Genomic DNA, 57,671 nt, shown 5'->3' on the forward strand with positions numbered 1-57,671 from the left:
GAATACTTGTGCTTGCAGAAGAAGAGTATCATAATCATCTGGTAGTTCTCGAACCATTTGTTTCGTTAATTCCAAAGCATCTCTTAACATATCTTCTTCCTCGCACTCAACGAAAAGATTTACAAGTTGCTTCGCTACGTCATAATCCCATTTATTTTCTAGTGACGTGTGCAGAATCTCTATTGCTTCTTTATTCATCTCTACATTCTCATAAAATAGCGCAAATCGCTGTGCTGCCATACTATTTTTCGGATTTAACTTTAAAGAGATTTCATATAAATCAATTATCATAGTAACCATTGAAATTTCTTTCGCACGATTTTTCATACGATAAAAAGCTCTCGTAATGATAGATCGTTTTGGCTGTTCATGCAGCTGGCGTTCAATCCATATTTCCGTAACCGCAGCTGCAGCATACATGAATGCTGTACTCCTTTCTGCTTTTTTCACCTTTAACGTATGAAGAAAATCTCGTATGTTAGACAATTTTTTATGTTGCTCTACTGCTTTTACATAAACATCAAATATACGTTCATTATCAAAATCTTTTTGTATTACTTTCATTGCAACTTCAATTGCTTTTACATTTCTTTTTTTCACTAATACTTTTGCATAATGATATAGAACTTCTATATGCTCACCATCTAATTGTAGTGCGTATTCAACCTGTGCTTGTTCTTTATCTATTTCATTCATCGCTCCGTACACATATGCAATCGCATCTAAACGCCATATTTCAGGTACTTCGTCCACTAATTGTTCTAGTTCAGTCAGCAATTCTTCCTGAAGATTCATATCTACTGAAAGCTGTGCTAAATATTGCATATTAATATGCAACGGCTCTTCTTTCATCGCCTGAACCATATGACTTTGTTCTTTAGAACGGTTTTCTTCTTTTTCGTATATTTCCGCAAGCTGTAAATGTACACCTACGAAATTCCCATCAAGCTCTAAACATGTTTCATACGCTTGTTTTGCTTCCGTCAATTGCCCTAATGCCATAAGTGTTTCACCAATTCGGTAATACGGTAATGCCGTTTCCATTTGTTCTATCGCCTTATTATATCTTTTCATCGCTTGGCCGTACTGTCCAATAGATTCATATAAAATACCTGCATAACAACCGTACTCACTTACTTCATTTCTTTCTTTGTGTAACGTTCTTAAAAATGCTATACCTCGTTGTACAAATTCCGTTCCTTTAATTCGATTCACATATTCATCTAACGCACTTGCTACATTATAATCACTTTTCTTTATACCATTTTCTAACTTAGATAGTGCTACTTTAAACCCTTCTTCATTTCCACCAAGTTCAATTTCAGCATCCCATAAAACCATTCCTGCATTCATGAGGAAATCTTGGCTCTTTTCAATTTGCTTCTCAAGACCAAGTATATATTCTTTTGCTTCCTTATATTGTTCTCTTGCCATATAAACTTGTGTAAGTCCGAAGTGAGAATAAACATCCTCATCATTTTCTTCTAAAGCACGCTTATACAATACTTCTGCTTCTTCCAAGCTATCATTTTGAAAATGATAATCACCTAATTTTACGTAAAGAGGTGCTTTATCATCACAATTCTCAATACCGTTTAATAAAATTTCTTTCGCACTTTCCTCATCCTTCAAATCAGATTCGTATATTTCCGAAAGTTTCGTATAAATGTAAGGTGCATTACTATCCAAACGAATCGCTACTTTAAGCCCTTTTATTGCTAAATATAATTTCCCTAGTTGATGTGCACATCTCGCTCGTTCATACCATACATGCGCTTCATATTTATACTCTTTTAACAAGTCATTAAAGATTTCATATGCTTCTTCATATCTTTCTAAATCTATTAATATTAAACCGTGATTTGTTAAAGTGAACCTTTCAGGACTACGCTCTAACGCAACTTGAGAGTATTGCAATGCTTTTTCAGATTGATCAATATACATATAGGATAAAGCGAGAAAACTCCAAGCAATAGGCTGATCTGCGTCTAATTGTAACGATGAACGAAAGCTTGAAATCGCTTCTATATAACTTTCCTGCTCAAAAGCATATCTTCCGTTTATTAAATGATATAAAGCACGATTATTTTTCTTCTCAACGCTTGTCAGCATTTGCTCCGCTTTCTCTACTTCTTGAAGACGAATAAAACACTGTGCACCATGCAATTTAACAAAGTCCGAGTTCGGAAACTTTTCCATTAACTTATCGATACAATATAAAATAAATTCTTTATCTACTTCAACATCTAAGTGCTTTATCGTATATAACCACGTATTTGGATTATCACTCGTTTCTTTTAAAAATTGTACTAAGTTACTAATCCCCTCTTTGTCATGTTCATCTAAATGATCCGTAAGAGAAAAAATAGATTTAAAGTAACGATTTTCTTCCTCACTTAGAAACGCTAGTTGCTCCTTCTTTTCTTTCGGAACAAACGTGATTGCTAAACAGCCTGTATAACGATATTTTTCTTGTAATTTACTATATTCCACAAGAACTGGTTCTATAAAGTTTGGATCTTGAACATAGAAAGCTTGCAATGTATCATCATATCCAGATAGAACTTGTACGTGTGAAGCATGCTCAATATCTATACTTAATAAAACAGGAATTCCTTCGTCAATCAGTCTCTTATAATTCTCTTCATTCCCTTTAAAATAACGATATTCATAACCTAATTCTTCTAAATAAGAAACAGTATCTGAAAACTTCGAACCTGTCATATCAAAAATAAACTCTGCTATTTCATCTTGTGTACGTTTCTCTCCCCATATACGCAACATCATCTCTAAACTTGTCGGAACACAATAATTATCCTTTTGTACAATAGGAACTATCGGCAAGTGAACCTTTTTTCCATCCGGATTTTTTTCTAAATTATGATATAAAGATTCTTTTAAACTCTTTTCTTCTTTTAATAGTTTTTGTAAATCTGCAAATTTATTCATTTTGTACAGTGCTTCTGCACGTAAATGTACAAAGTAAGTATTATAGGCATGATACGGCAGCTGAGTATTTATGTTATCTATTACCGCTAACATCTCTTCATATCGCTCTAAATCTAATAAATACTTTATCTTCTCAAAATGAAAATATGGTACTTGTGGGAATTTTACAATTGCATCATCGATTAACTGTATCGCGCGTTTTTGTTCTCCTTTATTCGCATACAATTGTGATAATAAATAGGTAGATAACTCTTCACAATCTTCATGCTGCATGCCAGCAATAAATTGTTCTTCCGCTTTCTCCCATTCACCTGTATGCATATAAACGTAGCCCCATTTATCAAACACTGCGCGTGCACTGTACTCCTCTGCTTTTTGCATATACATTAACGCTTCTTCGTTTCGTTTCATTTCTAAAAGACATCGTACTAACGTAAAATATGTTTTCGCTAAAAAATCCGCATCTATTTCTTCTTTATTACTCTCTTCTAAAGTTTCTTTTAACAGCTGCTCTGCTTCAAGAATTTTCCGCTCATCAATTAACTCATCACAATATAAAGAGAGCGTTCTCATATTTGGGAATTTTTTATAAGCGTAACGAATGAGGAATGAACTGTATTGGTGCATAAGCCCTTCATCAGTAAGACGAATTAATATATCGAACTCCTTATGCGAAGGAATATTGGCAAGCCAATTCTTCACATAGGATAAAGTATTCGTTTCTTTTATATATGCAATTTCATTATTTATTTCCTGTAATCCATCTACAAATCTCTTGTCTTTTAAACAAGTTTCTAACTGCTTAAAATCTAGCATGCATTCACCTCGAATTTATATTTATACTGCTACTTGCTTAGATTTTACACACCATATAGTATGTATTCAACTAAAATCTCTTATAATGGATGGTATTAATTAATATTATTCAAATTTATAACAAAATATAGTAAAAATGATTGTCTTTCTCTGTATTTTGTTTGATTATATAGAATAACGTAACATGTGTATCCTATCTTTTGTTAGTTAAAAACAGTACATGAAATTATGTCGGCGATTATACGGTGAATATCGACTTACCAACAAAAAATGACATTTTTCTCATTCATTAAATTTCAACTCTACAAAAACACTGTAATGATCACTAGGAAACACACCAGTTGAAGTTAGTACCGAATCCCCAAATATAGATACGTTTTCAATCGTAGGAAATTCAAATGCGGCATTTTCTTGTATCATGACCCAATCATATCTTTTTTCTTGCTTTACATCACCTTTTAAATTCGGATTCTTTCTATAATCTAAAGTTGGTTGAGCTATCATGTTCTCTTCAATTTCTTTAAACTGAGCTACATCTATCCAATGCTTCCGAATTAAGTATTGATGCACCATTGAATATGGATCATCATTAAAATCACCACATAATAATTCGTAATCACTTACTTTATTTGTAATCCAATTATTCACGGCATTCATTTGTTCTTGTCTTTTTCTATTAGATTTCCAATTTAAATGAACATTCGTAACTCCTAAATTGCAACCTTTATATGTAAACATGATTCGAATAGCACAATAATTTGATTCATCTATATCAGTTTCCCAAATTGCTTCTTCATCTATAATAGGTATTTTACTTAAAAAGGCTAATCCTTCATCTGGAGAATCAGGGTACTCCTTAAATATACAAAACTAAAGTTCTCTATAGAATAGCCGTATTCCTACACTTTTCTTAAAATTTCAAAGCAAAAAAGCTAGTGTATTTTTAATAATACACTAGCTTTTTATTTGGAAGAAAAATTTAACAAGTACAATCACAATCAAAACAATCCGTACAGTCTAAATCGTCACAATCTGCTTTTCTCTTTCTTTTGTTTCTTTTAAGATAATAATACAGTAGCCCAAACAATAGTATACAAATAACAAAAGCTATTATTGCTTCTGTATACTTATTTTGAATCATAAAACCAATTCCACTTCCGCCTGAAATAAAAATTAGAATTAAGTAAATCCAGAACATCTATGTAAATACCTCCATTACTATATATCTTAAGATAATATCCATATAACACTAGAGGAAATGAATAATCCCATACCATTACCGCTTAATACACCAGTAGTTATTCTTAGCAAATTTGAGCTACTTCTCCATTTCCACTTTTGGGTGAACCCATCGATAAGTAACGGAATTTGAGCGAAAAATGATAGTATGATTGCCAAAAGAAATGAAGGTGTCATATAAAAATAAATTGGAAACATTAAAATACCAATAAGCATGCCTGTACAACGCGCACATAAAGGTATGTACTTTTGTAGTTTAAAAAAACTCCTATCTAATCTTCTATGACAAGGAATTTGTAAAATAAAAGTTCGAATCAATATGAATCACCCTCTCTAAAAAGATTTTAATTGATTTTGCAAAAAAAATATATATCCAATAAAAAAACAAACCAGGTTTATACTAGACCCAGTTTGTCAGTTTACTACTATGTTACATCTCCTCAGGTGCCCCCACCCCAAGTAAACGTAATCCTTCTTTTAATACAACCGTCACAGCATAAACCAATGCGAGTCTGCTGTCTTTTTCTTTGCTCTCTTCTAATATACGAACATTACCGTAATATTTATTGAATGATTGTGCTACATCTAATATATATTTCGAAATAATCGATGGCTCATTTTTATTGAAAGCCGCTTCAATTACTTGAGGAAATTTATTAAGTAATTTTACGACACTCCAGCTATGATCGTCTTTTAAAGCAAATGTACATGTTTCAAATTCTACACTTTCTTTTCTTAAAATAGAACAAGCACGTGCATGTGTGTACTGTACGTAAGGTCCTGTTTCTCCTTCAAATTTCAGCATATTTTCTAATGAGAATTCGATATTATGCATACGCTCATTTTTTAAATCGTGGAAGATGACTGCACCAACACCGACTTGCTTTGCTACTTCTTCTTTCTGTTTTAAGTTTGGATTTTTCTCTTCAATATTTTGTTTTGCAAGTTCGATTGCTTCTTCGAGTACTTCTTCAAGTAAAATAACTCTTCCTTTACGTGTCGACATTTTCTTACCATCTTTTAAAATGAAGCCAAACGGTACGTGTTCCATACCATCAACCCAAGTATAGCCAAGTTTTTTTAATACGGTGAAAAATTGATTGAAATGTAAGCTTTGTTCTGGACCAACAACATATAGCGCTTTATCAAACCCATAAGTGTTTTGACGATATAAAGCTGCCGTTAAGTCACGCGTTGCATAAATCGTCGCACCATCTGATTTTCTAATTAAGCAAGGCGGCATTCCTTCTTCTTCTAAATTAACGACTAATGCACCTTCTGATTCTTCAAGCAACTCATGTTCTTCTAAAATCCCAATAAAATCTTCCATTAAATTATTATAAAATGCTTCTCCCTGAAAATTAGTAAATTCTACGCCGAGAAGTTCATAAATGCGAGAAAATTCTTTAAGGGACTCATGACGAAACCAATTCCAAAGTTCTACCGCTTCTTCATCACCTTCTTCTAGTTTCTTAAACCAAGCACGTCCTTCTTCTTCTAGTTCTTCGTCGTCTTTTACCTCTTCATGGAATTGGACATATAACTTAAATAGCTCACGTATTGGATCTTCTTTAACTACTGCTTCATTTCCCCATTTTTTATAAGCCGTAATTAACTTTCCAAACTGTGTTCCCCAATCTCCTATATAATTAATCCCTACAACTTCATAGCCACATTTTTCAGCGATATGTTTCAGCGAATTTCCTATCATTGTAGAACGTAAATGCCCCATCGAAAAAGGTTTCGCGATATTAGGAGAGGAATAATCAATTACTACTGTTTTTTCACAGCCAAAGTGGTTTTGACCGAACTCTTCTTTCTCCGCTAAAACTGTTTTTAATACTGCATCACTTACAGTTTCACGATTGAAAAATACATTTACATAAGGACCAACGGCTTCTACTTTCGTAAAAAACGGATCATTGAATTTCTCAGCAACTTCCTTTGCGATAAGAGCTGGTGCTTTTTTATATTGCTTCGCTAATGAAAAGCATGGGAACGCTGCATCTCCAAATTCATCTTGTTTCGGTGTTTCAATTAAATCTAAAATTTGTTTTTGCGTTAATTCATTCGTGAAAATATTAGATAAACTTTCCGCAAACTGCATTTTATAATCCATGATACAACCTCCTTATTTTTTAAAACACAAAAAACTCGTCTCTAAAAAAGAGACGAGTTTTAACCCGTGGTACCACCCTTGTTGTTCGTTACGAACCACTTTCCCGTTTATAACGAGGACAGGGGGCCTCGGCTTTCTCTACTATTCGTTCAAGAAGCATCTCCGAAGTGCGCTTCATCTTTTTCTTCCGTACTAGGCTCACACCATCCCTAGCTCGCTTTCCTTCTAAAAAAGACTACTCTCTTCATCACAGACAGTATATTTAATTAATTATTGCTTATTATACATCTTTTCAAACAATTAGCAAGGGTCAATTACACCAAAGTGAAACTTAGCACTTTTTCTTTTGTATACATAAAAATTGTGTTTTTCAAATCTAGAACTACGAAAATGATCTTTTAAAACGACACGTTTTCTCGCCACTCGTTTTGCCTCCGCAATTGTTTCGTCAGTAATATCATGATACAAAGCGAAGTGTTTTAACCCTTTAATTCCATCGGATTCTATGACAGTTTCTTCAAACATCGGATCAAGGTAAACGACATCGTAACTATTGTCTTCACATTGCGCTAAAAATGAAAAATGCTCCGTTTGCTTTACTTGGATTCTTTGCATTGCTTCATCAATTTCAGAAACAGATGAAGACCATGTTTTCAAACCATTTTCCATAATATAAGCCATATACTCATTGCCTTCAAGTCCTGTTACTTTTCCGCTTTCCCCAACAACATAACTAGCTACAATACTATCTGATGCCATCCCGAGCGTACAATCTAACACTGTCATTCCGCTCTCTAATTTAGCAGCTTGTACAAACGGATCGTGTTCTCCACGCATTAACCTTTTCACACGAAACATCGCTGAGTTCGGATGAAAGAAAAACGATTCTTCCGTACCTTTTGGATAAATAGCTAATCGGTTCTTCCCAACGACAAGCACATCTTGTTCATACTGCTCATGTAGCTTATGTACCGGTATGTCATTACGTTTAACGAAAGAAGCATTTAATTCTGCTGCTACCTCGTTTGCATAATCTGTCATTTCTTTGTTCGTTCTTCCTGCTGTTGTTACGATCATTGTTTCACCTCTATATAAAGAAAAGAGGGAGTTTTACTCTCCCCCTTCTTTAGCAATTCTTTTCGAAAGCTTGTTCTAAGTTCGTAATAATTTCGTCCATAGTTGCACCTTCAATTTCATGACGGTGAATGAAGTGAACAACTTCTTTTCCTTTTAATAATGCCATAGATGGTGAAGATGGAGGAATTTCTCCGAAGTACTCACGCATTTTTGCAGTAGCATCTTTATCTTGACCTGCGAATACAGTTACAAGATGATCAGGTTGTTTTTCAGCACGAACAACCGCTTGACCTGCTGATGGACGTGCTAAACCAGCTGCACAACCACAAACAGAGTTTACAACTACTAAAGTTGTACCTGATGTATTTTCCATAAATTCTGTTACAGCTTCTTCTGTAGTTAACTCTTCAAACCCAGAACGCACTAACTCTTGGCGCATTGGGATTACCATTTGGCGCATGTATTCTTCATAAGCATTTGACATCTTGTAATCTCTCCTTCAACTTTCATTCCAAATTCATCATATCACGCTCTATTAATAGGTGCAAAAGAAAGATAACGATGATTTCATTTTTTTGTAGGGATTTCACAAACCCCACCACGGCAATGTCCCACTGGAACGAGTTTTCTATTATTAGCGATATAATCGTATACTTTACTTCCAAAACCAAGTACGATAGATAGCTTTATAAAAGGAACTGCAAACCAATAAGATGGAACGGCCTTTGCTAATACATCTATGCTCTGAATACCGTCATACCACTTATTATTTTTAAAAATATACAGTCTTTGTTCCATCTTACTTTGTAGTTCTTGAGAAAGCTCATACTTCTCAACTACATCTTCATTTCGAAATGAAACAAATTTCATCTTACCCTTTTTATCTAATTTTTTCGTACGTTCTGCAACGGCCGTACACATCGTACACCAACTATCATAGAAAACAATCATACATTATTCCCCTTTACGAGACTCCGTCATTTGTTTCCATACAGAACCTTTTGCTTCTTCTCCGCCTTCAATACGCTCTAATGCTAGACGTGCTTGCATCGCTACTTCAAACTCTGGATCATCTTGCGCTGCTTTTAATGCTGGAATCGCACTTTCATCTCCAAGTTCAAATAAGAACATCGCTGCACGCCAGCGTACTAATTTACTTGGATCTTTCAGAGATTTAATCATAACGAACATCGCTGCCGGATCACCTACATCTGATAAACAATCTCCTGCAGTACGGCGAACACTTACAGAGCGATCTAACAACGCTTTATATAATAACGGTAATACTTCATCACCTTTTACCATACCTAAATACGCTGTTGCTAAACGGCGTATTGAAACTTTTTCATCATCTAACGCCATCTTCAACACTGGAATATCTTCTTCAGTAGGATCCATTTGTTCTAATGCTGCAAAACGGTTTTTCCAGTCAGAATCTTTCATCATCTCTTCTGTTACTTTATATGGCTCACGCTTTTGAATCGTTACTTCAACAGCACCTGCTTGATTTAATAATTCTTTAACCGTTTCATTTACACGTTCTTCTGAATAAGCAGCAACAATCTCTTCCACTACTTCTTTCCCAATTTCTTCAAAATTACCGTAACGTGTACTTTGTTCTACCCATTTACGCTCTTTTACAACGTTTGGTGCAGACATTTGCACTTTCATAATTGATTCTTTAAAACGATCTGGTAAGCCAACACGTTCTTCCGATGTTCCATCTGTTAACTTTACTTGCATTGGAATTGTAAAGAACATTTGAACAAACACTTTCACTTCTCCAAAATGAGACAGTTGTTGTTCTTCACTTCCTTCCACTACTTCTTCGCCAAAAACAGCACGAACTTGTTGTAATAATACTTTCCAGTCATACTTTGCATTTCGCTCGACTGCTAAAAAGTCGGCTACATGATATACACCTTTAATGCCTTCAATTTTCAAAATTTCTTGCACTTGCATTGGTGCTTGTTCTTTATTTTCATTTGTATAATTATTACGTGCTCCTGATGGTAATACTTCATTCAAAATAACTTTCATTGTATTTGGACTTGGCGTCGGTTCAATTGCTTTAATCTTCACGTAAAAAACTCTCCTTTATTGCATGATCTTAGCTGTATTGTAACATGTTATCACTCTATACTCCTACTCGGATGCTTAATTTTACTACTTTCTTCCCGCTACCATACTATTTCATTCTTTTTACATTTTAAATTAGGAACGGGATTTTAAAAGCTTTCGTTTCCGATGATTTTTATTTTTTATCCATTAAGTTTATTAAAATACTTTCCACAATTTTTTCCGAAGCTATTACTTAAAATCACCTTTTATTACAATGCCCCCTCCCGCCTTCTCTCCAAAAAGGTAATACTCTCAATCACAACTTCAGTTCTATATATTCTCTTGCCTTGTTCATCATCGTAATTACTAGTCTGAATACGCCCTGTAATCCCAACGAGCGACCCCTTCTTACAATATTCAGTTACATTCTCAGCCGATTTGCGCCAAACGACACAATTAATAAAATCGACTTGTTGTTCACCTAAACTATTTCGAAATCCTCTATTCACCGCAACACATATTCGTGCATAAGCAACGCCTTGTTTTGTGTAGTATAATTCTGGCTCCTTTGTCAATCTACCGATTAATACAACTCGATTCATCATAAGTTATACCACCTCACATGTTTTTCTTCATTGTAAGGAGAAATGTTTGAATGGTAAAAAGCACAAAATGATATATCCGTAAGTAAAAAGTATTATTTTAGACCTTACAAAACAAAAAAAGAAACCATACATAGTTCAAACATGTATGGTTTCAAAATTTATTACACTTCAGTACAAGATATGTAATATCCTCCGCGAGCCATCTTTATTTCAGCACGGTACATTGCATTTTCTAAGTAGAAAGTAATCGGTTTAACTTTACTCTCAAATTTTAGTCTTTCATTGCATTCAGTTGCATATCCTTCAATCGCTGAAGTAATAACTTTTGATGATGGATACGTTAAAGCTTCATCTAGTTCTATGAAAAAACTTTTAGAAAATAGTTTTTTCATAATCCCCTTCTTCTCTTTCATCATATTCCATCTCCTTCACTTCAAGTTGCTATCATCCATATTATACCATACATTCAATATATCTTTGAAAATAAAAAAATCCTGCATTTTTCATGCAGGATTTTTTTATTAGTCATTTTTCGTAAAGTACGAAACGAAACGAAGAATTTCTAAGTATAACCATACTAATGTAAGCATTAATCCCATCGCAGTATACCACTCCATATATTTCGGAGCTTGACTACGTACACCATTTTCGATTAAATCGAAATCTAGTAATAAGTTTAATGCAGCAACTACAATAACAACTGCACTAATAATAATACCGATTGTACCACCTTGGTGAATGTATGGAACAGTTACACCAAACATATTTAGTAGAAATACGACTAAATACATAACCATAATTCCAAGTGTTGCTGCCATCACGCCTGTACGGAATTTATCCGTTACTTTTACTACGCGTGTTGCATATAACACTAACATTGCAAATAGAATTGAGATTGTTAGTAATACAGCATTTAAAACGATAGAATCGCCAAATTTCATTGTATAAACTGCTGAAATACTTCCTAACACAACCCCTTCTACCGCTGCATAGATTGGTGCACCAAAAGGTGAAATACGCGGGAAGAACATAGACGCAAATGCGATGATTGCCGCAACGATTAAAGCACCAATTAATACTGGCATCTTCATCGTCCCCTGCATCATCTGTATGTATGAATAGACAGACGTTGCAAGTAGCAAGATAAGCATAATGAACGTTTTGCCTACTGTTCCGCCAATCGTCATCGCAGAAGCACTTGCTCCCTCTTTACGGAATGCCTCTTTTTTCAACATTGGATTAGATGTTCTCATTTTTTCCCTCCTAAAATAGGTTCTACCAATAGTGTAAAGTTTTTCTCTTTACTTTTCAATATATGCAGCTTGTTTTTATTTTAATCCTTCAACGATGTCTGATAGTTCACTCCATCTTTCCATCTTTTTTTCTAGCTCTTCTTCTGTTTTCTGCTGTGCTTCAGATAATTCTTGTGCCTTTGTGAAGTCAGATCCAACTTTCGCAAGTTCTTCTCCAATTGACTCAATTTTCTCTTCAAGTTCGGCAATTGTATCTTCAATCGTTTCCCATTCACGCTGTTCATTGTATGAAAGTTTACGTTTACGTTGTTGTTTTGGAGCTTCTTCTACAACTTTTTTCTCTTTTTGAACTTCCGCTTTCTCCATAAGTTCTCTCGTTTTTTCCATTTCTAAATAATCTGTATAACTACCTAGAAACTCACGCACTTCGCCTCCGCCAGTAAAGATGAACAGTTCATCTACTACTTTATCTAAGAAGTAACGGTCATGCGATACAGTTAAAACGACACCTGGGAAATCTTCTAAATAATCTTCTAGTACTGTTAATGTTTGTGTATCTAGATCGTTCGTAGGTTCATCAAGTAAAAGTACGTTTGGTTCTCCCATTAAAATACGTAATAAATATAAACGTCTTCTTTCACCACCAGATAGTTTACCAAGTGGTGTACCATGTGAATGCGTCGGGAATAAGAAACGTTCTAACATTTGAGATGCACCAATTACTTTTCCATCTGTCGTATGAATAACTTCTGCAATCTCTTTAATGTATTCAATCATACGCTGATTTAAATTCATCTCTTCATTTTCTTGCGTATAATAAGCAACTTTTACAGTTTGTCCTACTTCCACTTCACCACTATCAGGAGATAACTTACCTGCAAGCATATTTAATAGGGAAGATTTCCCACTTCCATTCGCCCCAATAATTCCGATACGATCACCCGGTTTCACAATATGATTAAAATTATGTAATACCGTCTTATCGCCAAATTTTTTCGTTACATCTTTTAACTCAAGTACTTTCTTTCCTAGACGACTTCCGCTTAGTGCAATATCAACTGACTGTTTTGCAGCTGGTCCTTCTTGTGCCTTTAGCTCATCAAAACGCTGAATACGCGCCTTTTGTTTCGTAGAACGGGCTTTTGCACCACGACGAATCCAAGCAAGTTCACGACGATATAAATTTTGGCGTTTCGATTCTTGTGCCAATTCTTGCTCTTCACGAAGTGCTTTCGCTTCTAAAAATGTACTATAGTTTCCTTCGTAGCTATATAGTTTACCATTATCTAATTCAAAAATACGATTCGTCACACGATCTAAGAAATAACGATCATGGGTTACAAGTAATACCGAACCTGTATATCTCGCTAAATATTCTTCTAACCATTCAACTGTCTCATGGTCAAGATGGTTCGTAGGCTCGTCTAAAATTAATAAATCCGGTGTTTCAATAAAACATTGTGCCATTGCAATACGTTTTTTCTGTCCACCAGATAAATTCCCAACAATTGCAGTGAAGTCCGTAATTCCTAATTTCGTTAAAAGAGACTTCGCATTTGCATTTGCTTCCCATGCACTCATTGCATCCATACGTTGCTGCACTGCAAATAATTGTTCCTGTACTTTTTCATTACTTGGATCTTTTTCAATATTTAATAGTGCTTTTTCATAATCACGAAGAAGACGAATTAAAGGTGTATCACCATGGAACACTTGCTCTAATACTGTCAGTTTTTCATCAAACTCTGGTTGCTGTGATAAATAACTAATTGTATACCCACGTGAATGCGTCATATCACCTGTATCAGGAGCTTCTAATCCTGCAATAATTTTTAATAATGTCGATTTACCAGTTCCGTTTACACCAATAATTCCGACACGTTGTCCTTCTGTAATACTACATGATAATCCATCAAATAACGGCTTTTCTCCATATGATTTTGATAAGTTCTCCACAGTTAACATTTTCATATTTGTGCATTCCACTCTTTCATAAATTGTTCAATAAACTGTTCCATATAACGATGACGAATTTCAGCCTCTTGTTTTGCTGCATTCGTATTCATTAAATCTTTTAATTTCAAAAGTTTTTCATAAAAATGATTTAAAGATGGATCATTATTTTTTCTATACTCTTCTTTCGTCATTTCTTCACGCGGCGGAATAGTTGGGTCATACATTAATCTCCCTTTCGCCCCACCATATGCAAATGTACGAGCAATTCCTATTGCACCAAGAGCATCTAAACGATCCGCATCTTGAACAATTTTCCCTTCAAGTGACTCTACTGTGCCGCCATGGCCACCTTTATAAGACATATTGGCGATGATATGAAGAATATGTTTACTTTCCTCTTCTTCAACACGTAGCTCTTCTAACCAATCAGAAACTTTTTTCATTCCTGCTTCTTCACTTTCATTTAGCTTTTCATCTGCCACATCGTGAAGTAATGCTGCCATTTCAATTATAAAACGATTTCCACCTTCTTGCTCAGATAAAGAAATCGCCATTTTATGTACACGTTCAATATGATACCAATCATGCCCACTCGCATCTTTTTCTAAAATATGTTTTACAAAAGTAATTGTTTTTTGAATTTTTTCTTGTTTTGTCATTTTATCTTCACCCAGTTACTTATTGTAACACGCCCGCATTTTTTCATCACATATTTTCTTGTCCGCCCATACACTAGGTGGTAGGCATCATCATGAAGGAGGAATAAACATGTTCTATAATAATCAACCGCCTTATCCAAGGCAACCATTGTATCCTCAACAACAAGAACAGAGATACACAGAACAATACGAAGAACAAGAGTTACAACAGCAAGAGCAACAATATGACGAAAACCCATATGCAACAACGCAAAACCAAGAAACTGAATTTCAACAAAATCCATATGACACACGTCCAAATTATGAATATCCTCAAAATCCATATGCAGCACCACAAAATCAAGAACAGCGATATCCTCAAAATCCATATGTAATACCACAAAACCAAGAACAACAATATCAACAAAATCCATATGCAGCACCACAAAACCAAGAACAACAATATCAACAAAATCCATATGTAGCACCACAAAACCAAGAACAACAATATCAACAAAATCCATATGCAGCACCACAAAACCCATACACAACTCAACCACAACAACCGCAATATCAACAACAAATGTATCAACCAAACTACGACGCACGTGTCTCACCACCTAAACCACCAACAATAGATCCAACTCAGCCACAAATTTTACCGCCCGGACCAACACTAGACATTACACAACCACAAATCTTACCACCTGGACCAATTACTGAACCAACACAACAACAAATTCAACAAGTTGTCGGTACACAATTTTTACCTTTCAAGAAACCTGTACTAGATTTCGTAAAACCATGGGTAGATTACGGTTTAAATGAAGCAAAACATACATCACACGAACACGCATTAACAGAAGTTGCTGCGATTATGTTTTTAGTTGGTAAAGGCTTCAATCCGACGATTGCACATTATATCGTTGAATCTTGGGAGAAGAATGAGCAGTTTTAGGGTTGTTTATTTGATAAAATATAAAAAACACAAAAGTGCCAAACCCCTTATACCACAAGGGTTTCGGCACTTTTTAATATCTAAAACAAATTTTATTGAAATAATTATTTTTATAGATTTTCATACTTTTTTATATAGTACGTGAACATATACAGTACAAAAATAAACCTTTGTATACACATTTTTAGAAACATCTTACGTTTATCAAACAATAACCAAAAGACGTACCTGCAACCTCATCATATAAATAATAGATATTAAAAAGAGGACACTATAAGCGCCCTCTTCCTTAGGTTTTAAATATGTTCTCCATGATCCATAAACACTTCAATTGCTTCGTTTTGTGGTATGTCTTTTGCATTAGTAAGACCAAAAGTAAAAACAGCGGATAACATCATCATTAATAAGATTGCTTTTTTCATTTTAGCGCCCTTCTTTCTATGCTCTTTTTGTCTGCATCTAAAGCGATGTGCAAATACTTGCTTGCTTTTCTGTGATTTTCTGAACCATAGAATATTTCACCTAAAAGAGAAGCATATTCTTTTACCCAATCATATAATTCTTCTTTTTCAAAATACGAAATACCTTCTATAACCACATTTTCTAATTCTTCTTGCGGTACATAGTTATGTACTGCTTTTAAAATTCGGAAATGATGACGATAACATAAGTCGCTAATCTTATAGCCATTCTCAATATATTCATTAGCGATATGACTATAACCTAACTTAAAATGTTCTCTTGCTAAAAGAAACATAGTTTTAGCGTTATTTTCTAATGAATCCTCTAAGTGTTTAATTGCTAACTCTGGCATGTTTTGACTTGCGTATAAAAGTCCTAAATTATGCTTAACTCGTTTAATAAGAAGTTCATCATTAGATTTTTGGAAGGTACCTAGTGCTGAAAGTAAATATTCCTCTGCACTTTCGAATTCATTTAGTCGAATGTGTGCCATTCCTAAAGTATTTAAGCATGCTGCAGTTTTTAATTCATACCCTGGACTAATTGAAAATACTTCATTCGCCTTTGTAGCAAATTGAACTGCTAGGATCGGTTTTAATACGTGATAGTAATGGACTGCAAGCCAATAATTAAATTCAGCTTTTTCAATTTCATCATGCATGTACTCTAAAAACGTTTCAGCTTTTTCAAATTGCATTCTTGCTTCACTATGGTTTGCTTTATTAATAGCGTAAATTGCTTTAAATAAATGATGATAGTACTCTAAAAATGGTTCTGTAGACTCTGGTAAAGGCTCGATTTTGTCCAGAATATCTTTTGTACTATCCATATCCCGAATTAGCAGTTTATACCGTGCATTCAATAAAGCGTAGTAGACTAATATTGTTTGGTCTTCCTTAATATTATTGATTTTATTTGCAATATCTTCTTTTATTTTCTGAGACTGTAATACACGTTGTGAAATCATAGCTTGATACCAGTCGTTTAATAATTTTGTGATTTCTTCTTTAGAAATAATGTCAACACTCATCTACTTCTACCCCCTTTTGTTAAATGTTATCATGACATGCTTGTTTGCATAAATAAGTTTTTGAATATTCTAACTTGAAAAAATTATTTTTGAATATTCATGTTAACAAAATGGTCCCTTTTCAAACCCCAAAAAAGAACACACGTTTGTTTGTAGTGGAGTTAAAAAAACAAAAGTGAGGTATTACATCATGGAATATAACGGCTTTCCTGTAGTACGTGGAAGATGTATGGTGAAATGGAATCCGTTTGCTTCAATACCGGAGCAATACGAGGAAATACATAGAATGTTTGAGGAACAATATAAAGTACCTAAACCTTTTTTAACACAAGATACTATGGAACGAATAGAAAGAGCGTTAATGCAATCTTTTCACGAGGAAGAAGAAATACATATCTCATACTATCGTGATGGAATGGTGCAAGACATGTACATAAATGTATTACATATTGAACCGATGACGAAAACTATATATTGTACAGATGCTTTTGGTTTGAATACTAAGTTTAAGTTTGATGAATTGGTGAATATAAATTAAAAGAAGCCGCCCGACAGGACTGAAGTGCACCCCAATTGTTAGACACAACCTAACAATTGGGGTGCACTTCACATATATAGGTGGCTTTTGTACGACAAAAAAAGAGCTCTGCTATACAGCAGAGCAAAAGAAAAATATATAACCCTATAAAAATAATACAAATTATTGATACTTTCAAAAGACGAAATTTAAATTTCCATCACAATAATACCTATGTTTAAGTATGAAACATTCTACCTTCCCTATAGCTATGAATATTCTTATTTTAGAATTCCATAGTATCCAAATAGCTCTTTGAGAAATACCTCAATACCGAACTTCTTCAAAGAATCTTTTCTTTATTCAAAGAGAAGTTCTAAAACTTTTTTCTTATCTTTGTCTCTTCCATAATGAATCAACCTATGACAGTTCGGACATATACTAACTATATTTCCAACAACATCTAAACTATTTTCAAAATCATGTTGCATTCTTAACGGTATTAGATGATGGGCCTCCATATAATTTTTTCGCTGGCTTCCGATACAAATGTTTCATGTGTGTCATCTATTTCACATTTAAATTCTGCCTGTTTAATAGCTTGTTTAGCTTTTTTCGGATCACGAGGCCATACTTCCCTACCAGATTCCATTTTAGTTTTTTTTCGATTTTCCGATTTCTCTTCTTCTGCAATCTTTACTTTACTAAAATCCGAATCAATATTAGTAAATCCTTGTGGTGTATGGTTCAATTTGTAGCCAAAGAAAGCTGCGAATTCGATTGCTTTAATGTTTACAGGTTTTAGGTCCTTAATAAAATAGATGTATTCCCAAGTTTCATCCTTATCGTTTGTTTTCTAAATTTTTCTAGCCACATCTGGGTTATGAGTCTTAGCAAAAATTGTCCCGAAAAACTTAAATTCCCCTTTAGAATATGCTAAAATCCCGTCACCCTCTTTTAACTTTTCCCATCTATCAACATTTGAAGAACCAGGAGTTGCTCCCCACATACATACATTCTCATGTAATTCATTATCTTTAAGTTTAGTTACTGTATCGGCATCTAAATCTGCTAAACATGTAGAAATAGGATATATTTTTTCAATAGTAGCTTCCAAATTTTTTATAGCACTATCATTACTTGCAGTAAAAAGATATAACATATTTAATTCCACCTTTTTTAAATTTCATTATATTTCTTTTTAGAGTCTCGAGATTTCTCTACTGGATATTTTTTATTATTTTTTCTATTTTGTTTATAATAATCTCTTCTAAGTCAATATCCAATTGATCTGCCAACTCATCTTTCATGTCTTCTTTTTTTGTTTCTACAGCTTCCTCACTGCTTTTCCACTGAAAATTCTTCAACAACTCACTCGCCTCTAAAGAAAGAGAAATAGCTAAATCTTTAGGATTGTGGGACTGCTTCCAGTTCCTATCATCCCGAAATTTTAGGACTTTCTCTAAAATAGTTTGATTCATTTTTTGAATCCCCCAGTTACTTTTCATTGGTAAACTCTTCTATTTATCAGGTAAACTATCATAAAAACGTTCAATGGCCGCTACTAAAACTAAATCTTCTAAATGAGCAGTTTTAGGGTTGTTTATTTTTAAAAACATCAAAAATGCCAAATCCCTTATGTCACAAAGGATTTGGCATTTTTAAGTATCTAGAACACTCGCTAAGTTTAAGGAAAACTTAACAGACATGCGTCCGGCATAATGCCATGTCCACACCCAAGGATCGGTTACATAAAATAACGTATCTAACATGGGAAGTCTATTGGTCTTTTCCCCTTATAGTAACACTCTCTTCTACTAAGACCTTTTCTTTCTAGGACCTACAATTAATTTAATCGCTGTTCTATCTTCATTATTGATAGAAATCTCTTGAAATGCTGGTACGAAGGCTAAGTCAATACCACTTGGAGCGACGAACCCTCTTGCAATCGCAATTGCTTTAATCGCTTGATTTATAGCTCCAGCCCCAATCGCTTGAATTTCCACATTACCACTTGTTCTTAGTACACCCGCTATTGCACCCGCGACTGAATTTGGGCTTGATTTTGAAGATACCTTTAATATATTTTCCATGTAAGTTGCTCCCTCTATTATTTAATCTCTCTTTCGTTACAATTTTAAATATTTTAGCGTATCTTTAATTACTATTCACACCAAAAACAAACGATGCTTCATATGTACATTATTCTATATTTTCTGACTTCTTCCTGCTCAGCTACGCAAATAAAAAAATAAACTGAATAACCTAATATACATACAGTTAAATGCCATAACTTCACCAAATGATAACATCCATACAGCGAAAGATAATATTGCTGTTTGTCAGACGAAATTAATATAGTAAAGTGAAACTTTAATGAGTGGGGGTTTTGTTCATCCCCACCTAACTTCTTTGCTTTCGCTGAATTTTGAGATGGGAGTCTTACTGCTCGGAAAATAGCGGGATAAACGTTTCCTCGTTACTTCAATCTATTTAGAAATTCCATTTATTTTTCTATCAAATTATGAACCTTATCATCTTCAAAAGGTGTTACAGGTAATACCCAAATACTACATTTCATCATTTGACCACTTTATATTCCACATCTATCTCCTTTTATAGTACAAGCATACACGCCAATTGTGATTCACCTTCATAAACTACTATGTGGTTTAAATTTATTAAGAATAGGAGGTAATATATTGGGTTCATACTATCATTCTTCAAACTCGTATAAAAAATGTTCATGTGACCATTCACATAAACGCAGCTGTCCTGCATACGGAACTTTTTGGCAAACTGAATTTATAACTGTTCCTTTTGGCGATCCTTTTCCATTTAATCACGTTGGACCTTTAGCAGGAGGCGTTTCCTTACTAAATCCTACTACTATACACTTTAGACAATTTGGTGATTATAGAGTTTCGTTCATTTCCAGTATTAATACTACTTTAAATCCTGTATTTCCACATATCCCAGTCATAACTATATTTTTAAATAACAATCCACTTGCTAATAGTCAAGGTGACTTCGCTATTCAAATGAATACTTCATCAAATAACGAATGTCTTCAACTCGTTGGCGAAACGATTGTTACAGTGCCTGCTAATTCAACTCTTCAACTTAGAAATAATAGTGGTTTTAATCGTCAAAGTATTGTAACTTGTGACAATGGTATAAATTCAGTTGAATTAACAGTTACAAAACTAAGTTAATATTATTTCTTTACATTCAGATGCTATTTCAGCATCTTTTTTTATTGAATAACAGTTTTCTTCGACTTTTATTATCTTTCATCACGCAAAAAAAGTGCAGAATTCTTTCTAACACAAGATTTCTGCACTTTTTTATTATACTTATTTATTCTTCCTTATTTCTCTACATAAACCGACTTAACAATCGTACGATTATATGATTTTCCTTCTTTATTCATCCCTTTTATATCCATCGTAACGTTATATACTCCCGGTTGTTTTATATCTTTCAAAGCACCTGTAAATGTATTCGTATTAACATTTTGTAATTCATTAAATTCAGAGACTAACTTACCTTCTTTATTAACGACTCTTACTGTTATGGAAAGATCCCCTTTCATTTCAGGTGCTACAGGTGATTTTTTCAGTTTATACTCAGGTTTATTTACTTTAACTTTTGTAGGCATTTGAAGAACAAATGGCGCGCCATCCTTGTAATCGCTTACAACTAAATATGCATCTTTCGACTGCTTCGCCATCATTTTGATTTTCCATTCGCCTACTTCCAATTTATCAAACTTAAATGTTCTAATTGTCGCCCCATTAAAAAAAGATTCGCCTTCACTAGTAGTTATAGCGCTATCTTTATTTGCATAGATTTTTCCTTTTGGAGATACCATTTGTACTTCAACATCAGAAGAAGCAGTTAGTACAGAAACTATTCCTTCAGCCTTTTTATCAACAGAAATACTTTGCTCTATCCACTGATTTTGTGGTAATTCGCCTCCTAAAATATTTTGATTTGAAGTTGTATTTAATTGTTCTAGATTTTCATTTGAACTAGTGCTAGATGCTACTAAAGCTGGTAATCCCACATTTGTCGTACGTAAATATGGTTCAATTCGTGCAAAAACAGCTGATCCTTTTCTTATATTGTCATGATCAAATCTGGAATCTGTAAATAAATGTGTACCGTACGATAGCTTGGCACTCCATTCATTTACTAGTCCATCATTTGAACCGTACGATGATAAATATAACCCACCCATAGATAATGCAGAAAATGTTGGCCCCCAGCTAGTTCCAGTAGCCGTATAGTAACGGTTTAATTTAGCTGCTGGGTTGTTATCTATTATTGAACGAAACTTTGCCATTTCACCTATTTGTAACGAGTACGTACCATCATCTTTTTGACCTAATATAGAAGCAAGCCACCCTGCCCACCAACTATATGACAAATCTGCTAAATTTGAGCCGTGATGCGGTGTAGCAAGTGTAATAACATTTCCAACAAATCGATTCGCACCATATTCAACTAATGCGGCTTGTGTATCAATACCACCTTTACTATGCGCTACAATATTAACTTTTTTACCGAAATGATTATATATTTCTTCCAGTTTTTGTGCTAACAATTTTCCGTTATCCCACTGACTAGCCGAACCTTTCCCCGCAGCATCATACAATTGTATAAACACTGTTTGATAGCCTGCTTTTAAAGCATAATCATACATATCATTTATATCATGATATACTGTCTTTCCATACCAACTATCAGCATTACCATTTCTTCCTTGTACAAAGAGAATTGGCGGTTTATTCTCATCATAATTAGCAGGTTTTTGGCCTAAAAACCATTCTCCAGGTGTGAATACTTCTGTATCAGGAAACCCCTTTCCAAGCTCTTTTACAACTTCTGCCTGTACATTTGTGCTAATCGTTGGAGCCATGATAAAAAATACAATTAGTAAGGCCACACATCTTCTCATCAGTCGCATATTACTCCCCCTATTTTTTTGAAAGAAGGTGTTCTTTATAATATTTTATATTTTCCCTTCCTTAATAATAGCTAATCTTTTATTTTAAAAAGATGTTAGCCCTATTTTTAGAAGGTTACTAGTTGTATACCCTCTTTCTTAACTCTCGTTATTCTCTTTGTTTCTACCTCTTCCTTTTGATAGAATACGACAAAAAAGTTTCTCAATAATTGTTAACTTAGCTACATCCAGATATTTTTTAAATCAATATTGTTTATATAAAGCATACAAATCTTGAAAAAATTTTAGTAAAAAAACATTTTATTACTAGTTAGTTATTTAAAAATATAATAAAGATCTGTACTTTCTTTTCATTAAATACAAACTAATTTTAAAGGAGCTTATATTATAAGACTTTCCTACGATTAAAAATTAAACTGAAATTTCAGAAAAAACAATCACATTTCCAGAAACATATATTATGATAATTTCCGCGCACTTGAATTAACTTTTTAGAAGTACTAACCTATCGGTGAGCAGAAGAAAATTCTGTAAAAAGAAAGGAGAATACTTTATGATGACCAATTTACAAAAGGAGTTTTTTAAACGCTTAAAAATTCCTGCAAAAGAAATAACATTTGATGATTTAGATGAAATTCTCTTAAAAATGGGAATGATTCTCCCCTATGAAAATCTTGATATTATGGCTGGTACTATTAAAAATATCTCAAAAGATAACTTAATAGAAAAGTTACTTATTCAAAAACGAGGTGGACTTTGTTATGAATTAAACTCCTTATTGTATTATTTTTTAATTGATTGTGGGTTTCAAGTATACAAAGTAGCCGGTACTGTTTATGATCTGTACGATAATAAATGGAAACCCGATGATGGTCATGTCATTATCATATTAAGTCATGAGGGTAAAGATTATGTTGTGGATGCAGGTTTTGCATCTCATCTCCCTTTACATCCAGTCCCTTTTAACGGAGAAGTCATCTCCTCTCAAACAGGAGAATATCGAATTCGTAAGCGAAATACTCGAAAAGGTACTCATATTTTAGAAATGAGAAAAGGAGCTAACGGAGAATCTACAAGTTTCTTACAATCTGAACCTTCAAATGAATGGAAAATAGGCTATGCTTTCACTGTAGATCCAATAGATGAGAAAAAAGTGAATAACATTCAAAAAGTGATTGTAGAGCATAAAGAATCTCCTTTTAATAAAGGGGCTATCACTTGTAAATTAACTACTTATGGTCACATATCATTAACAAATAAAAATTATACAGAAACCTTTAAAGGCACTAAAAATAAACGACCAATAGAATCTAAAGATTATGCTCGCATTCTTCTTGAATCTTTTGGAATAACGCAAGAGAAATATGTAGGAAAAACACTAGAAAGAGGTTAGTTGACTACAAGTACTTCATAATAAAGCAGATCCTATATTTAGAATCTGCTTTATTTTATATTTTGTTATAAATTAATTTAATTTTGTTGTTACCCTTTAATTTTCAATTATATATTCATCATCATATTTATCGTATTGTAACCCTTTCCCTATCTTTGATTCTGTAACTTGATCTCTTAAAAACGGTGCAGCATCCATTTTGCTAGTTGCAATTTCAATTCCATATTTTTTCGTTAAATAAGCTAACTCTAGTAAAAACCACTCTCTTCGCAATGTAACTGGAATATCAAATGTTTTTCTTTTCATATATAATAGCACCTCTTTTATTTTCATAACTTAAAAACATCACTGGATGTACTTATTAAAACTACCTTTCACCGCTAACATCCAATGAAACATTATAGTATATGCATGTCCATTTCAAACGTGCTATCACAAATATGATATTTAAGTTTACATAATTATATTATGTAATAGTAGAAAAGGAAGGCATGTCCCTTCCCCTTCTACTATAGAGATTTAAATTAAGAACATCTTGGTACACCTAAAGCTAAAAATAAACCTGCTACTCCCGCAGTAATCGGTACTTTTAACGTAATAACATCGTCTACCTTCGTTACTAAAAAGTAAGCATTACCTTCTTGTAATATACAAGTTACCAACAATTGAAATTCCATTCAAATCTCCTCCTTTCAATCGATATACTATAATTTATGAAATCTCTTTCAAAACGTAATAGGATATATATCTATTTTTCCCTATATATAAAATAAATGTTTATAAGTCTAGTAAAAATATTAACTTTCTAAATTTATATAAAACGTGTAATATCCAATAAGTTCCTATATAATCAATAAGAAGAATCTTACAAATGGAGGTATGAAAATGACGATTTTAAGTAATATTGGTGCAGCTTTATTTTTTATTGCTTTTATTCTTTTAATCTTATGTATTATTTCATTCTTTAAGAAAAATGGAAAAGCAAAACAATATGGACGTCCTACCGTTATTCTTTTTATGATTTCTATTATATTAATAACGGCCGGTACAACAAAATCGGAACACCCCGTCGTCGAGTTTTTTTCTACTTTAAGTTTCATTCTATTTATATTCTTCCTTGTTCTAGCAATCTTATCTGTTATTAAGAAAACAGGTGTAGCGAAAAAACAATTTATTATTACAGCCGTATTATTTGTCATTTTTGTTGCGCTATCAGGTATTTCAGATCCTTCTTCTGAAAAAACGACAGCAACTAGTACAAAAGTTGCTTCTAACAATGAAGAACAGAAAGATAGCGAAAAGAAAAAAGAGGCGGACGAAAAAACTCAAAAGCAAGAAGATGAGAAGCGTCTAGCCGATGAACAAGCTCGTAAGCAACAAGAAGAGCAAAAACGCCTAGCTGATGAGCAAGCTCGTAAGCAACAAGAAGAGCAAAAACGTCAGGCTGATGAACAAGCTCGTAAGCAACAAGAAGAGCAAAAAGCACAGCAAGCTCAAACACAACCTGCTTCAGGAAATACTAGTAGTGCATATTACAAAAATTGTGCCGCAGTTAGAGCTGCCGGGAAAGCTCCTCTATATAAAGGACAACCAGGTTATGACTCACATCTTGATCGTGATGGCGATGGAGTTGCATGTGAAAAATAGTAGTAAAAAAGAAGCTTCTAGTAAGCTTCTTTTTTATTATCAGAAACTATTATGACGAATTCCCTCTCCCTCTTCCTTTTATAAAACTCATTTGATTATCCTTAAAATTGACACATTATAAGTGATTTCAATCACCACATTGTTTTTCATTTATTGCTATTCTTAATTTAGATATTACATTCAAACTTTATGGAGGCATTCATATGGAACATACATTTACTGAAACTTCTATTGTCGGTGAGATTGTTACACAATTTCCAAAAGCTAGTAATCTTTTTAAATCATATAGAATAGACTTTTGTTGTGGTGGTAATAAACCACTTATTGATGCAATTCATGAAAGAAATTTATCAGCAACAGAAGTACTTACAGAATTAAATACGCTTTATCATAATACGAAACGATTAAATGAATCTGAAATTGATTGGAAAAATGCTTCTTATCGTGAATTGATTGATTATGTTATAAATAAGCATCATCGCTATTTAAATGAAGAATTACCACAGTTAAGTCCGTATGTGACGAAAGTATTACGCGTCCACGGAGCAAGTCAGCCTCACTTAGCTCAAATTCATAAGCTATTTCACGAATTAAAGATGGAATTAGAACAGCATTTAATTAAAGAAGAAACAGAAGATTTCCCATTAATTTTAGAATTTGAACAAAATCCAATTGACGAAAACTATGTGAAATTACGTAAAATAGTAGATGAGTTGGAAAATGAACATAACCACGCAGGCAACATTATTAAAGAACTTCGTAAAGTTACAAATGACTTTACTCCTCCAGAAGGAGCTTGCGGTACTTATCGACTTGTTTACCAACGTCTTGAAGCGCTAGAGTCTGATTTATTTGAGCACATTCATTTAGAAAATAATATTTTATTTCCACGTGCCATTACGAGAGCATAAATAAAGAGCAGGACATGAGTATACATACTTATGTCCTGCTCTTTCATTTGGTAAAGACTATACACATCCCTCTCGAATAAATCCGAATTTTAACAATTTGTGAATCATTATAAAAATGTGATAAACATCACATCTCTTCCTTTTTTGATTTTCTATAATAAAAACATAATCCTTTGTTCAACATTTCACAGAAAAAGGGGAAACGAAAATGAAAAAACGTTTAGTTATGATCGGAAATGGTATGGCTGGCATACGCTGTATGGAAGAAATATTAAAACATGATAGTGATTCATATGAGATTACTATTTTTGGAGATGAACCTCATCCAAACTACAACCGTATTATGCTCTCTCATGTTTTACAAGGCAAAACAAATATGCAAGATATCATTATGAATGAATACAGTTGGTATGAAGAAAACGAAATAACTTTGTATACAAATGAAAAAGTTCAAAGTATTAACCGAGAAGAAAAAATTATTATTACAGAAAAGAATCGTACTCTTACATATGACAAACTCATTATCGCAACAGGTTCTAGTGCTTTTATTTTGCCTGTAGAAGGTTCCACTCTCCCTGGTGTAATAGGATTTCGAACAATTGAAGATACACAATTTATGATTGATACCGCTAATGAAAAGAAAAAGGCTGTTGTCATTGGTGGTGGGTTACTTGGTTTAGAAGCCGCAAGAGGTCTTATTGACTTAGGGATGGACGTACATGTTGTTCATTTAATGCCAAACTTAATGGAGCAACAACTAGATACGAAAGCAGCTTCTCTTCTGCGCGAAGATTTAGAAGCGCAAGGCATGAAATTTCTAATGGAAAAGAAAACTGTAAAAATTCTTGGTACAGACCATGTTGAGGGCATTCAATTTGAAGATGGTGAAGTTGTAGATTGTGATTTAATCGTAATGGCTGTCGGAATACGCCCAAATACGCAAATAGCAAAAGATGCCGGTTTAATTGTAAATCGCGGTATTGTAGTCAATGACTATATGCTAACAAATGATGAGTCCATTTATGCAGTTGGAGAATGTGCAGAGCATGACGGTATCGCATATGGACTTGTTGCTCCTCTTTATGAACAAGGTGCGATACTAGCAAAACATATAACAAATTTACAAACTGATGGATATTCGGGCAGTATCGTCGGTACGCAATTAAAAGTTGCAGGTTGTGATTTATTCTCTGCTGGTCAAATTTATGAAGATGATCAAACGAAAGCAATATCAATCTTTGATGAATGTAAACGTTCCTATAAAAAAGTATTAATTCGTGATAATAAAGTCGTCGGTATCGTTTTATATGGTGACACAGCTGACGGTACACGTCTCTTTAGCATGTTAAAGAAGGAAGAAGATATACAAGAATATACACCAGCTTCCCTTCTTCACAAAGCTGGTGAAGAAAGTGAATTTGACGTTGCTACAATGAGTGCGGATGACACGATTTGTGGATGTAATGGTGTTACGAAAGGTTCAATCGTTCACGCCATTTTAGAACAAGAGTTAACGACTTTTGAAGAAGTTAAAGGCTGTACGAAAGCCGCAGGTTCTTGTGGTAAATGTCGTCCACTTGTGGAACAAGTTTTATCTCATACACTTGGAGATGCTTTTGATGCCTCAGCGCAATCTGCCGGTATGTGTGGATGTACACCTTTATCCCGTGATGAAGTCGTAGCAGCCATTCACGAGAAAGGCTTAAAATCTCCAAAAGAAGTACGAAATGTTCTTGGTTTTGCACATGAAGACGGCTGTTCGAAATGCCGCCCTGCTTTAAACTACTATTTACGTATGGCGATTCCAGAAGAATATGAAGATGATAAATCGTCCCGTTTCGTTAATGAAAGAATGAATGGTAACATCCAGCACGATGGTACATTCTCTGTTATTCCACGTATGTACGGAGGCGTTACAACAGCTGATGATTTAATGAAAATTGCTGAAGTTGCGAAGAAGTATGATGTTCCACTTGTGAAAATTACCGGTGCAAGCCGAATTGGCTTATACGGTGTCAAGAAACAAGATTTACCTAACGTATGGGCTGACTTACATATGACTTCGGGGTATGCATATTCAAAATCGCTTCGTAATGTAAAATCATGTGTTGGTTCTCGCTTCTGCCGTTTCGGTACGAAAGATTCATTAGGACTTGGTATGCTCCTTGAACAATCATTAGAAATGGTAGATACACCTCATAAAATGAAGATGGGTGTAACGGGCTGTCCGCGTAACTGTGCGGAAGTACTGACGAAAGATTTTGGCGTTGTTTGTGTCGAAAATGGATACCAACTTTATATTGGCGGAAATGGTGGTACAGAAGTACGTGAAGCTGATTTTGTAATGATTGTCCCTACTGAAGATGATGTCCTTCGCATCGCTGCAGCTTACATGCAATATTATCGTGAAACTGGTATTTACGGAGAGCGTACCGCCTACTGGACAGAACGTTTAGGCTTCGATCACATAAAAGAAATACTACAAGATGCAAGTATGGTTACTACGTTAAATGAACGTTTCCAAACAGCTCGTAGAACATATACGGAAGCATGGGGACAAGCACTAGAAACGAAATCATTAAAAGCGATGTATGAAGTAGAAACTGTGAAATAAGGAGCTGTGATCTAAATGATACACACGAAAGAAAAAATAAAAGTTATGCGTGCGGAAGATCTTGCTATTCAAATCGGTAAAGAAGTGCAAATGAAAGGTATGTCTATCGCCCTATTCCGCCTTTCAAATGGCGATATTCGAGCTGTAGAAAATCGTTGTCCTCATAAAAACGGACCGTTAGCAGAAGGGATTGTGTCTGGAGAATTCGTCTTTTGTCCACTGCATGATTGGAAAATCTCACTACTAACAGGTGAAGTTCAAAAACCTGATGACGGCTGTATTCAAACATACGAAGTAGAAGTTATTGACGGTGACATTTATTTATACATGTAATTTTCGAAAGGAAGCCTCCTCTGGCTTCCTTTTAAATAAAAATTGATGAGGTGCAATTATGAACGGATATGTATATTTAGTTGGTGCAGGACCAGGTGATGAAGGGCTTATTACAAAAAAAGCGATAGAGTGTTTAAAACGTGCAGATATTGTTTTATATGACCGTTTACTAAACCCTTTCTTTCTTAGCTATACAAAACAAACATGTGAACTTATGTATTGCGGAAAAATGCCAAAGAATCATATTATGCGGCAAGAAATAATTAACGCACACCTTCTTCAATTTGCGAAAGAGGGCAAAATTGTTGTCCGATTAAAAGGCGGAGATCCATCTATTTTTGGCCGTGTTGGTGAAGAAGCAGAAACTTTAGCAGCAGCAAATATTCCATATGAAATTGTACCAGGCATTACATCTAGCATCGCCGCTAGTAGCTATGCAGGTATTCCCCTCACCCACCGTGACTACAGTAATAGTGTCACTTTATTAACCGGACATGCAAAAGGTCCCTTAACCGATCATGGAAAATATAATTCATCTCACAATAGCGACACGATTGCCTACTACATGGGTATAAAAAACTTACCTACAATTTGTGAAAACTTACTACAAGCAGGAAAAAAAGAAGATACGCCAGTAGCAGTCATTGAATGGGGTACAACTGGTAAACAGCGCGTTGTCACAGGGACACTGTCTACCATTGTTTCTATTGTCAAAAACGAAAATATTTCTAATCCTTCTATGACAATTGTTGGTGATGTTGTTACTTTGCGGAATCAAATCTCTTGGAAAGAACGTAAACCATTGCACGGCAAGAAAGTTTTATTTGCAGCTGCAACAAATAAAAAAAGCGCAATAAAGCAAAAGTTACAAGAGTCCGGTGCAGAAATATATCAAATTCCAACTTTCAAAAAGAAAGAATACACAGTAACCTCTGAACAAATCAATAAGATTTTTAACGTTGATCGTCTTGTATTTTGTTCCGCTGACAGTGTAGACATCTTAATGCAATCATGCAGTAAATATCATAAAGATATTCGTTCCTTACAGGCAGAACTTCAGTATATGAACCTTTCTATTCAAGAAAAGCTCATGCAATATGGATTGTTCAGTAAACCTGCGCAATTTTCTTCGAATTCAACGATTTATTTAGGACGAAACATTAACCGAATTGCTGTTATTCAAGAAAAAATTGGTGCTGGTTCCTATATGATGACTCATGAGTACACAATTGATCATCGCTTCGATGAAATTCATTCACGTATTCTTTCTGAATTCTCATGGGATAGCATTGTATTTGAAGGTCGTGCTTCTATTGATACGTTTCTAGCAGAAATAAAACGCCTTGGCTTTATCAATATTCTTACTCTCCCATTCTCGTATACCGACGTTCCAACTTTACACTATGCAAATAAAGTTGGGTTTCATAACGTAGATCATCAATTACAAGAAACTCTTATGAAGAAAGACATGGTGAGACAATGAAAGGAATTGTATATGTTGGACATGGAAGCCGGCTACAAGAAGGTAATGAACAATTCATTCAATTTATTCAATCTGTTATGAAAGAGCGAAACGAAAGAATTCAAAAAATAGCTTTTCTAGAACTAACGACACCTACTATTTCGGATGCAGTTACAGAAACGATAATAGAGGGAGTAACTGAAATAATGATTGTACCTGTTTTATTATTTGCAGCAGCTCACTATAAACGTGATATTCCTTTGGAGATAGCGAAAATGAAAAATCAATATCCACATATCTCATTTTCAGTTGTACAACCTTTTAGTACGCATCCGCATATGGTTGAACTTGTAGTGAAAAGAATACGTGAAACTATGCCAATGCAAGGTAGTAGTGTTTTACTCGTAGGGAGAGGTAGTAGTGATTTTCAGCCGATACATGAGTTACAACAAATCGGAGCAGCTGTCGAACAAAAACTCAGTCTACCAGTATCATGCTCCTTTTTAACGAAAGGAACGCCCTCTTTTACTGCTGAGCTAAAGACTATAACATCAACTGCATCCCATGTATATGTCATGCCCTACCTTCTCTTTACCGGATTATTGCTTCAAAAAATTAAGTTGTATACAAAAAAATACGATCACGTGACGACTTGTAATTGCCTACAGTTTGATACATATATGAAATTAACATTGTTAGAACGAATGGAGGAATGCATATATGTATAACATGTACCCCCTTATGTTTAATCTGCAAAATAAAGTGGTCGTTATCATTGGTGGAGGTAAAATTGCATATCGAAAAGCGTCTGGATTAAAAGATACAGGCGCTTTCGTCACCGTTATTAGCCCCGAGATTTGCGAGGAAATGAAAGAACTTCCTTATATTACTTGGAAGCAAAAAACTTTTAGTAATGATGATATTAAAGATGCTCATCTAATTTATGCAGCTACAAATCAACATGCTGTAAATATGATGGTCAAACAGGCCGCTCATGATTTCCAGTGGGTTAACGTTGTAAGTGATGGTACAGCATCATCGTTTCACACACCTGGCGTTATACGAAATGATGAATATGTTGTCACTATTTCGACTTCAGGTAAGGACCCATCGTTTACGAAGCGTATGAAACAGGAATTAACTTCTGTCCTTCCTAAACTTATAAAAAGACTTTCTCGTACTCATAAAATGTAATCTATCACTTAGCTAAAATAGGAATTAACTGTGAACAAACGTTTTTTAGAGGCGTTTGTTCTTTTTGCTTTAGTTTCGTTTTTTAGGATCAGACAAACAATTGGACAAGAATCTGTGAAGAAAAATAACGGCAACAATTACGGACAAAAAAGCAGTTGCTTGAGAGCAACTGCTTCAATACAGGTTTTATATTGGATATTCATTCAACCAAATTAGCGCTTGTTCATAATCATCAAAAAATCTCACAGATTCTTTCGTATTAGATTGTTGTAAATAATCCATTATCTCCCCCTCTTCAAGGAGAAATGCAATTGCCTTACTGTTATTCAAAATGATTTCATTGAAGAACTTCTCTTTCCATACTTTTTGAACAGAAAAATGATTTGGCGTGTATCCTTTTCTATCCACCAACAATTTGTATTTCCGCCCTTCAGAAATGAATTGCTGACAAACCTGCTCAAAACCATTAAACCATTCATACACATCATCTGTTTTTATATTGCCAACTAGATGGGTAACAATTATATCTCCTGAAACTGTTGTGCTGATATTCTGTTTACTCAACTTGGAATCCCCCTTAGTTACAATTTTGCGGAAAAACCGCATAAAATCAATAAAGAAAAATTTCTTACTTGACACTCCCACCCCACCGCTATCAAACTAAGCTCATGTAACGTCAATTATAAGCGAAATTGTGTCTAAGCTACTTGATTATCAGACATGGTACAATTGTAAACGATACCCAATATATCATAGACTGTTTTCTTCTCATATCTATGGGATTTCCGCCATCATTTACCGCCTCAAATCTATTCGTTTTAACACGTATATTCAAAACAAAATATATGACAAATAAATAACGACAGTTACTGTAATAATGCTGAAAAGTGTTGAAAATAAAACGATTTGTGCATGTAATTCAGGCTCTATTTGATATTCCATAGCAATGGTTGATGTATTTCTTGAAGTAGGAAAAGAACTTGCAATAAATAATGATTGTGCAACAATACCATCGATGTTTAGTATGTATATTACGGCAAGTGCTAATAATGGTCCCATCAGTAACCTTCCAATTAAAGCCCATGTTATGACTCGATGGAAAAAATTAAGCTTAATGTTGGATAATTGTGCCCCTAGCAATATGAGTGCTATTGCAACAAAACCATTCGCAAGCTGATTAAGAGGAATAAAGATAGAATTAGGTATTTGAATTGTAAAAGATTGAAAGAAAACCCCTAATACGAGTGCATGAAATACAGGCAGTCTTAGAAATGATTGAATAATACCTCCGATTGTTTTTGTTGCTGATAGTAAGTTATATATCCCATATGAATAAGTTAAAAGATTCTGGAAAATAACAATAAAAATTTGAATGGAAACCCCCACTGGATTGTGACTGAAAATCAATTGACTTACTGGTAACCCATAATTACCGGAATTCATTAACGAAATGCTATTTTTTAGAGCTGCACTTTCTCCTTTTTCTAACTTTAATATTTTTGAAATGAAATGACTTACTATAATCAGACTCAGACTATAAAGCATTAAATAGTATATTATCTGGAGCAACAAACCTGTTTCTATACGAATATCATATATATTCACAAATACAGCCGCTGGCATTAAGCAATAAGTAATAAGTGTAGATAGCTGCTTTAAGTTAAATTGGAACTTTCTTTGTAAGATTGCACCAATTAGCATCAATATTAATATCGGTAATATTACGTCTAATATAATAAATACAAACATTTAAAACCTCATTCTAAATATATTTTAGTTGGATTAAACGCTTTACTAAATGTGGACACATTTCATTCATCGGAAAACACCCTTAGTTCTCAATAATCAGAAAACTGAAATCGATAATATGAAAATGCTCATCAAAAATTCTTATTTCATTTCCCTCCCCTCTCTTTTCTTTAACATATCAAATATAACTCATAAAGAAAATTATGGATTATTTATACAAATTCATAATTTTATCTTATTGAACTAAACTGTATTCTTTAGTGTAGTACTTTTTTCACAATATCCGTTAGCCTTACCAAAAAATTTGGCCCTAAAAAAATCTGATACTGCAGTTACTATGCGAAGAATACTTACATCAATCCCATACTTGTCGCTTAAACCACCTAACACACCTGATACTTGTTTATCTTGAGTGGACTTATATTTTTTTCATCTAAACATCCCGATTCAATTAAATATTTGCATTCTAAAAATGAGTTCGATCTTTAGAATAGATTTAAGATTTCCTTCACTAATCTACCCTTTAAATGAATAACTTTTGACTTCTATATTTTAAAATAAAATTCCATAAGCCTTCTGTTTTTCATTTTAAAAACACATTCTTATAGAAAACAAGCGTTTATTGAGATATCAATAAAAACATGTTGAAGCCTATTACTAAAAGAACCATCCCAATATACTTTGGGATGGTTCTTTTTCCTTATTAATGATTCTTTAACATCACTAACAATTTCTCTTGGCTATACATCCATACTGTAATGATTAAACAAGCAAGTGCGACTTCTGATAGCGCCATAAATCCAATTGCATAATGACCTGTTAATTGGAATAGTAATGTTAAAATTAGCGGTGGGAAGAATCCTCCTAGTCCACCTAAAGCTGATACGAGACCATTTACAATACCAGCTTGTTCTGAGAAATACATTGGAACGAGTTTGAAGATTGTACCATTACCAATCCCTGCACAAAATGCTACTAGTAAGCAACCAAATGTATACACGTTCATACTTGGCATAAACGATAAAATAATACCTGAAAGTGTTAAACCGATAAATACGAAGATTAATATTTTAAATGGATTAAACTTATCACCGAACCAACCACCAATCGGGCGCATAATTGTTGCGAGTACGATGAATCCGGCTGTCCGCATACCTGCATCTACTTTCTCTAATCCGAAGTGAGATACTAGAAAGTTTGGTAAGTATACTGTAAATGCGACAAATGATCCGAATGTTAAAAAGTAAAAGATACATAAAAACCAAAGTTTCTCATTTTTATATACACCTTTTATTTGTTCCATTAGTGGTGTATTCACTTTTTTCTCCTTACGATCACCTAATAAAAAGTTCATAAGTGCAAACGCTGCAAGTAAAACTAAATAACATTGTACTGTCGTTCTCCAGCCAACTGAAGTTGCAATGACAGGTGCTAAAAACGAAGTAATTGCTGTTCCGGCGTTACCGACACCGTAAATACCATTTACAAAACCGTGACTCTCTTTCGGAAAGTATTTTGGTAAAGAAGTTACTCCTACAGAGAATACAGCACCACCGATTCCTACAAATAATCCACCAATAATTAAATCCATCATAGAATTGGCAACACTAATATAAAAAACAGGAAATAATAATAGAATAAAACTAATAAAGAATAATTTTCTTGCTCCGAAACGATTCGTCCAATAACCAATTGGAATACGAAGAATAGAGCCTAAAATAACAGGTACTGCTGTGACCATAGAAATTTGTCCCGCAGTTAATGGAATATCCGCTTTAATATAAGGCATTAATGATGATAAAATGACCCATACCATAAAACCGATAATTAGATTAAAAGTTTGTAAACTTAATTGAAAATTAGGACTTTTCATTCTGTTCCCTCCTATGTATGCATAGTTATATTCATTCTCTCCAGCCTAATCACGTCCTAACATGATTAGGCTGAAAAGAATCAACCACCACTTACTGGCGGAATCATTGCTACGATATCGCCAGTTTGAATGATGTCATTCTCATTTGCATACTCTTCATTTATCGCGACCATAATCTCGTTTGAAATTGCTATGTTGTATTTCTTAATGAGTACTTCCTTCAGCTTCGCAACTGTAATATTTTCACAATCTATGTGCAATGACGACTTACTTACTTCTTCCTGTAAATGTGCAAATAATAGCACTTCAATCATATTCTCATCTCCTTTCTAGGCTCACCATTTGCATATGTTACCCTCTCTAACTGATCACCTATCCATGACTCACCATCTTCCCAAAACTCTTTCTTCCAAATTGGAACAATTTGTTTAATACGCTCCATAATATATTCGTTCGCCTCATAGGCAGCTTTCCGGTGTGGTGTAGAAACAGCAACGACAACAGCAAGATCAGAAATTTGTAATGTACCAATGCGATGTGTAATAGCGACATATATCCCCGGCCAATTCTCTCCTACTTCAGTGCCAATTCTCTCAAGCTGTTTCTCCGCCATTGTCTTATAAGCTACATACTCTAAACAAAGTGTACGTCGACCTTTCGTAAATTCTCTAACAGTACCAATAAAAGTAGTAACCGCACCACACTCACGACGAATTACTTTGTTTGTAACTTCTTCAATTGAAATAGGTGTATCAATTACTTCATAATACGTATGTGTCATTTTGCACCTCTTATCTTTATATAAGTTAGCAACCTATTTTTCTATTACTTGTATGATCGAAGCGGCTCTTCCCACGGCCACTCACTTCCGTTGTTTGATTCTAATAACAGTACCGAAACAGTAATTCCAGCTTTAAATCCTCTCGTTCCCCCTGGCAAAACGATAAATGCATTCGCTTCTGCAAGTGAAGAAATTGCGCTAGATTTATCTAAACCAACTGGTGTAACTTGTAATTGCCCATCTACAATTTCCACTCTCCCTCTTACAAAACGAGTAAATGGGTTTGCTTTCGGAAAGTCTTTTTGTAAAATTGCCTCTGCACGATATATGTGCGAATCTTCCCTATGCAAGTATTTTCCAATCACTGGTCTAACATATAATTCACAACCGACATAACAAGCAGAAGGATTACCAGATAGACCAAATAGTAATTTTCCTTCTACCTCAGCTACAGTTGTCACACTTCCTGGTCGCATCGCTATTTTGTCAAAAAGTACATTAGCTCGTAATCTCTCATAGATGGCAGGTAAATAGTCATAGTCTCCTACTGAAACACCACCAGTTGTAATTAATATATCAACTTCTTTTATCGCCTTTTTTACAGTGTTATAACACGTCTCAAAATCGTCAGCGAATTGCCCATAATACTGTACAATCCCCCCTGCTCGTTCAATTTGAGCAGCTATCATATAGGAGTTACTATTTCGAATCTTCCCTGGCTTTAATTTTTCATGTACTTCAAGCAGTTCGCTACCCGTCGTTACAATTCCAATCACTGGTTGTTTTATAACATATACCGTACTATAACCAAACGTAGCAAGAAGTGCTGCTACTCCAGGATTAATAACAGTCCCTTCTTTCACAAGGATAGTATTTTGTTTTACATCTTCACCTTTAAAAGAAATGTTATCACCGGCTGTGAAACAGCGTTTTAATGTCATATAAGTCTTTTCGTTTTTTTCAAATCCTTCCGTTAGTTCTAACATAACAACCGCATTACACCCTCTCGGAATTGCGGCTCCTGTCATAATACGGACAGCTTGAAATGCTTTCACTTCTTCTGTAAAAACAACCCCTGCTCCAATTTCACCAATTACTTCAAACTGAATAGGGTTACTACTACTTGCTTCTTTCGTATCTTCTGATCGAATCGCAAACCCGTCGTACGGAGAGCGATCAAAATGCGGGACATCATGATCTGCAATAACATCTTCTCCAAGCGTTCTTCCGTAACTTTCTATAAGAGAAACCTCTTCTGTTTCACCTTGATGAGCATATTTCATTACTCGTGCAACTGCTTCTGCCACTGGAATCGGTATACGTTTTGCTAACATTCTTTTTCACCTCGTTTTAATAAGGGGGAAACTCTCTCTGTTCATCCTATATATTTTGCGTACAATCGTTTTGCTATTTTCACATCACTTGTCCCATGAATAAATGCCCTACCGTCTGTAAATAAAACGAAACGATATTCATCAATTAGAAATGATAGTAAGTACGGCGTTTTTTGGACATGTACAATTTTTTGTAATCTTTTTTGGATTTCGTTTAAATTTAGAACTCTCTTTATTCCTGAACGGATTTGAACTGTATTCCGTCCGCATAGCACCTCCGTTTTCACCTGTGATTCAAATGTTAAACTTGGGTACGTACGTGTATTTCCGCAAGATGGACATGTACTTTTTTTCTGTTTATTTACTTTTAATGAGAGAAATTGATTGTTCCAAATATCAAATGATAACATTGTTCCTCGTAGCGTCTCGAAATCATCCACCAATATTTTCATTGCTTCTGTCACTTGGTGAGCAACAACCATCTGTACAGCTGGCTGAATAATTCCCGCTGTATCACATGTTGCACCGCCCATCGGATGATCCATTAAGCAGCGAAAACATGGTGTTTTTCCTGGAAGACTTGTATACGTTACACCGTAACCTCCAACGCATCCACCGTATATCCAAGGTATATTTTCTTTTTGTGAAATATCATTTATAAGTAGGCGCGTATCGAAGTTGTCAGTGGCATCTATAATGAGATCCACTTCTTTTGTTAACTCTTCTATTTCTTGCATTGTGACATCCATTACAACTGGTACAATTTCCACTTCAGAATTAATCTTTCTTACATGTTCTGCCGCTGCAATTGCTTTTGGTTTGCATTGTTTTGCATCTTCTTCTGTATATAACTGTTGCCGTTGTAAATTACTCCATTCGACATAGTCACGATCGGCAATTGTCAATTTCCCAATTCCCATCCTAGCGAGTGCTTCTGCATTCGCAGCCCCTAGTGCACCCGCACCGATTAGGAGCACATGCTTTTCTCTTATTTTTCTTTGTCCCATTTCACCAATTCCAGAAAACAACACTTGTCTTGAATAACGCTCTTGCATAAGAAATCCTCCTTTCACTATCCACCAATGTAAGACATTTCAACTTTTGGACGTTTACTTGCACTCTCAACCGTTCTTTCATCTGAATATCGATCTGTTCTATATCGCCATGTATGTTGTAAAATTTTTAATAGTGAGGCATCAGAAATATTTTCTCGAAGAAGCGTTCGCAAATCCGTTCCTTTTTCTCCAAATAGGCACGTAAAAAACTTACCATCTGCCGAAATACGTACTCTCGTACAAGAAGAACAAAATGACTCAGAAACAGAAGTAATAAATCCCACTTCTGCATTACTCCCTACATATCGATACAATTTCGCAACCTCTCCAAAGTAACGAGGCTGAGCGGGCTCAATTGGATATACACGATTAATTTTCTCTATTAATTGTTCCTTCGTAACGACTTGCTCAAAGTTCCATCCGTTCGTACTGCCTACATCCATAAACTCAATGAAACGTAACTGTATTTCTTGTTCTTTAAAATAACGAACCATAGGAAGAATTTGACTATCATTCATCCCTTTTTTTACGACCATATTTACCTTTACTTCTAATCCAGCTTCCTTCGCTGCTTCAATTCCTTTCAGTACAGGTTTCGTACTTACATTTCTTCCATTAATTTTTTGGAAGACATGATCCTCTATTGCATCTAAACTAATATTCACACGCTTTAATCCTGCTTCTTTTAGCGCCTTAGCTTGTTTTGCTAAATGAATTCCGTTTGTTGTGAGTCCAATATCTTGTAAGCCTTCTAGATTTGTAAGTCTTGCAATTAACGTCGATAAGTCTTTACGCAATAAAGGTTCACCGCCAGTAAGCCTAATTTTATTAACTCCCATACTTATAAATAATCTCGCTAACCTTTCTATTTCATCGAACGTTAATAAAAGCTCTTCCTTTAAAAAAGCGTAATCAGGTCCGAACACTTCAGCAGGCATACAGTATGTACACCTAAAATTACAACGATCAATAACTGAAATACGTAAATCTTGAAGTGGCCGCTTTAAAGAATCTTTTATGTTCTTGTGCATCTCTATCCCTTCTTTTCTGCTGCAATCCTTAGTAAGCTTTCATTTTTTTATTTGCCTTTATTATAAAAAAGAAGCTACATATTCAATGTGACTTTTCTCACATCACTTTCCCCATTCAAAAACTTTTCACAAATCCGTTCGTATTTTGTTCACATCTTTAATCTCATCTACTTTGTCTATTGAATTTTTCAAACTAAAAACTGAAAATCTCTTCCCCTTACGGTCATTGAAATTTCAATTTATTTTTAAAATAGCTCTTGCATTTTCATCATATTTACACTCAAAATAGGAAATGTATTGCTTATAAGAAGAAAGGTGATCACTGTGGCAAACAGTATGACATTATCTCAAGATTTAAAAGAATTACTTGCATCTGTTGAATATAAAATGCAAATTAAAAAAGGTAGTTTTATTTTTCAAGAAGGTATGGAGGCAACAGAGCTCTATATCATCCACTCAGGAAAAGTACAAATTAGCAAACTAAGTGCTGACGGACAAGAATTAACACTTCGAATTTGTTCAGAATATGACATTATTGGAGAATTAACATTGTTCACGGACAATGCGAAATACTTATTAAATTCAAAATGTCTTGAGGATGTGGAAGTAGGCGTTATAAAGCGTGAAGCATTAGAAAAAGCATTACTCCAAAAACCTGCACTCGTATTTGAATTTATGAAATGGATTAGTGAACATTTAAGAAGAATGCAAACGAAGTTCCGAGATTTAGTATTACACGGCAAAAAAGGTGCCCTGTATTCTACCCTTATACGAATGACAAATAGTTACGGTATATTAAAAGAAAATGGGATTCTCATCGATTTACCATTAACAAATCAAGAACTTGCTAATTTCTGTGCAACTTCACGTGAAAGTGTAAATCGAATGTTAAATGAATTAAAAAAGCAAGGTACAATTTCAATTCATAAAGGAAAGATTACAATCCACGATTTACAATTTTTAAAATGTGAAATTGCTTGTGAAGATTGCTCTGCTTCTGTTTGTAGCATTGATTAGCATCTTATTTAGATGCTAATCTTTTTTCAATTTAAGCCATTTATTAACGGTTATTCCCTCTGTAAACAAAAACGAGGCCTTCCATATTAGACCTCGTTTCGTTTTAACCATTAGCTCCTATCCGTTTACAGCAGTATTATTTTTTCAATTCATTAGGAATACGTCTTCTGTAAATTACATAGCTACGGCTTATATATTTAATTGGGGCACTAAATACATGTACTAGTCTTGTAAATGGCCATACTGCGAATAAACCCATCCCTGCAAGAATATGAATTTTAAACCATACTGGTACTTCCATCATATATTCAACTTTCGGTTGGAAAATAAAGAGGCTTCGGAACCAAGGGCCAATTGTTGTACGATAATCAAATCCTTTTGAATCGATATTTAAAAATGTTGAAGAAAGTCCTGCTAGCATTACGATAAGTAATAAAATAAGCGCAATATAATCTCCCTTTGTACTCGTTGCAATGATACGTTTTACAGTTACGCGGCGGTACGTTAATATAATTAAACCGATGATAGAAGCAACACCTGCCGGAAGTCCAAAACTAATTGCTACTACATGATACATATGCTCAGAAATACCTATTGAACGGTATACAGCTTCTGGAATTAAAATCCCCATAACATGACCGCCAATTACGAACATAATCCCAAAGTGGAATAATAGACTTCCGATTCGGAGCATTTTCTTTTCTAATAGTTCACTAGATTTTGATGTCCATCCAAATTGATCATAGTTGTATCTAAAAATATGTCCACCGATAAAGATTGCAAAAATGATATAGGGAAACAATACCCATAGAAATTGATCCATCATTTTAACAACTCTCCTTTCTAATTTGTCTGTACACCCCATGTATCGATAGCGAGTAGAACAGCCGCAAGAATTGGTTCATACATACTACCTGCTTCTTTTAACTGAACGTGTAATGCTTGTATGTTCTCCTTGTATTTACTCATAATTGGTTCACTGTCTTGCTCATTTGCATTTGCAAAAAACTCAAGCAATAGCGGTAAATAATCAGGTAATTCTTTATCTGTTACTTCAAAACCTGATTTTTTATAATGCTGCTTTAACTCTAGTAATTCAATCCCTCTTTCTCTTTGTTCACCAGTGTTCATATACGTTAAATACATATTCGTCTTTTTACCAAAATCAAATGTATATACGTAACCATCAATGAGTTGATCGTTCGTTTTATTTAGCGCTTGTTTTATAAATGCTGTAAGTGAAGCTTTAACATCGTCCTGTTCAATCGCTTCCATCTCTTCTTGTAATTCAGTTAAAGTTTCTCTCCACCCGATTTCTGGGTAGGAGAGAAGAAATGAAGAACATGAAAAAGCAGTTTGTAAACTTTGTTTCATATTTTTCCGCCCCCATTATTTAAGAAATTGTCATACAAGAGCCTGGACCACCTGCGAATGATAAACCACAGCTTCCTTGTTCACTATATAAATCTGCAACTTGTTCTCTGTGAGATGTCGGGATAACAAAACGATCTTTATATTTTGCGATAGCAAGAAGACGATACATATCTTCTACATCCTGTTTCGTTAAGCCAAGTTCTTTTAATACAGCTTCATTTGGTTCTTTATTAATTTGCATTGCTCTCATATGCGTTCGCATAACAGCCATTTTTTTCAATGTAAGACGAATATGTGATTCATCTCCTGCAGTGAGTAAATTCGCTAAATATTGAATTGGAATACGCATATTATCAATAGCAGGGAAAATCTCTTCTGCTTGCCAGTTACTACCTTTTCCCTCCACCATATTCATAATTGGGCTAAGCGGCGGGATATACCAAACCATTGGCATTGTACGATACTCTGGGTGAAGAGGTAGAGCAATTTTCCAATCGATAATCATTTTATAGATTGGTGACTGTTGTGCCGCTTTAATCCATTCTTCAGGAATGCCTTGTTTTTTCGCTTCAGCTGCCACTTCTGGATCATTTGGATCTAGGAAAACAGTAAGCTGAGATTCATATAAATCTTTTTCGTCTTCAACAGACGCTGCTTCTTTTACTTTATCAGCGTCATATAGCATTACCCCAATATATCTGATACGTCCTACACATGTTTCTGAACAAATTGTTGGCATACCAGCCTCAATACGTGGGAAACACATTGTACATTTTTCAGCTTTATTCGTTTGCCAGTTAAAATACACTTTTTTATATGGACAAGATGATACGCAGAATCTCCAAGCACGACATGCATTTTGATCCACAAGTACAATCCCGTCTTCTTCACGTTTATACATTGCACCAGATGGACAAGATGATACGCACGATGGATTCATACAATGTTCGCATATGCGTGGTAAATACATCATAAAGACGTTTTCAAAATCTGTTTTAATTTCTTCTTCCATTTTCTTTACGTTCGGATCTTGTAATCCTGTTATATGTCCGCCTGCTAAATCGTCCTCCCAGTTTGGACCCCATTCAATTTTGTCGATAAATTCGCCTGTAATTGCTGATTTCGGACGAGCAACTGGTTGATGCTTACGCTGTGGGCTATTTGTTAATGTTTCATAATCATAATTCCAAGGTTCAAAGTAATCATCAATTGTTGGTTGATCTGGATTGTGGAAAATGTTCATAAGACGCTTCATTTTCGAACCAGATTTCAGCTGAATTTCACCATTTTTCAATTCCCAGCCGCCTTTATATTTATCCTGATCTTCCCATTGTTTCGGATAACCAATTCCAGGTTTTGTTTCTACGTTATTGAAATACATATATTCAGCACCTGGACGATTTGTCCAGGTGTTTTTGCACGTTACGCTACAAGTATGGCAGCCGATGCATTTATCTAGGTTCATTACCATTCCGACTTGTGCTTTAATCTTCAAGCCAATCTACCTCCTTCAGTTTGCGAATTACAACGTTTAAATCGCGCTGGTTCCCAGTCGGACCATAATAGTTAAATCCATAACTTAATTGACCGTATCCACCAATCATATGTGTCGGTTTTACGTGAATTCGAGTTGGACTATTATGCGTTCCCCCGCGGTTACTTGTTAATTTCGTACCAGGTACGTTAATGTGACGATCTTGCGCATGGTGCATAAATGCCATTCCTCTCGGTATACGATGCGTTACAACAGCACGCGCTACAACAACACCGTTACGATTAAAGCACTCAATCCAATCATTATCTGCAACACCCGCTTCAGCAGCGTCCTCTTTATTCATCCAAACAGTTGGACCACCTCTAAATAGCGTTAACATCGGTAATGAATCGAAGTACATACTATGAATCGACCACTTATTATGCGGTGTTAAATAGTTTAGTGTAATCTCTTTCCCTTCTACTTCGGGCCGTGATTTACGGAACGGTTTATGTTGCAGAATTGGTTTAAATGTTGCCATCGTTTCACCAAATTCTTTCATCATGTCATGGTCTAAGTAGAAAGATTGTCGACCAGTTATCGTTCTCCAAGGGATAAGACGTTCCACATTTGTTGTAAACGGTGAGTAACGGCGTCCACCTTTTTCTGAACCTGTAAATGCTGGAGAAGTAATTACTGTTTTCGGCTGTGCTGTAATTTGTTCGAATGTGAAGCATTCCTCTTCACGTTCTTCTGCTAAATCACGTAATTTTAGATCTGTTTGTTTTTCAAGTGCTTCCCATGCTTTTACTGCCATATGACCGTTTGTTGTAGAAGATAGTGTTAATACCGCTTCAGCAGCATTGATTGCTTCTTTTATGTCTGGGCAATCTTTCGCGATAGAATCCGTTCGAACAACTCCTAATTTGCTCTTTAATTGCTCATATTCTTTTTCCGCAGACCAAGAGATCCCTTTCGTACCAATCGGTTGTTTTCCGACATTCGGTCCAAGCGCAGTCATTTTGTCATAAATCGTTTTATAATCTCTTTCGACAACATGAATTTGTGGCATCGTTTTACCCGGGATTGGTTCACATTCACCTTTACTCCAATCTTTAATTTTGCCAAGTGGTTGCGCTAATTCTTGCGGTGTATCATGAAGAAGTGGTGTTGCAACAACTTCTTTCATTGGTTCAAGATCAATTTTCTTCGCTAAATCTGACACAGCTTTAGAAAGTGAAGTGAAAATATCCCAGTCAGAGCGTGCTTCCCACGGTGAACCGATTGCTGGATTAAAAGGATGCACAAATGGATGCATATCTGTACTACTTAAATCATGTTTTTCGTACCAAGTTGAAGCTGGTAATACAATATCAGAATACAGTGCTGTTCCAGCCATACGGAAATCTAAATTAATGAGTAAATCAAGCTTCCCTTCTGGCGCTTCTTCATGCCACTTAATTTCTTCTGGTCGTAATGAATCACTATCGTCATTCATTAATCCGTTTGTTGTACCTAGTAAATGTTTTAAGAAATATTCGTGCCCTTTACCGGAACTTGAAATTAAGTTCGCACGCCATACGAATAAGGTGCGCGGGAAGTTATTTTTGTTATCTGGATCTTCAATTGCAAATTTCAGTTCTTTTTCTTTTAGTTTTTGTGCAACATATTTTCCGATTTCTTCTTGTGTTGTTGCACCAGCAGCAACAGCTTCTTTATATAGTTCAATTCCATTTTTCTCAAATGTAGGATAAGAAGGTAACCAGCCGAGTCGTGCTGCTAATACATTGTAATCACCGTGATGTTGATAACGAGAGTTTCCTTCCACTGGTGATGCTAAATGTCCAACTGGTGTATCTTCATAGCGCCATTGATCTGTTACGAAATAGAAGAAAGATGTACCATTTTGTAATTTTGGTGGCCCTTGCCAATCTTTTGCCATCGCGATTGTTTGCCATCCTTCTGCTGGTCGTAATTTTTCTTGCCCAACGTAATGCGCCCAGCCACCGCCGTTTACACCTTGTGCCCCGACGAGAAGTACAAGATTTAAAACTGCGCGATAAATCGTATCTGAGTTAAACCAATGGTTAATACCAGCTCCGACAATAATCATTGAGCGACCGTTCGTATCAACAGCATTTTGTGCGAACTCACGAGCGATTTGAATGATTAGCTCTCGTTTCACTCCTGTTATTTTCTCTTGCCATGCAGGTGTAAATGGTACATCATCATTGAAGTCTTTCTGTTCTTGTCCGCCGAGACCTCGGTTCACACCGTAATTTGCTAACGTTAAGTCGTATACAGTTGTAACGAACACTTCGCCTTCTTCTGTCATAACCTTTTTCACTGGAATTGTACGTTCTAATACTTTGTTTCCATCATCAGAGAAGTACGGAATTTGTACAGTTCCAATCGATTCTTCCATTCCAAGTAAAGAAAGACGTGGATCAATCTTTTCACCTGTTTCTTCATCTTCTAAACGCAAGTTCCATTTCTTTTCGTTATCCCAACGTGAGCCCATTGTGCCATGAGGTGTTGCAAAATCATTCGTGTTCTCGTTCCAAAGAACAGGTTTCCATTCTCCTAACTTCGTTTCGCGTCCAATATCAGCAGCGTTTAAGAAACGATCAGCAACGAATTGATCTCCTTTTTGTTTCAATGTGACAAAGAAAGGAAAATCAGTATATTGCTTCGCATACTTTGTGAAATATTCCACTTGATTATCTACGTAAAATTCTTGTAAGATCACATGCCCCATTGCCATCGCAAGTGCACCATCTGTACCTTGTTTCACACTAATCCAATCATCCGCAAACTTTGTAGATTCAGCGAAGTCAGGACTGACAGAAACGACTTTCGTTCCTTTATATCGAACCTCTGCTAAAAAGTGAGCATCTGGTGTTCTCGTCATCGGTACATTTGAACCCCATGTCATAATGTAACCAGAGTTATACCAGTCACTACTTTCTGGTACATCTGTTTGATCACCCCAAATTTGCGGAGAAGCTGGTGGTAAATCTGCGTACCAATCATAGAAACTAAGCATTGGTCCACCCATAAGTTGCATAAAGCGACTACCAGCTGCATGACTTAACATCGACATAGCTGGAATTGGCGAGAAACCAACATTTCGGTCTGGACCGTATTTCAATACTGTGTATAGTAATGAAGCAGAAACAAGTTGTAACACTTCATCCCAATTCGCACGAATGAATCCCCCTTTACCACGCGCCTGCTTATACGTACGTGCTTTTTCAGGGTTTTCCACAATGCTTTTCCAAGCGCCTAATGGGGACTCGTTATTTTGTAATTCTTCTTGCCACATATTCCAAAGAACACCACGTACATACGGATATTTCACACGAAGCGGACTATAAATGTACCAAGAAAAACTCGCTCCACGTGGACATCCTCGTGGTTCAAAATCAGGCATGTCAGGACCTGTCGTTGGATAGTTAAGCTCCTGTCCTTCCCAAGTCACAATTCCATCTTTCACATATATATTCCAACTACATGAGCCAGTACAGTTTACGCCATGTGTAGAACGAATTACTTTATCATGCTGCCAACGCTTTCTGTACACATTTTCCCATTCGCGATCTTCATATGTTTCTTGTGTATGATTATCGTTATAACGATCTATTGGTGAAAAATATTTTAAACGTCTCATTAGTGCTGAAGGTTTTTTCTTCATACTGTTCACTCCTTTAATACGTCTCTCTTACATACCCTTACTATAAGAGAGGTTGTAAAATACAGATGTGACATTTCGCACAGTTCAAGAGATTGTCAAAAATTCAGTAGAAAATAAGTTTGTGAGAAAATCTTGTGTTCCGTTGTGAAGATTATGGTTAATCTTAATTATTAGGAGAATGGTATTTTGAGGTATCGACTATTTTGCAAAAGAAAAAGAGTTTTGATATTATTTCAAAACTGCCATAAGGAAAAGAGTATAAATTGTATGTAAAAATATTTTTCCCAATGTTATTATTTTATATCGAGTCTTATTTTACATAAAACTACAAATCATTATTTACTGTATTGCCCTTAGTTACGGAAACAATTATACTAGATGTAATTGAAATAAATAATCTGAATATTCTCAGAATTTAAGTTAGACCTTTACTATCTACATATAGAATTAGAAATATGTCCACTAAATTGATTAGAAAACGATAATAACATTAGGAGGATTACGATGCCCCAGCTTGATTCATTACATCCCACTGTAGAAAAAATAATCAATAATATTGAAAAAATAATGGTCGGAAAACGAAAAGAAACAATCTTAGCTTTGACAGCTCTCTTAGCTGAAGGTCATGTGCTATTAGAAGATGTTCCTGGTGTCGGGAAAACAATGCTAGTACGTGCTCTTTCTAAATCCATTGATGCTGATTATAAGCGAATTCAATTTACACCTGATTTATTGCCGTCAGATGTAACAGGAGTTTCTATTTATAATCCGAAAGAGCTCCAATTTGAGTTCAAGCCTGGACCAATTATGGGGAATTTTGTACTTGCTGATGAAATTAATCGTACATCTCCAAAGACACAATCTGCTTTACTTGAATGTATGGAAGAAGGCAATATTACAATAGATGGCATTACAAGACCTTTACCAAAACCGTTCTTTGTCATGGCTACACAAAATCCGGTCGAATATGAAGGAACATATTCTCTACCAGAAGCTCAGCTCGATCGTTTCTTATTGAAACTAAAAATGGGATATCCTACACCAGAGGAAGAATTTGAAATTTTAAACCGGATGGAAAAAACAAATCCACTCTCTCAATTACAAACCATTACTACAATACAAGAATTACTTTATTTACAACAAAGCGTACGGGTAGTAAGTATGGACAAAGCAATTAAGCATTACATTGTAAAGCTTGTTAATCAGACTCGTACGTACAGTTCTATACAGTTAGGTGCAAGTCCACGTGGCTCGATTGCTTTAATGAAAGCTTCACAAGCTTATGCATTTATCCATGGCAGGAATTATGTTATTCCAGACGATGTTAAATTTTTAGCTCCTTACGTTTTAGCACATAGACTCATTCTAAAAATGGAAGCAAAATTTGAAGGAATAACTGGCGAACAAGTTATCGCAAAAATCGTTGCACGAACTACCGTGCCTACTCAAAGGACGATGAACCCTTGATGAAACGAATGCTGCGAGCGCTATATCACGTTATAAAGTTATTGCTACTCCCTTTATGCCTAGTCTTAACATTTATGTACGCTATGTTTCAAGGCGGGTTTGTCAGTTGGTTTTTGTTTTACAGCATAATTCCCATTGCTCTTTATTCGCTACTACTCCCCTTCTACGCTTTACGGGACGCTGAAGTAAAGCGAATAACAAACCAAAATGGATATGTAGTAGGAGAACAATTTGTAAGCACGATTACAATAAAAAGAAAATTTCCTTTTCCCTTACTTTATTTAGTTATAGAAGATGAACTGCCACCACAATTTATAAGTTGTAAACAAACAAAGATGAATAAGGTAGTACTCTTCCCAGGATTGAAACGAAATATTTCGTTTCAATATGTTATTGACACAATCCCTAGAGGCGAGCACACTTTTTCAAGCGTTCGTGTCAAAACCGGCGATTTATTCGGCATGATAGAGAAAGAAGTAACTTTTTCAGTTCCAGATACATTTTTAGTCTATCCCCAGTATGTAGATATAGCATATCGACAATTGGAAAATCATTTCGAACAAGGAGCGCTTTCAGCAAATATAAATTCAGCAAAAGACTCTACAATCTCTGTCGGTGTCAGAGACTATAAACCTGGTGATCGCTTTTCATGGATTGATTGGAAAGCAACTGCACGAACAAACAATATTATGACAAAAGAGTTTGAACAGCAGCGCAGCCATAATGTCATGATATTCATAGACAGAACCGAGTCTCCTCTATTCGAATCAGTCGTCACATTTACTGCCTCTATCGTAAGGGCTGTCTTGAAACAAAATTCACCAGCATCATTCGTGTCTATCGGAAAAGAACAAACTATCTTCCCTTTAGACAATGGAGATACGCAGTTACAACAAATCCTTTGTCATTTAGCAAAAGTGCAAGCAGACAGTGTATTCCCGCTCTCCCAGAGTGTAGACATGGAACTAAAAAAAATTTATGAGCCCGTCACGGTTATACTCGTGACCAGTAATCTTTCTCCCGATATTCAAAAGGCGGCTGATTGTGCTGCTATAAAAAATAGAAAATGTATGGTTTTTGTCGTGAAAGAAAAAGCGAATCAACTTTCACACCGAGAAATCAGTATAATAGAAACTCTAAAAAAACGACAAATATTTGTAAACACGGTTTATGAAAACCGGTATACAAACGTGTTTTTTGAGGTGAGCAAATGATAACATTACAAACAAAATACAAGTGGGATACGAACAGATTCTTTATGCATGCATGTGTATTTCTTCTTTTACTAGAATGGCTAAGACCTCTTATAGGCATTACAAATGTAGGTAGATTAGATATTTTCGTAACATTTATAGGAATTTGCTTCGCTCTCTCTTTTTTTCAGACGAGGTGGCAGATTTCAATAAAAATTATCACAGTCCTATTTATCATTCATTCCCTATATTATAAAAATGCTTTTATAAATCTATCTTGGCTAACAACATTCTTTTCTGATATGTCTCGAAATTCCTCCCTATTTTTCCAAGGGAATTTACTAGATATTTCTCCAGTTTTTCCGACCGTTTTATTTTTTCTCTCATTTTGGTTTTTGAGTTCTTTCACTTCATTTTGGATTATTCATAAAAAACGTGGGTTTCTATTTCTTGTATTGACTATTATTTATATCGCAACTTTTCATAACTTACATTTATACAATGCAAACTACGCTATTATTCGAACTGTTGTCATCGGATTTTTTATGCTTAGTCTTCTTCAAGTAGAACGAATAAAAGAGCGTGAACACTTACAAAATTATGCTAGGGAAATCTCAAAATTACTTAGACCACTTACAATATTTATTGTATTATTAGCAACCATCGCATACTTTGCTCCAAAATTTGGCCCTCAATGGCCAAACCCAATGGATTTTTTAAAATTCAACACATCTGAAGCAAGTAAAGAACAAAAAGTTTCTACAATTGGGTATGGTTTAGATGACTCGCGATTAGGTGGTCCTTTTAAGGCGGATCCTACAATTGTTTTCACAGCACGAACGCAAAACAAACACTATTGGAGAGTAGAAACAAAAGATTTCTATACAGGAAAAGGCTGGGAAATTTCTGAAAATCCGAAAAAGATTTCTTTTAAAAATAAAAACGACGTCGTAAGCTGGTACGAACAAAATACAAAAACGGAAACGACTGAGGCAACAATTACCATGCAAAAAAGTTACCCTCACCTTACCTATCCAGCAGGATTAGTATCAGTTGAGGCTTCTTCTGATGTATCATACAGTGTTGACCCGTTTTCAGAAAAAATTTATACAATGAATGAAGACTCTTCTACTACTTTACATTCGTATAAAGTAACATATGAGATCCCTGAGTTTTCCATAGAAAACTTGAAAGCTGTAAAAACAAATGAAGGTCAAGAAACAAACCCTTATTTTATGACAAAGTACACACAACTTCCCGAGTCATTACCACAGCGCGTAAAAGACTTGGCTGTCAATCTTACAAATGATAAAGACAACCGATATGATAAAGTATTAGCTATTGAAAATTACTTCACAGACAACTCTTTTACATACGAATCAACGAATGTCTTATTCCCTGCCAAAAGCCAAGATTATGTAGATCAATTCCTTTTCGATACAAAAAGCGGCTACTGTAATAATTTTTCGACGTCTATGATTGTACTACTTCGTTCTGCAGGGATTCCTGCTCGCTGGGTAAAAGGCTATACAGAAGGAACTCTTGACAATACACTTGCCTCTGCAGAAGGTGCGGATGTTTATACAATCACGAACGATAACGCACACTCTTGGGTCGAAGTATATTTCCCAGGATACGGATGGATTCCATTCGAACCAACAAAAGGATTTACCAATCCCTATAATTTTATAAATAATACGCCTGCTCCTATTTCACAAAATAGCGAAGCAAATAATTCTAATAACGAGCAAATACAACAACGAAATAATGAAGCAAAACTTAAAAGTTTAATAGAAAATACAGAAGAAGCTTCTACTAAAAAGGTCACAAATTCTAAAACTAGTTTTTCTTGGTGGTACGTATTCCTCTCTACGATACTAATTAGTATTATAGGATACATTCTCTTCACCACTAGAATGAACTGGATGACATTTCTTATTATTCATTTCTATAAATACCGAAAAAATGATGCTGTTTATCAAAAAGCTTACGGTGCACTTTTAAAACAATTTGCGAGAATTGGCATACCACGGAGTGAAAGTCAAACATTCCGAGAATACGCTCTCCATATCGATACACTTTACAACTCGGCCGATATGCAACAACTTACTGCCAGTTATGAGAACGCTATGTATAAACAGGAGCAGGCTGCAGAAGAATGGAAGAAATCTGTACACTTATGGGAAGTGCTTATGAAAAAAGCAGCTTCTCTACCTAAATCAGATGGCTTTGATACAGTTATTTAATCTTGAAAATGTGAGTTTAAAGAAAACGTCTCAAAGAACTACATTGTTCTTTGAGACGTTTTTTAATAAAGTGAAACTCCTAATTATTCTCCAAGCACCTTCTCAATCTCAACCTCTAAATCTACCGGCTTCGTCTGCGGAGCAAAACGCCCTACTACTTTCCCGTCTTTTCCGATTAAAAACTTCGTAAAATTCCATTTCACTGCTTTCATACCAAGTAAACCTGGTGCTTGTTCTGTCATGTATGTATATAGAGGGTGAGCCTTATCACCTTTCACATCAACCTTTGCAAACATCGGGAAGTTTACACCGTAGTTTAATTCACAAAAACTAGTAATGTCCGCTTCTGTACCTGGTTCTTGTCCCCCGAATTGGTTACAAGGAAATCCGAGTATTTCGAGTCCTTGGTCTTTATATTTATCATATACCTCTTGTAATCCTTTATATTGTGGTGTGAAACCACATTTGCTAGCTACATTGACAATAAGAAGTGCTTTTCCTTTGTAATCTTTTAACGATTTTTCTTCACCTGTAATTGTTTTAGCTGAAAAATCATAAACTGTCATTGTCTTTGCCCCTCTCTTCACTATCATTCTATGTTTATACTATACTACATTCGTGAATATACAGCTCTTATTACGTACTTATAAGTTGTAATGATAGCGCTTTATTTCTGTTCGAAAATTCGACACAAACTACTAGACTTTTATGATGGAAAGTTTTACAATTGAATTGTGAACAAAATGTGACAGTTTATATTCCATTATAAAAGAAAAGGATGGTGTTCATTATGAAAACTGCACAACATGAAACGATTTCAAATCGCGAGTTTTATTTCGTACTATATATGATGTTATTGTATGTTACTGGCTGGGTAATCGATGTAAATGGTTTATTCTTAAGCTCCTACTTTAATTTAGCAGGAGAGATTATGCTTCCATTAGTAGGCGGGATTGTTGGACTGTTCATTATGTCTGTTAATAAACAACAAACGAAATAATAATATTACAAAAAGGCAGAAGACGAGCTTCGTTTTCTGCCTTTTTTCTATTTTAGCGTATAATAAAAACATGCAGTATATAAGGAGTGGTAACTATGAAAAAAGTAGAGCAATTATCTTCTCACCTATATCTTATTGATGATTTCGATTTACAGCATAATGAACGAACAGGTACGTACGTTTTATTAGGTGACGATATTACTTTAATTGAAACTTGTGCAGCCCCTTCTCTTCCGTATATTTTAGACGGCTTACAACAATTACATATTGATTTAAACGATGTTAAAAACATTATCGTTACACATGTGCATTTAGATCACGCTGGCGCAGCTGGTTTAATGATGGAAAAGTGCCCAAATGCTACGTTATATGTGCATTCTCGTGGTGCTCGTCATATGATTGATCCAACAAAACTTATTTTAGGTGCAAAAGCTGTCTACAAAGAAGATTTCGATAAACTCTTTGACCCAATTCTTCCAATTGAAGAAGAACGTGTTCATATTGTACAACATGGTGATATGTTAAAAATTGCAAAAGACCGCACCCTTACATTTTATGATACACCAGGACATGCGAAGCACCATATTAGCATTCACGATTCATTAACAAACGGGATTTTTACTGGCGATACAATTGGAATTTATTATAGAGAACTCGCAGACGTTGATGTAGAGTTATATCTACCATCAACGTCCCCTTCACAATTCCAACCAGATGCGATGATTGCTTCTAAAAATCACATTCAAAGCATGAATGTAGATACTATTTATTTCGGTCATTACGGCGCATCCTCTCATGTTACAGAAGTATACAATCAATTGGAACATTGGCTACCTATTTTCGTTCAGACTGGTAAGGAAGTCTTTGACAAGTATAATGATTTCGATGAAGCGACTAAAGCTTTACAAACTTTGTTAATGGATAAAATCTCTTCTCATCTTACAAAGTTAAACGTTCCATCAGATCATTCCGTTTATAATATTTTACATTTAGATATAGAAATTAGCGCAATGGGCATTATTGATTATTTCACGAAGCAAGAAAAAGCAAACTCCACTATTAACTAACAGTAAAAGAAGAGATATACAACAGTAGTTATTGTATATCTCTTCTTTTTTTGAATATATTTTGAGTAAAGGATGGTGGAATATAATGCAAAAATTGATGCTATACCTCTGCTTCACATTATTTATCGTTTTATTATTATTTGTAGGAGTAAAAATTCAATTTTATTTAGATACAGATGCACAAGTGAACTTTAACGTTTATCCAAGATTATTCTACTTTACACTCTTCCCTCTTATAGTTGGCATTTTATTACGATTCCTCCAATCTATTAATCGCGAAACGAGTAAACAAAACTGGAGCTTTCAACCGGATAAATTTATTGCTATTACAGTGCCTACACTATTCATTTCCTTTTCCCCAGCACTACTCTTTTCACCACTTGCCGAATACCTACCTTATTTAGTTAATATTATTCTAATAAATACAACTTTTGTTACGATTATTAGTTTAATAGCTGGTTATTCCCTTTTAGATTGTTTTATACAAAAGGACAATGCAACGATGAAAAAATATAATTGAATGCTTTATTTAATCGTGCAAGTCAAGGATTGTACTGCCTTGGCTTGTTTTTAGAATACTTATATTCCTGTATAATACAGTTATCGAATAAATTTCGGAGGAATGATACAATGTTTTTTCAATTTTTTCTACTAGCAGTCATTATGTCTTTTATTAGTGGTAGACTCATTGGTACAAAACTAAATCTTTTCAAACAAGCAAGTGCAGCCACTGTAGGTGTTTCACTTACGTCTGCTCTGTATTGGTTTTTATATTTACGTTATCAAGATGAATCGGTTGTCGGTGTTGATAGATATTTTTGGCTAGGAAGCTCATTAATTGTATCGATGCTTTGTTACCTAGTTTTTGAATTATTTGATCCTATTAGGCGTGGCGAAATGGATGACGTAGTAACGGAAAGCCGAAATCCTATTTCAAAATTCTTCGCTAAGATTGGTAGACAAAAAAGATATATGCGCGTCTCTTCTATTGCAATAAAACACGGAATGGGAAAATATTTAGCTTTAAAGCGCTCACCAGAAGCAGATCGTAAGCTCGCCACTTCACTTCGAAATACACTAGAAGAATGCGGTGGTGTATTTATTAAATTCGGACAAGTTTTATCAACTCGCTCTGATTTATTACCACCTGTTTTTATTCACGAGTTATCAAACCTTCAGGAAAATGTAACACGTTTATCACAAAAACAAGTTGAAGAAATATTGAAAAAGGAACTACATACACCAAAAGATGAAATCTTCAGCTCCTTTGAAATGGAACCGTTAGCTGCCGCCTCTATTGGCCAAGTACATAAAGCAAAGTTGAAAGAAAACGACCAGGATGTCGTCGTTAAACTACTACGTCCTAATATTTCTGAGACAATTAAACGTGACTTAGATATTTTAATTCACTTTTCTTTATGGATTTCCAACAAATCAACTTGGGCTAAAAATATCGGCTTTCTTGATTTAGCACATGGCTTCTCTATCGCAATGAAAGAAGAAATTGATTTCAAAATTGAGGCTCGTAACTTCGAACAAGTGTCTGATTCACTAAAAAATAGTGAAACGAAAGTAAAAATACCGAAAGTATATAAAAAATACAGTAATTCAAAAATACTTGTGCTTGAATTTTTAGATGGAGTAAGTGTTAAAAGTGGGTCAGCATTATTAAATGAATTACAAATTGATACGAAAAAAGTACAACGGCAACTCTTTGATTGTATTTTAGAGCAAATTTTCTTTAAAGGTATTTTCCATGCAGACCCTCATCCAGGTAATGTGTATATTCTTCGTGATGGCACTCCTGCATTACTTGATTTCGGTTCTGTCGGAAGATTAGGAACCCTACAACAAGATGCATTCAAGCGGCTACTTATTGGCTTTGAGCGCAAAAATTCATATGTCTTGCTTGATGGACTGCTTCAATTAGTTGAAAAGAAACCAAATGTTGATAAAGAAGGATTAGAACAATCTATCAGCCAATTATTAATCCAAAGTACGTACGGCTCTACAAACGGTTCTGAAGAATTTATTCAAGGGTTGTTTCAAATAATCGCTGAGTTTGAATTAGCGTTTTATCCAATGGTTGCAGGGGCTTTCCGCTCTCTAATTACGCTAGAAGGAACGATGCTGCAACTAAATCCCGAATTCAATTTAATGGACGAAGCGAAGCGCTTTGCGAAAGATTATGCAGCTAGTTTCATGCCAGTTAACAATTATTCTAGTTTAAAAGAAGCTGCAACAAACGAATTACTCGCTATGTTACCTGCCATGCGACGCATTCCTAGAAAACTAGATGATTTAAGTTCAAAACTAGAAAACGGAGAACTATCCGTTAAGGTTGGCTTTTTCTCTGACGAAACAAATGCATCGTTTATTACTACATTTATCTCACAATTCCTCATTGCGTTTATTGGAACTGCATTTGGTGGGATTTCGGTAGGCGTATTGCATTTAGCAAACAGTGCGACAGAGCCAAATGATCAATTTTTAAGTGTCGTTGGTTACGGTGGTTTATTTATAAGTGCGATATTACTTGTAAGAGTCGCTATTCATGCGGTAAGAAAATTTAAGTAATAATAAAATGAGTATACAATCACGTAGATTGTATACTCATTTTTTATTGTTTACATAATCAATATGTAATAGTTAAACGAAAGAAAGCTTTGAGCTTTTCTACTTATCGCACCTTTTCATCTACATACTCCATAAACTGCTCCGCTTTAATAAATCTTTCTTTGTACGCCTCAGGTACTTCTTCTATTTTTATTGCACCAGTTGATTTTGTCTTCACTCGTACTATTTCATGTGTCATTAAAGCTTCCATATAGCGATCAAACTCTTCTTGCGTTAATACTTCTTTACTAGATTTATGACCATTTAATTTATCAAAGTATGGTTGAAGGCCCATACTTACCTTTTTCATTTCTTCTCTTTTTGCTGGTGATAATCCATCATAATCTATATTACCGTTCGAATCTCCGTACGCAAGCTTTGCATTAGTTAATTTTTTCAGTTCTTTTGTAAACTCTTCATATTCCTTCGCACCCATTTCATCTTTCGCTTCTGATAATTTTGCATTAAAACGCATATACGTTTCTAATGTCATT

Annotated in this window: 57 protein-coding genes, 1 pseudogene and 1 other annotated feature (2 of these 59 cut by a window edge); of the genes and pseudogenes, 19 read left to right on the plus strand and 39 right to left on the minus strand. The window is 34.9% G+C overall.

The genetic code is table 11. The features are described 5' to 3' along the window. The 14 genes from DN401_RS13230 to DN401_RS13295 all read right to left on the minus strand — a co-directional run. Positions 1 to 3,765: the 5' portion of a bacteriocin-processing peptidase family protein gene (locus DN401_RS13230; RefSeq protein WP_121868333.1), read on the minus strand. The gene continues 438 nt to the left of window position 1, outside the view; only the first 3,765 of its 4,203 coding nucleotides appear in the window; it begins with the start codon at positions 3,763 to 3,765; its stop codon lies beyond the left edge, outside the window. Between the two features lie 282 nt (positions 3,766 to 4,047). Further along, positions 4,048 to 4,629, minus strand: coding sequence for an exonuclease/endonuclease/phosphatase family protein (locus tag DN401_RS13235; RefSeq protein WP_306299079.1), 582 nt, complete (start codon positions 4,627 to 4,629; stop codon positions 4,048 to 4,050). A 115-nt stretch (positions 4,630 to 4,744) separates the two neighbouring features. Next, positions 4,745 to 4,963: a hypothetical protein gene (locus tag DN401_RS13240; protein WP_000498601.1), complete on the minus strand. Its 219-nt coding sequence runs from the start codon at positions 4,961 to 4,963 to the stop codon at positions 4,745 to 4,747. Positions 4,964 to 4,992: 29 nt separating this feature from the next. Further along, positions 4,993 to 5,322, minus strand: coding sequence for a DUF2085 domain-containing protein (locus DN401_RS13245; RefSeq protein WP_000621475.1), 330 nt, complete (start codon positions 5,320 to 5,322; stop codon positions 4,993 to 4,995). Positions 5,323 to 5,434: 112 nt separating this feature from the next. Continuing rightward, on the minus strand, positions 5,435 to 7,123 hold the full coding sequence (gene argS, locus DN401_RS13250; protein ID WP_000384906.1) for an arginine--tRNA ligase: 1,689 nt from the start codon (positions 7,121 to 7,123) through the stop codon (positions 5,435 to 5,437). Positions 7,124 to 7,168: 45 nt separating this feature from the next. Further along, positions 7,169 to 7,383, minus strand: a binding site (T-box leader). 40 nt (positions 7,384 to 7,423) lie between these two features. Beyond that, entirely contained in the window at positions 7,424 to 8,200 is a 777-nt protein-coding gene (locus DN401_RS13255) for a class I SAM-dependent methyltransferase (protein WP_000637455.1), read from the minus strand. A gap of 49 nt (positions 8,201 to 8,249) precedes the next feature. Continuing rightward, positions 8,250 to 8,684 carry a BrxA/BrxB family bacilliredoxin gene (locus DN401_RS13260; RefSeq protein ID WP_000063706.1) on the minus strand — a complete coding sequence of 145 codons (435 nt, stop codon included), beginning with the start codon at positions 8,682 to 8,684 and terminating at the stop codon, positions 8,250 to 8,252. 83 nt (positions 8,685 to 8,767) lie between these two features. Next, entirely contained in the window at positions 8,768 to 9,151 is a 384-nt protein-coding gene (locus DN401_RS13265) for a thiol-disulfide oxidoreductase DCC family protein (RefSeq protein ID WP_000634907.1), read from the minus strand. A 3-nt stretch (positions 9,152 to 9,154) separates the two neighbouring features. After that, the gene (locus DN401_RS13270; RefSeq protein ID WP_086385943.1) at positions 9,155 to 10,282 is read right to left on the minus strand and encodes a conserved virulence factor C family protein; all 1,128 of its coding nucleotides are present in this window, start codon (positions 10,280 to 10,282) and stop codon (positions 9,155 to 9,157) included. 248 nt (positions 10,283 to 10,530) lie between these two features. Continuing rightward, a complete protein-coding gene (locus tag DN401_RS13275) occupies positions 10,531 to 10,866 on the minus strand; it encodes a single-stranded DNA-binding protein (protein ID WP_000982017.1) in 336 nt (111 codons plus the stop codon). 161 nt (positions 10,867 to 11,027) lie between these two features. Beyond that, positions 11,028 to 11,282 (minus strand): DUF4318 domain-containing protein, encoded by a 255-nt coding sequence (locus DN401_RS13280; RefSeq protein ID WP_000975138.1) that lies wholly within the window; start codon positions 11,280 to 11,282, stop codon positions 11,028 to 11,030. A 105-nt stretch (positions 11,283 to 11,387) separates the two neighbouring features. Next, positions 11,388 to 12,119: a Bax inhibitor-1/YccA family protein gene (locus DN401_RS13285; RefSeq protein WP_001260655.1), complete on the minus strand. Its 732-nt coding sequence runs from the start codon at positions 12,117 to 12,119 to the stop codon at positions 11,388 to 11,390. A gap of 75 nt (positions 12,120 to 12,194) precedes the next feature. Then, positions 12,195 to 14,090, minus strand: coding sequence for an ABC-F family ATP-binding cassette domain-containing protein (locus tag DN401_RS13290; protein ID WP_000783160.1), 1,896 nt, complete (start codon positions 14,088 to 14,090; stop codon positions 12,195 to 12,197). After that, positions 14,087 to 14,734 carry an HD domain-containing protein gene (locus DN401_RS13295; protein WP_000165966.1) on the minus strand — a complete coding sequence of 216 codons (648 nt, stop codon included), beginning with the start codon at positions 14,732 to 14,734 and terminating at the stop codon, positions 14,087 to 14,089. The genes DN401_RS13290 and DN401_RS13295 overlap by 4 nt, the downstream gene beginning before the upstream one ends. 109 nt (positions 14,735 to 14,843) lie before the next feature. Here DN401_RS13295 and DN401_RS13300 point away from each other — a divergent pair, with 109 nt between their 5' ends. Further along, entirely contained in the window at positions 14,844 to 15,671 is an 828-nt protein-coding gene (locus DN401_RS13300) for a hypothetical protein (protein ID WP_000499733.1), read from the plus strand. A 296-nt stretch (positions 15,672 to 15,967) separates the two neighbouring features. On the opposite strand, the gene DN401_RS13305 is transcribed toward DN401_RS13300, so the two are convergent. Next, positions 15,968 to 16,093 carry an aspartate phosphatase gene (locus tag DN401_RS13305; protein ID WP_000709201.1) on the minus strand — a complete coding sequence of 42 codons (126 nt, stop codon included), beginning with the start codon at positions 16,091 to 16,093 and terminating at the stop codon, positions 15,968 to 15,970. Beyond that, a complete protein-coding gene (locus DN401_RS13310; RefSeq protein ID WP_149287730.1) occupies positions 16,090 to 17,163 on the minus strand; it encodes a response regulator aspartate phosphatase in 1,074 nt (357 codons plus the stop codon). The genes DN401_RS13305 and DN401_RS13310 overlap by 4 nt, the downstream gene beginning before the upstream one ends. A 190-nt stretch (positions 17,164 to 17,353) precedes the next feature. Between DN401_RS13310 and DN401_RS13315 the strand changes: the two genes are divergently transcribed. Next, entirely contained in the window at positions 17,354 to 17,701 is a 348-nt protein-coding gene (locus tag DN401_RS13315) for a YolD-like family protein (protein ID WP_000456179.1), read from the plus strand. A gap of 338 nt (positions 17,702 to 18,039) precedes the next feature. Here DN401_RS13315 and DN401_RS30160 read toward each other — a convergent pair whose 3' ends face one another. The 5 genes from DN401_RS30160 to DN401_RS13335 form a co-directional block, all read right to left on the minus strand. Next, positions 18,040 to 18,201, minus strand: a complete 162-nt coding sequence (locus DN401_RS30160; RefSeq protein WP_080001369.1) for an HNH endonuclease — start codon at positions 18,199 to 18,201, stop codon at positions 18,040 to 18,042. Beyond that, positions 18,183 to 18,431 carry a hypothetical protein gene (locus DN401_RS30165; RefSeq protein ID WP_001016939.1) on the minus strand — a complete coding sequence of 83 codons (249 nt, stop codon included), beginning with the start codon at positions 18,429 to 18,431 and terminating at the stop codon, positions 18,183 to 18,185. Before DN401_RS30165 ends, DN401_RS30160 begins: the two co-directional genes overlap by 19 nt. Positions 18,432 to 18,536: 105 nt before the next feature. Further along, the gene (locus tag DN401_RS13325; protein ID WP_000966110.1) at positions 18,537 to 18,842 is read right to left on the minus strand and encodes a hypothetical protein; all 306 of its coding nucleotides are present in this window, start codon (positions 18,840 to 18,842) and stop codon (positions 18,537 to 18,539) included. Positions 18,843 to 18,900: 58 nt separating this feature from the next. After that, entirely contained in the window at positions 18,901 to 19,188 is a 288-nt protein-coding gene (locus DN401_RS13330; RefSeq protein WP_002197703.1) for a nucleoside triphosphate pyrophosphohydrolase family protein, read from the minus strand. 309 nt (positions 19,189 to 19,497) lie between these two features. Continuing rightward, positions 19,498 to 19,773, minus strand: coding sequence for a stage V sporulation protein S (locus DN401_RS13335; RefSeq protein ID WP_000427799.1), 276 nt, complete (start codon positions 19,771 to 19,773; stop codon positions 19,498 to 19,500). A gap of 609 nt (positions 19,774 to 20,382) precedes the next feature. On the opposite strand from DN401_RS13335, the gene DN401_RS13340 reads away from it, so the two are divergent. Continuing rightward, positions 20,383 to 20,895: a hypothetical protein gene (locus DN401_RS13340; protein ID WP_000536148.1), complete on the plus strand. Its 513-nt coding sequence runs from the start codon at positions 20,383 to 20,385 to the stop codon at positions 20,893 to 20,895. 155 nt (positions 20,896 to 21,050) lie between these two features. On the opposite strand, the gene DN401_RS13345 is transcribed toward DN401_RS13340, so the two are convergent. Continuing rightward, entirely contained in the window at positions 21,051 to 22,652 is a 1,602-nt protein-coding gene (locus DN401_RS13345) for an esterase/lipase family protein (protein ID WP_001238704.1), read from the minus strand. A 553-nt stretch (positions 22,653 to 23,205) separates the two neighbouring features. On the opposite strand from DN401_RS13345, the gene DN401_RS13350 reads away from it, so the two are divergent. Continuing rightward, positions 23,206 to 24,045 carry an arylamine N-acetyltransferase family protein gene (locus DN401_RS13350; RefSeq protein ID WP_033695466.1) on the plus strand — a complete coding sequence of 280 codons (840 nt, stop codon included), beginning with the start codon at positions 23,206 to 23,208 and terminating at the stop codon, positions 24,043 to 24,045. Between the two features lie 96 nt (positions 24,046 to 24,141). Here the strand turns inward: DN401_RS13350 and DN401_RS13355 are convergent, their stop codons facing one another. Together DN401_RS13355 and exsG are read right to left on the minus strand one after the other, a co-directional pair. Further along, positions 24,142 to 24,351, minus strand: a complete 210-nt coding sequence (locus tag DN401_RS13355; protein WP_000824197.1) for a hypothetical protein — start codon at positions 24,349 to 24,351, stop codon at positions 24,142 to 24,144. A gap of 218 nt (positions 24,352 to 24,569) precedes the next feature. Further along, complete coding sequence (exsG, locus tag DN401_RS13360) at positions 24,570 to 24,722, minus strand: exosporium protein ExsG (RefSeq protein WP_000395679.1); 153 nt, start codon at positions 24,720 to 24,722, stop codon at positions 24,570 to 24,572. Positions 24,723 to 24,930: 208 nt separating this feature from the next. On the opposite strand from exsG, the gene DN401_RS13365 reads away from it, so the two are divergent. The 7 genes from DN401_RS13365 to DN401_RS13395 all read left to right on the plus strand — a co-directional run bounded on the left by DN401_RS13365 (position 24,931) and on the right by DN401_RS13395 (position 32,206). After that, positions 24,931 to 25,692 carry an excalibur calcium-binding domain-containing protein gene (locus tag DN401_RS13365; protein ID WP_149287731.1) on the plus strand — a complete coding sequence of 254 codons (762 nt, stop codon included), beginning with the start codon at positions 24,931 to 24,933 and terminating at the stop codon, positions 25,690 to 25,692. A 203-nt stretch (positions 25,693 to 25,895) separates the two neighbouring features. Continuing rightward, entirely contained in the window at positions 25,896 to 26,603 is a 708-nt protein-coding gene (gene ric / locus DN401_RS13370; protein ID WP_000401371.1) for an iron-sulfur cluster repair di-iron protein, read from the plus strand. A 208-nt stretch (positions 26,604 to 26,811) separates the two neighbouring features. Next, the gene (gene nirB / locus DN401_RS13375; protein WP_149287732.1) at positions 26,812 to 29,217 is read left to right on the plus strand and encodes an NADPH-nitrite reductase large subunit; all 2,406 of its coding nucleotides are present in this window, start codon (positions 26,812 to 26,814) and stop codon (positions 29,215 to 29,217) included. A 15-nt stretch (positions 29,218 to 29,232) separates the two neighbouring features. Then, the gene (gene nirD, locus DN401_RS13380) at positions 29,233 to 29,550 is read left to right on the plus strand and encodes a nitrite reductase small subunit NirD (protein ID WP_000581982.1); all 318 of its coding nucleotides are present in this window, start codon (positions 29,233 to 29,235) and stop codon (positions 29,548 to 29,550) included. A 58-nt stretch (positions 29,551 to 29,608) separates the two neighbouring features. Continuing rightward, entirely contained in the window at positions 29,609 to 31,033 is a 1,425-nt protein-coding gene (locus DN401_RS13385; protein ID WP_001014945.1) for a uroporphyrin-III C-methyltransferase, read from the plus strand. Beyond that, positions 31,030 to 31,740: a sirohydrochlorin chelatase gene (locus DN401_RS13390; protein ID WP_000676478.1), complete on the plus strand. Its 711-nt coding sequence runs from the start codon at positions 31,030 to 31,032 to the stop codon at positions 31,738 to 31,740. The genes DN401_RS13385 and DN401_RS13390 overlap by 4 nt, the downstream gene beginning before the upstream one ends. Next, positions 31,733 to 32,206: a precorrin-2 dehydrogenase gene (locus DN401_RS13395; RefSeq protein ID WP_000282590.1), complete on the plus strand. Its 474-nt coding sequence runs from the start codon at positions 31,733 to 31,735 to the stop codon at positions 32,204 to 32,206. Before DN401_RS13390 ends, DN401_RS13395 begins: the two co-directional genes overlap by 8 nt. A 186-nt stretch (positions 32,207 to 32,392) precedes the next feature. Here the strand turns inward: DN401_RS13395 and DN401_RS13405 are convergent, their stop codons facing one another. The 9 genes and pseudogenes from DN401_RS13405 to moaA form a co-directional block, all read right to left on the minus strand. Further along, positions 32,393 to 32,812 (minus strand): STAS/SEC14 domain-containing protein, encoded by a 420-nt coding sequence (locus tag DN401_RS13405; RefSeq protein WP_073339619.1) that lies wholly within the window; start codon positions 32,810 to 32,812, stop codon positions 32,393 to 32,395. A 225-nt stretch (positions 32,813 to 33,037) separates the two neighbouring features. Next, positions 33,038 to 33,955: an AEC family transporter gene (locus DN401_RS13410; RefSeq protein ID WP_000497498.1), complete on the minus strand. Its 918-nt coding sequence runs from the start codon at positions 33,953 to 33,955 to the stop codon at positions 33,038 to 33,040. 300 nt (positions 33,956 to 34,255) lie between these two features. Further along, positions 34,256 to 34,384 (minus strand): annotated as a pseudogene (locus tag DN401_RS30170) (PspC domain-containing protein); the annotation flags it as partial. Positions 34,385 to 34,658: 274 nt separating this feature from the next. Beyond that, complete coding sequence (gene narK / locus DN401_RS13420) at positions 34,659 to 35,828, minus strand: nitrate transporter NarK (protein WP_149287733.1); 1,170 nt, start codon at positions 35,826 to 35,828, stop codon at positions 34,659 to 34,661. 80 nt (positions 35,829 to 35,908) lie between these two features. Next, on the minus strand, positions 35,909 to 36,142 hold the full coding sequence (moaD, locus tag DN401_RS13425; protein WP_000573688.1) for a molybdopterin converting factor subunit 1: 234 nt from the start codon (positions 36,140 to 36,142) through the stop codon (positions 35,909 to 35,911). Further along, complete coding sequence (gene moaE / locus DN401_RS13430) at positions 36,139 to 36,609, minus strand: molybdopterin synthase catalytic subunit MoaE (protein ID WP_000149962.1); 471 nt, start codon at positions 36,607 to 36,609, stop codon at positions 36,139 to 36,141. Before moaE ends, moaD begins: the two co-directional genes overlap by 4 nt. Before the next feature lie 44 nt (positions 36,610 to 36,653). Then, positions 36,654 to 37,943, minus strand: a complete 1,290-nt coding sequence (locus tag DN401_RS13435; RefSeq protein ID WP_000880215.1) for a molybdopterin molybdotransferase MoeA — start codon at positions 37,941 to 37,943, stop codon at positions 36,654 to 36,656. A gap of 41 nt (positions 37,944 to 37,984) precedes the next feature. Next, positions 37,985 to 38,998, minus strand: coding sequence for a molybdopterin-synthase adenylyltransferase MoeB (locus DN401_RS13440; protein ID WP_001158124.1), 1,014 nt, complete (start codon positions 38,996 to 38,998; stop codon positions 37,985 to 37,987). 17 nt (positions 38,999 to 39,015) lie between these two features. Further along, positions 39,016 to 40,029, minus strand: coding sequence for a GTP 3',8-cyclase MoaA (gene moaA, locus DN401_RS13445; protein ID WP_149287734.1), 1,014 nt, complete (start codon positions 40,027 to 40,029; stop codon positions 39,016 to 39,018). Positions 40,030 to 40,353: 324 nt separating this feature from the next. Between moaA and DN401_RS13450 the strand changes: the two genes are divergently transcribed. Next, positions 40,354 to 41,046: a Crp/Fnr family transcriptional regulator gene (locus DN401_RS13450; RefSeq protein ID WP_000013865.1), complete on the plus strand. Its 693-nt coding sequence runs from the start codon at positions 40,354 to 40,356 to the stop codon at positions 41,044 to 41,046. Positions 41,047 to 41,182: 136 nt separating this feature from the next. On the opposite strand, the gene narI is transcribed toward DN401_RS13450, so the two are convergent. Genes narI through DN401_RS13470 form a run of 4 tightly spaced genes read right to left on the minus strand, consistent with a single transcriptional unit; the run spans position 41,183 to position 47,588 of the window. Then, positions 41,183 to 41,872: a respiratory nitrate reductase subunit gamma gene (gene narI, locus DN401_RS13455; protein ID WP_000969212.1), complete on the minus strand. Its 690-nt coding sequence runs from the start codon at positions 41,870 to 41,872 to the stop codon at positions 41,183 to 41,185. Between the two features lie 17 nt (positions 41,873 to 41,889). Next, positions 41,890 to 42,420, minus strand: a complete 531-nt coding sequence (gene narJ / locus DN401_RS13460) for a nitrate reductase molybdenum cofactor assembly chaperone (RefSeq protein ID WP_025688299.1) — start codon at positions 42,418 to 42,420, stop codon at positions 41,890 to 41,892. Positions 42,421 to 42,439: 19 nt separating this feature from the next. Then, positions 42,440 to 43,915: a nitrate reductase subunit beta gene (narH, locus tag DN401_RS13465; protein WP_025688298.1), complete on the minus strand. Its 1,476-nt coding sequence runs from the start codon at positions 43,913 to 43,915 to the stop codon at positions 42,440 to 42,442. Next, on the minus strand, positions 43,905 to 47,588 hold the full coding sequence (locus DN401_RS13470; protein ID WP_098212423.1) for a nitrate reductase subunit alpha: 3,684 nt from the start codon (positions 47,586 to 47,588) through the stop codon (positions 43,905 to 43,907). The genes narH and DN401_RS13470 overlap by 11 nt, the downstream gene beginning before the upstream one ends. Positions 47,589 to 48,092: 504 nt before the next feature. Between DN401_RS13470 and DN401_RS13475 the strand changes: the two genes are divergently transcribed. From DN401_RS13475 to DN401_RS13485, 3 genes are read left to right on the plus strand one after another with little or no spacing between them, the layout of a single operon-like run. Continuing rightward, a complete protein-coding gene (locus tag DN401_RS13475; protein WP_001135810.1) occupies positions 48,093 to 49,055 on the plus strand; it encodes an AAA family ATPase in 963 nt (320 codons plus the stop codon). Continuing rightward, positions 49,055 to 50,269: a DUF58 domain-containing protein gene (locus tag DN401_RS13480; protein WP_000827532.1), complete on the plus strand. Its 1,215-nt coding sequence runs from the start codon at positions 49,055 to 49,057 to the stop codon at positions 50,267 to 50,269. The genes DN401_RS13475 and DN401_RS13480 overlap by 1 nt, the downstream gene beginning before the upstream one ends. Beyond that, entirely contained in the window at positions 50,266 to 52,494 is a 2,229-nt protein-coding gene (locus DN401_RS13485; protein WP_149287735.1) for a transglutaminase TgpA family protein, read from the plus strand. Before DN401_RS13480 ends, DN401_RS13485 begins: the two co-directional genes overlap by 4 nt. Before the next feature lie 83 nt (positions 52,495 to 52,577). Here the strand turns inward: DN401_RS13485 and bsaA are convergent, their stop codons facing one another. Beyond that, the gene (gene bsaA, locus DN401_RS13490) at positions 52,578 to 53,060 is read right to left on the minus strand and encodes a glutathione peroxidase (protein ID WP_000219440.1); all 483 of its coding nucleotides are present in this window, start codon (positions 53,058 to 53,060) and stop codon (positions 52,578 to 52,580) included. 224 nt (positions 53,061 to 53,284) lie between these two features. Between bsaA and DN401_RS13495 the strand changes: the two genes are divergently transcribed. The 4 genes from DN401_RS13495 (at position 53,285) to DN401_RS13510 (ending at position 57,138) form a co-directional block, all read left to right on the plus strand. Beyond that, positions 53,285 to 53,494 carry a DUF3925 domain-containing protein gene (locus DN401_RS13495; RefSeq protein ID WP_000844985.1) on the plus strand — a complete coding sequence of 70 codons (210 nt, stop codon included), beginning with the start codon at positions 53,285 to 53,287 and terminating at the stop codon, positions 53,492 to 53,494. Between the two features lie 95 nt (positions 53,495 to 53,589). Further along, a complete protein-coding gene (locus tag DN401_RS13500; protein ID WP_000754964.1) occupies positions 53,590 to 54,561 on the plus strand; it encodes an MBL fold metallo-hydrolase in 972 nt (323 codons plus the stop codon). 85 nt (positions 54,562 to 54,646) lie between these two features. Beyond that, on the plus strand, positions 54,647 to 55,081 hold the full coding sequence (locus tag DN401_RS13505) for a hypothetical protein (protein WP_001170914.1): 435 nt from the start codon (positions 54,647 to 54,649) through the stop codon (positions 55,079 to 55,081). 110 nt (positions 55,082 to 55,191) lie between these two features. Next, positions 55,192 to 57,138, plus strand: coding sequence for an ABC1 kinase family protein (locus tag DN401_RS13510; RefSeq protein ID WP_136363340.1), 1,947 nt, complete (start codon positions 55,192 to 55,194; stop codon positions 57,136 to 57,138). Positions 57,139 to 57,241: 103 nt separating this feature from the next. Here the strand turns inward: DN401_RS13510 and DN401_RS13515 are convergent, their stop codons facing one another. After that, positions 57,242 to 57,671 carry the 3' portion of a DUF3600 domain-containing protein gene (locus DN401_RS13515; RefSeq protein WP_000050673.1) on the minus strand. It continues 251 nt past the right edge of the window, so only the last 430 of its 681 coding nucleotides appear in the window; its start codon lies off the right edge, out of view; its stop codon occupies positions 57,242 to 57,244.

This window comes from Bacillus sp. BF2-3 (assembly GCF_008368795.1).
GTDB lineage: Bacteria > Bacillota > Bacilli > Bacillales > Bacillaceae_G > Bacillus_A > Bacillus_A cereus.

What these genes read in the sequence shown, in the direction of transcription:
- DN401_RS13240 (WP_000498601.1), bottom strand. Translation starts at nt 4,963, where the DNA reads ATGTTCTGGATTTACTTAATTCTAATTTTTATTTCAGGCGGAAGTGGA.
- argS (WP_000384906.1), bottom strand. Translation starts at nt 7,123, where the DNA reads ATGGATTATAAAATGCAGTTTGCGGAAAGTTTATCTAATATTTTCACG.
- DN401_RS13255 (WP_000637455.1), bottom strand. Translation starts at nt 8,200, where the DNA reads ATGATCGTAACAACAGCAGGAAGAACGAACAAAGAAATGACAGATTAT.
- DN401_RS13260 (WP_000063706.1), bottom strand. Translation starts at nt 8,684, where the DNA reads ATGTCAAATGCTTATGAAGAATACATGCGCCAAATGGTAATCCCAATG.
- DN401_RS13265 (WP_000634907.1), bottom strand. Translation starts at nt 9,151, where the DNA reads ATGATTGTTTTCTATGATAGTTGGTGTACGATGTGTACGGCCGTTGCA.
- DN401_RS13275 (WP_000982017.1), bottom strand. Translation starts at nt 10,866, where the DNA reads ATGATGAATCGAGTTGTATTAATCGGTAGATTGACAAAGGAGCCAGAA.
- DN401_RS13280 (WP_000975138.1), bottom strand. Translation starts at nt 11,282, where the DNA reads ATGATGAAAGAGAAGAAGGGGATTATGAAAAAACTATTTTCTAAAAGT.
- DN401_RS13285 (WP_001260655.1), bottom strand. Translation starts at nt 12,119, where the DNA reads ATGAGAACATCTAATCCAATGTTGAAAAAAGAGGCATTCCGTAAAGAG.
- DN401_RS13290 (WP_000783160.1), bottom strand. Translation starts at nt 14,090, where the DNA reads ATGAAAATGTTAACTGTGGAGAACTTATCAAAATCATATGGAGAAAAG.
- DN401_RS13295 (WP_000165966.1), bottom strand. Translation starts at nt 14,734, where the DNA reads ATGACAAAACAAGAAAAAATTCAAAAAACAATTACTTTTGTAAAACAT.
- DN401_RS13300 (WP_000499733.1), top strand. Translation starts at nt 14,844, where the DNA reads ATGTTCTATAATAATCAACCGCCTTATCCAAGGCAACCATTGTATCCT.
- DN401_RS13305 (WP_000709201.1), bottom strand. Translation starts at nt 16,093, where the DNA reads ATGAAAAAAGCAATCTTATTAATGATGATGTTATCCGCTGTTTTTACT.
- DN401_RS13310 (WP_149287730.1), bottom strand. Translation starts at nt 17,163, where the DNA reads ATGAGTGTTGACATTATTTCTAAAGAAGAAATCACAAAATTATTAAAC.
- DN401_RS13315 (WP_000456179.1), top strand. Translation starts at nt 17,354, where the DNA reads ATGGAATATAACGGCTTTCCTGTAGTACGTGGAAGATGTATGGTGAAA.
- DN401_RS30160 (WP_080001369.1), bottom strand. Translation starts at nt 18,201, where the DNA reads ATGGAGGCCCATCATCTAATACCGTTAAGAATGCAACATGATTTTGAA.
- DN401_RS13325 (WP_000966110.1), bottom strand. Translation starts at nt 18,842, where the DNA reads ATGTTATATCTTTTTACTGCAAGTAATGATAGTGCTATAAAAAATTTG.
- DN401_RS13330 (WP_002197703.1), bottom strand. Translation starts at nt 19,188, where the DNA reads ATGAAAAGTAACTGGGGGATTCAAAAAATGAATCAAACTATTTTAGAG.
- DN401_RS13335 (WP_000427799.1), bottom strand. Translation starts at nt 19,773, where the DNA reads ATGGAAAATATATTAAAGGTATCTTCAAAATCAAGCCCAAATTCAGTC.
- DN401_RS13345 (WP_001238704.1), bottom strand. Translation starts at nt 22,652, where the DNA reads ATGCGACTGATGAGAAGATGTGTGGCCTTACTAATTGTATTTTTTATC.
- DN401_RS13350 (WP_033695466.1), top strand. Translation starts at nt 23,206, where the DNA reads ATGATGACCAATTTACAAAAGGAGTTTTTTAAACGCTTAAAAATTCCT.
- DN401_RS13355 (WP_000824197.1), bottom strand. Translation starts at nt 24,351, where the DNA reads ATGAAAAGAAAAACATTTGATATTCCAGTTACATTGCGAAGAGAGTGG.
- exsG (WP_000395679.1), bottom strand. Translation starts at nt 24,722, where the DNA reads ATGGAATTTCAATTGTTGGTAACTTGTATATTACAAGAAGGTAATGCT.
- DN401_RS13365 (WP_149287731.1), top strand. Translation starts at nt 24,931, where the DNA reads ATGACGATTTTAAGTAATATTGGTGCAGCTTTATTTTTTATTGCTTTT.
- ric (WP_000401371.1), top strand. Translation starts at nt 25,896, where the DNA reads ATGGAACATACATTTACTGAAACTTCTATTGTCGGTGAGATTGTTACA.
- nirB (WP_149287732.1), top strand. Translation starts at nt 26,812, where the DNA reads ATGAAAAAACGTTTAGTTATGATCGGAAATGGTATGGCTGGCATACGC.
- nirD (WP_000581982.1), top strand. Translation starts at nt 29,233, where the DNA reads ATGATACACACGAAAGAAAAAATAAAAGTTATGCGTGCGGAAGATCTT.
- DN401_RS13385 (WP_001014945.1), top strand. Translation starts at nt 29,609, where the DNA reads ATGAACGGATATGTATATTTAGTTGGTGCAGGACCAGGTGATGAAGGG.
- DN401_RS13390 (WP_000676478.1), top strand. Translation starts at nt 31,030, where the DNA reads ATGAAAGGAATTGTATATGTTGGACATGGAAGCCGGCTACAAGAAGGT.
- DN401_RS13395 (WP_000282590.1), top strand. Translation starts at nt 31,733, where the DNA reads ATGTATAACATGTACCCCCTTATGTTTAATCTGCAAAATAAAGTGGTC.
- DN401_RS13405 (WP_073339619.1), bottom strand. Translation starts at nt 32,812, where the DNA reads ATGCGGTTTTTCCGCAAAATTGTAACTAAGGGGGATTCCAAGTTGAGT.
- DN401_RS13410 (WP_000497498.1), bottom strand. Translation starts at nt 33,955, where the DNA reads ATGTTTGTATTTATTATATTAGACGTAATATTACCGATATTAATATTG.
- narK (WP_149287733.1), bottom strand. Translation starts at nt 35,828, where the DNA reads ATGAAAAGTCCTAATTTTCAATTAAGTTTACAAACTTTTAATCTAATT.
- moaD (WP_000573688.1), bottom strand. Translation starts at nt 36,142, where the DNA reads ATGATTGAAGTGCTATTATTTGCACATTTACAGGAAGAAGTAAGTAAG.
- moaE (WP_000149962.1), bottom strand. Translation starts at nt 36,609, where the DNA reads ATGACACATACGTATTATGAAGTAATTGATACACCTATTTCAATTGAA.
- DN401_RS13435 (WP_000880215.1), bottom strand. Translation starts at nt 37,943, where the DNA reads ATGTTAGCAAAACGTATACCGATTCCAGTGGCAGAAGCAGTTGCACGA.
- DN401_RS13440 (WP_001158124.1), bottom strand. Translation starts at nt 38,998, where the DNA reads ATGCAAGAGCGTTATTCAAGACAAGTGTTGTTTTCTGGAATTGGTGAA.
- moaA (WP_149287734.1), bottom strand. Translation starts at nt 40,029, where the DNA reads ATGCACAAGAACATAAAAGATTCTTTAAAGCGGCCACTTCAAGATTTA.
- narI (WP_000969212.1), bottom strand. Translation starts at nt 41,872, where the DNA reads ATGATGGATCAATTTCTATGGGTATTGTTTCCCTATATCATTTTTGCA.
- narJ (WP_025688299.1), bottom strand. Translation starts at nt 42,420, where the DNA reads ATGAAACAAAGTTTACAAACTGCTTTTTCATGTTCTTCATTTCTTCTC.
- DN401_RS13470 (WP_098212423.1), bottom strand. Translation starts at nt 47,588, where the DNA reads ATGAAGAAAAAACCTTCAGCACTAATGAGACGTTTAAAATATTTTTCA.
- DN401_RS13475 (WP_001135810.1), top strand. Translation starts at nt 48,093, where the DNA reads ATGCCCCAGCTTGATTCATTACATCCCACTGTAGAAAAAATAATCAAT.
- DN401_RS13480 (WP_000827532.1), top strand. Translation starts at nt 49,055, where the DNA reads ATGAAACGAATGCTGCGAGCGCTATATCACGTTATAAAGTTATTGCTA.
- DN401_RS13485 (WP_149287735.1), top strand. Translation starts at nt 50,266, where the DNA reads ATGATAACATTACAAACAAAATACAAGTGGGATACGAACAGATTCTTT.
- bsaA (WP_000219440.1), bottom strand. Translation starts at nt 53,060, where the DNA reads ATGACAGTTTATGATTTTTCAGCTAAAACAATTACAGGTGAAGAAAAA.
- DN401_RS13495 (WP_000844985.1), top strand. Translation starts at nt 53,285, where the DNA reads ATGAAAACTGCACAACATGAAACGATTTCAAATCGCGAGTTTTATTTC.
- DN401_RS13500 (WP_000754964.1), top strand. Translation starts at nt 53,590, where the DNA reads ATGAAAAAAGTAGAGCAATTATCTTCTCACCTATATCTTATTGATGAT.
- DN401_RS13505 (WP_001170914.1), top strand. Translation starts at nt 54,647, where the DNA reads ATGCAAAAATTGATGCTATACCTCTGCTTCACATTATTTATCGTTTTA.
- DN401_RS13510 (WP_136363340.1), top strand. Translation starts at nt 55,192, where the DNA reads ATGTTTTTTCAATTTTTTCTACTAGCAGTCATTATGTCTTTTATTAGT.